Annotated in this window: 39 protein-coding genes, 1 tRNA gene, 1 pseudogene and 1 riboswitch; of the genes and pseudogenes, 26 read left to right on the forward strand and 15 right to left on the reverse strand. The window is 70.9% G+C overall.

The features are described 5' to 3' along the window. Positions 1-123: 123 nt before the first annotated feature. Positions 124-309 (reverse strand): antitoxin, encoded by a 186-nt coding sequence (locus ACIRVK_RS19730; protein WP_404248660.1) that lies wholly within the window; start codon positions 307-309, stop codon positions 124-126. A 190-nt stretch (positions 310-499) separates the two neighbouring features. Here ACIRVK_RS19730 and ACIRVK_RS19735 point away from each other — a divergent pair, with 190 nt between their 5' ends. Together ACIRVK_RS19735 and ACIRVK_RS19740 are read left to right on the forward strand one after the other, a co-directional pair. Further along, positions 500-1210: an HNH endonuclease family protein gene (locus ACIRVK_RS19735; protein ID WP_404248662.1), complete on the forward strand. Its 711-nt coding sequence runs from the start codon at positions 500-502 to the stop codon at positions 1208-1210. 46 nt (positions 1211-1256) lie between these two features. Beyond that, a pseudogene (locus ACIRVK_RS19740) lies at positions 1257-1761 on the forward strand (GNAT family N-acetyltransferase). A gap of 39 nt (positions 1762-1800) precedes the next feature. On the opposite strand, the gene ACIRVK_RS19745 reads toward ACIRVK_RS19740, so the two are convergent. Together ACIRVK_RS19745 and ACIRVK_RS19750 are read right to left on the reverse strand one after the other, a co-directional pair. Next, positions 1801-2535, reverse strand: coding sequence for a hypothetical protein (locus tag ACIRVK_RS19745; protein WP_404248664.1), 735 nt, complete (start codon positions 2533-2535; stop codon positions 1801-1803). Positions 2536-2627: 92 nt separating this feature from the next. Next, a complete protein-coding gene (locus ACIRVK_RS19750; RefSeq protein WP_404248666.1) occupies positions 2628-2831 on the reverse strand; it encodes a hypothetical protein in 204 nt (67 codons plus the stop codon). Positions 2832-3035: 204 nt separating this feature from the next. Here ACIRVK_RS19750 and ACIRVK_RS19755 point away from each other — a divergent pair, with 204 nt between their 5' ends. The 15 genes from ACIRVK_RS19755 to ACIRVK_RS19825 all read left to right on the forward strand — a co-directional run bounded on the left by ACIRVK_RS19755 (position 3036) and on the right by ACIRVK_RS19825 (position 20772). After that, positions 3036-5168 (forward strand): N-6 DNA methylase, encoded by a 2133-nt coding sequence (locus ACIRVK_RS19755; RefSeq protein ID WP_404248668.1) that lies wholly within the window; start codon positions 3036-3038, stop codon positions 5166-5168. A gap of 106 nt (positions 5169-5274) precedes the next feature. Further along, positions 5275-5862, forward strand: coding sequence for a hypothetical protein (locus ACIRVK_RS19760; protein ID WP_404248670.1), 588 nt, complete (start codon positions 5275-5277; stop codon positions 5860-5862). Positions 5863-5900: 38 nt separating this feature from the next. Continuing rightward, positions 5901-7388, forward strand: coding sequence for a protein kinase (locus ACIRVK_RS19765; RefSeq protein WP_404248746.1), 1488 nt, complete (start codon positions 5901-5903; stop codon positions 7386-7388). A 97-nt stretch (positions 7389-7485) separates the two neighbouring features. Then, entirely contained in the window at positions 7486-8313 is an 828-nt protein-coding gene (locus tag ACIRVK_RS19770; protein WP_404248672.1) for a glycoside hydrolase domain-containing protein, read from the forward strand. Between the two features lie 145 nt (positions 8314-8458). Beyond that, positions 8459-9100: a SurA N-terminal domain-containing protein gene (locus ACIRVK_RS19775; RefSeq protein WP_404248674.1), complete on the forward strand. Its 642-nt coding sequence runs from the start codon at positions 8459-8461 to the stop codon at positions 9098-9100. A 110-nt stretch (positions 9101-9210) separates the two neighbouring features. Then, a complete protein-coding gene (locus tag ACIRVK_RS19780) occupies positions 9211-10209 on the forward strand; it encodes a nucleoside triphosphate pyrophosphohydrolase (protein WP_404248676.1) in 999 nt (332 codons plus the stop codon). 46 nt (positions 10210-10255) lie between these two features. Beyond that, positions 10256-11527 (forward strand): cytochrome P450, encoded by a 1272-nt coding sequence (locus ACIRVK_RS19785; RefSeq protein ID WP_404248678.1) that lies wholly within the window; start codon positions 10256-10258, stop codon positions 11525-11527. A gap of 178 nt (positions 11528-11705) precedes the next feature. Then, the gene (locus tag ACIRVK_RS19790) at positions 11706-12662 is read left to right on the forward strand and encodes a transglycosylase family protein (protein WP_404248680.1); all 957 of its coding nucleotides are present in this window, start codon (positions 11706-11708) and stop codon (positions 12660-12662) included. Between the two features lie 148 nt (positions 12663-12810). Beyond that, positions 12811-13028, forward strand: a riboswitch (cyclic di-AMP (ydaO/yuaA leader). Between the two features lie 3 nt (positions 13029-13031). Continuing rightward, on the forward strand, positions 13032-13733 hold the full coding sequence (locus tag ACIRVK_RS19795; protein ID WP_404248682.1) for a transglycosylase family protein: 702 nt from the start codon (positions 13032-13034) through the stop codon (positions 13731-13733). Between the two features lie 258 nt (positions 13734-13991). Further along, a complete protein-coding gene (gene eno, locus ACIRVK_RS19800; RefSeq protein ID WP_404248684.1) occupies positions 13992-15287 on the forward strand; it encodes a phosphopyruvate hydratase in 1296 nt (431 codons plus the stop codon). A 177-nt stretch (positions 15288-15464) separates the two neighbouring features. Continuing rightward, positions 15465-15941, forward strand: coding sequence for a septum formation initiator family protein (locus tag ACIRVK_RS19805; RefSeq protein WP_404248686.1), 477 nt, complete (start codon positions 15465-15467; stop codon positions 15939-15941). 24 nt (positions 15942-15965) lie between these two features. Next, positions 15966-16526 carry a DUF501 domain-containing protein gene (locus ACIRVK_RS19810; protein ID WP_404248688.1) on the forward strand — a complete coding sequence of 187 codons (561 nt, stop codon included), beginning with the start codon at positions 15966-15968 and terminating at the stop codon, positions 16524-16526. Beyond that, positions 16523-17464, forward strand: coding sequence for an exopolyphosphatase (locus tag ACIRVK_RS19815; protein ID WP_404248690.1), 942 nt, complete (start codon positions 16523-16525; stop codon positions 17462-17464). Before ACIRVK_RS19810 ends, ACIRVK_RS19815 begins: the two co-directional genes overlap by 4 nt. 443 nt (positions 17465-17907) lie before the next feature. Next, the gene (locus ACIRVK_RS19820) at positions 17908-19284 is read left to right on the forward strand and encodes an NAD(P)/FAD-dependent oxidoreductase (RefSeq protein WP_404248692.1); all 1377 of its coding nucleotides are present in this window, start codon (positions 17908-17910) and stop codon (positions 19282-19284) included. Between the two features lie 192 nt (positions 19285-19476). Next, positions 19477-20772 carry a class I SAM-dependent methyltransferase gene (locus ACIRVK_RS19825; RefSeq protein WP_404248694.1) on the forward strand — a complete coding sequence of 432 codons (1296 nt, stop codon included), beginning with the start codon at positions 19477-19479 and terminating at the stop codon, positions 20770-20772. Between the two features lie 63 nt (positions 20773-20835). Here the strand turns inward: ACIRVK_RS19825 and ACIRVK_RS19830 are convergent, their stop codons facing one another. Both ACIRVK_RS19830 and ACIRVK_RS19835 read right to left on the reverse strand, forming a co-directional pair. Further along, complete coding sequence (locus tag ACIRVK_RS19830; RefSeq protein ID WP_404248696.1) at positions 20836-23370, reverse strand: ABC transporter permease; 2535 nt, start codon at positions 23368-23370, stop codon at positions 20836-20838. Next, on the reverse strand, positions 23370-24143 hold the full coding sequence (locus ACIRVK_RS19835) for an ABC transporter ATP-binding protein (RefSeq protein WP_404248698.1): 774 nt from the start codon (positions 24141-24143) through the stop codon (positions 23370-23372). The genes ACIRVK_RS19830 and ACIRVK_RS19835 overlap by 1 nt, the downstream gene beginning before the upstream one ends. Before the next feature lie 427 nt (positions 24144-24570). Between ACIRVK_RS19835 and ACIRVK_RS19840 the strand changes: the two genes are divergently transcribed. Further along, positions 24571-24654: transfer RNA gene (locus ACIRVK_RS19840), tRNA-Leu, on the forward strand. Positions 24655-24693: 39 nt separating this feature from the next. Here ACIRVK_RS19840 and ACIRVK_RS19845 read toward each other — a convergent pair. Then, positions 24694-24945 carry a hypothetical protein gene (locus ACIRVK_RS19845; RefSeq protein ID WP_404248700.1) on the reverse strand — a complete coding sequence of 84 codons (252 nt, stop codon included), beginning with the start codon at positions 24943-24945 and terminating at the stop codon, positions 24694-24696. A 154-nt stretch (positions 24946-25099) separates the two neighbouring features. Then, positions 25100-25495 (reverse strand): helix-turn-helix domain-containing protein, encoded by a 396-nt coding sequence (locus tag ACIRVK_RS19850; protein WP_404248702.1) that lies wholly within the window; start codon positions 25493-25495, stop codon positions 25100-25102. Between the two features lie 233 nt (positions 25496-25728). On the opposite strand from ACIRVK_RS19850, the gene ACIRVK_RS19855 reads away from it, so the two are divergent. The 6 genes from ACIRVK_RS19855 (at position 25729) to ACIRVK_RS19880 (ending at position 31601) form a co-directional block, all read left to right on the forward strand. Further along, positions 25729-25944, forward strand: a complete 216-nt coding sequence (locus ACIRVK_RS19855) for a hypothetical protein (RefSeq protein WP_404248704.1) — start codon at positions 25729-25731, stop codon at positions 25942-25944. Positions 25945-25999: 55 nt separating this feature from the next. Continuing rightward, positions 26000-26218 carry a hypothetical protein gene (locus ACIRVK_RS19860; protein WP_404248706.1) on the forward strand — a complete coding sequence of 73 codons (219 nt, stop codon included), beginning with the start codon at positions 26000-26002 and terminating at the stop codon, positions 26216-26218. 229 nt (positions 26219-26447) lie between these two features. Then, positions 26448-28364, forward strand: coding sequence for a hypothetical protein (locus ACIRVK_RS19865; protein ID WP_404248708.1), 1917 nt, complete (start codon positions 26448-26450; stop codon positions 28362-28364). Positions 28365-28711: 347 nt separating this feature from the next. After that, on the forward strand, positions 28712-29263 hold the full coding sequence (locus tag ACIRVK_RS19870) for a hypothetical protein (RefSeq protein ID WP_404248710.1): 552 nt from the start codon (positions 28712-28714) through the stop codon (positions 29261-29263). 137 nt (positions 29264-29400) lie between these two features. Then, a complete protein-coding gene (locus ACIRVK_RS19875) occupies positions 29401-30573 on the forward strand; it encodes a 4-hydroxybenzoate 3-monooxygenase (protein ID WP_404248712.1) in 1173 nt (390 codons plus the stop codon). A 146-nt stretch (positions 30574-30719) separates the two neighbouring features. Beyond that, complete coding sequence (locus ACIRVK_RS19880; protein WP_404248714.1) at positions 30720-31601, forward strand: Bax inhibitor-1/YccA family protein; 882 nt, start codon at positions 30720-30722, stop codon at positions 31599-31601. A gap of 71 nt (positions 31602-31672) precedes the next feature. Here the strand turns inward: ACIRVK_RS19880 and ACIRVK_RS19885 are convergent, their stop codons facing one another. Beyond that, positions 31673-31903 (reverse strand): DUF4287 domain-containing protein, encoded by a 231-nt coding sequence (locus tag ACIRVK_RS19885; RefSeq protein WP_404248716.1) that lies wholly within the window; start codon positions 31901-31903, stop codon positions 31673-31675. Positions 31904-32007: 104 nt separating this feature from the next. Between ACIRVK_RS19885 and ACIRVK_RS19890 the strand changes: the two genes are divergently transcribed. Continuing rightward, positions 32008-32319 (forward strand): hypothetical protein, encoded by a 312-nt coding sequence (locus tag ACIRVK_RS19890; protein ID WP_404248718.1) that lies wholly within the window; start codon positions 32008-32010, stop codon positions 32317-32319. An 18-nt stretch (positions 32320-32337) separates the two neighbouring features. Here the strand turns inward: ACIRVK_RS19890 and ACIRVK_RS19895 are convergent, their stop codons facing one another. The 3 genes from ACIRVK_RS19895 to ACIRVK_RS19905 form a co-directional block, all read right to left on the reverse strand. Further along, a complete protein-coding gene (locus ACIRVK_RS19895) occupies positions 32338-33123 on the reverse strand; it encodes a hypothetical protein (RefSeq protein ID WP_404248720.1) in 786 nt (261 codons plus the stop codon). Between the two features lie 286 nt (positions 33124-33409). Next, positions 33410-34630 carry an acetyl-CoA C-acetyltransferase gene (locus tag ACIRVK_RS19900; protein WP_404248722.1) on the reverse strand — a complete coding sequence of 407 codons (1221 nt, stop codon included), beginning with the start codon at positions 34628-34630 and terminating at the stop codon, positions 33410-33412. 125 nt (positions 34631-34755) lie between these two features. Then, positions 34756-35796: an SGNH/GDSL hydrolase family protein gene (locus tag ACIRVK_RS19905; protein ID WP_404248724.1), complete on the reverse strand. Its 1041-nt coding sequence runs from the start codon at positions 35794-35796 to the stop codon at positions 34756-34758. 160 nt (positions 35797-35956) lie between these two features. Here ACIRVK_RS19905 and ACIRVK_RS19910 point away from each other — a divergent pair, with 160 nt between their 5' ends. Then, a complete protein-coding gene (locus ACIRVK_RS19910) occupies positions 35957-37345 on the forward strand; it encodes a cystathionine beta-synthase (protein ID WP_404248726.1) in 1389 nt (462 codons plus the stop codon). 456 nt (positions 37346-37801) lie between these two features. Here ACIRVK_RS19910 and ACIRVK_RS19915 read toward each other — a convergent pair whose 3' ends face one another. The 4 genes from ACIRVK_RS19915 to ACIRVK_RS19930 all read right to left on the reverse strand — a co-directional run bounded on the left by ACIRVK_RS19915 (position 37802) and on the right by ACIRVK_RS19930 (position 40573). Next, the gene (locus tag ACIRVK_RS19915; RefSeq protein ID WP_404248748.1) at positions 37802-38230 is read right to left on the reverse strand and encodes a hypothetical protein; all 429 of its coding nucleotides are present in this window, start codon (positions 38228-38230) and stop codon (positions 37802-37804) included. Between the two features lie 94 nt (positions 38231-38324). Continuing rightward, a complete protein-coding gene (locus ACIRVK_RS19920) occupies positions 38325-39254 on the reverse strand; it encodes an ABC transporter substrate-binding protein (RefSeq protein WP_404248728.1) in 930 nt (309 codons plus the stop codon). 13 nt (positions 39255-39267) lie between these two features. Continuing rightward, entirely contained in the window at positions 39268-39930 is a 663-nt protein-coding gene (locus ACIRVK_RS19925) for an ABC transporter permease (RefSeq protein WP_404248730.1), read from the reverse strand. A gap of 1 nt (position 39931) precedes the next feature. Continuing rightward, a complete protein-coding gene (locus tag ACIRVK_RS19930) occupies positions 39932-40573 on the reverse strand; it encodes an ABC transporter permease (protein WP_404248732.1) in 642 nt (213 codons plus the stop codon). Between the last annotated feature and the right edge of the window lie 98 nt (positions 40574-40671).

Consider the following 40671-nt stretch of genomic DNA (forward strand, 5'->3'; position numbering starts at 1 on the left):
GTCCCGGCGGGCCCCCGGGGGGGCGCCCCAGCGGCGGGGGGGCCCCCCCCCGGCTGTGGCCGGGGGGCGGCGCCCGCCCGGGCACCGCGGGTCCCGCGGACGGCCTCAGCCCTGCCGCTCGGGCTACGGCTGGTCGGGCCGGTCACGGTCCACGCCGAGTTGGCCCTCGATCCGCTGCTGTGCCTCGTCGACCTGGCTCTCGTACTTGTTGCCGGTCCTCTCGTTGGCCTTCCGCTCCGCTGCGTCGGACATGTCCTTGGCCTTGTCCTGCAGCTGGCGGTTGCCCTTGAACCTGTCGAAGATGCCCATCCGGAGCTCCTTCCGGAGATGACTCAGAACCGACAATACGACCGATATGGGTGGTATGCCCACCCGGGCCGGTGGCGGTCTGGACCTCGTGAGTGCCCCCGCACGCCCTGCGGCTACGGTGTGCGCGGCGCCGTACAGGGAAGGCGCACCCTGCGGGGGTCGACCGGGACAGCAAGGGGAGGGACGCATCGTGGTGCGTCTGAGGGGCGGGGCCGCGCTCGCCGTCGTACTGGTGTGCGCCGTGGCCGGTTGCAAGGCCGAGACGAAGACGGGGTCGAGCGGACCCCAGGAGACGGCGGGCTCAGGGGCCGCCCTCAAGGCCGCCGAGTCGCTGACCGTGAAGGGAAGGGCGCCGAAGACGGGGTACTCCCGCGACCGCTTCGGCACCGCCTGGGCGGACACCGACTCCAACAACTGCGACACCCGCGACGACATACTCAAGCGTGACCTGCGGGACGTGAAGTTCACCGGCGGCACCTGCCGGGTGTCGTACGGGCTGCTGCAGTCGGACCCCTACTCCGGCAAGGAGGTGACGTACCGTCGTGGGCGCAGCCTCGTCGACATCGACCACATCGTGCCCCTCTCCGACGCCTGGCAGAAGGGTGCCAAGTACTGGGACGCGAGCAAGCGCATAGCTCTCGCCAACGACCCGCTCAACCTCATAGCGGTCGACGCGAGCACCAACCGCTCCAAGGGCGACGGCGACGCGGCGACCTGGCTGCCGCCCAACAAGGCCTACCGCTGCACGTACGTCGCCGGACAGGTCGCCGTGAAGCAGAAGTACGGGCTGTGGGTGACCGCCGCCGAGAAGTCCGCCATGGAGAAGGTCCTCAAGACCTGCCCGGGCCAGAAACTCCCCACCGGCGGCAACCCGACCTCGGCACCGGCCCGCTTCCACTGACAGAAACGGTTTTCCGGCCCGGGCGGCGGGCGCCCACCGCGAGCGCGTGGACGTGAAGGTGTCGACTCTCGCCGCCCGCCCCGAGATGCTCCGGGCGGTGCTGGACGTCCCGACACCTGGCCGACGTTCGTCACCAACGACCCCGTCGGCACCGCCCATCACGGCCGCATCCCCACCGAACTCCCCGACTACGTCCTCTTCGCCGACCGACGCCGTGGTGTGCGTCCGGACACCGTCGGCGCCGTCTCGATCGTCGTCGCCCCGCACGCGCAGGGCCTCGGGCTGTCGGCGCGGATGCTGGAGGCGATACGCGAGAACGCCCGTGCGCGGGGCTTCAGCGAGGTCGTCGCCCCGGTCCGGCCCAGCGCCAAGCACCTCGAGCCCCGTACGTCGCCGGTTCGCTGGGGGAGTGGCGCGGCTGGACAGGGCTGCCCTTCGACGTCCCGGGCGAGGTCGAGGTGCCCGGCGCGCTGGTGCCGGTGCGGTGCGAACCGGAGCGCGGATACGCCGTCTACGTCGAGCCCGACGTGTGGATGCGGCACCCGCTGTGAGGGGTGCCGCACCGGTACACGGCGCCCACGCGCCGTCGATCAGGCGGTCTTCAGGGACGTGAGGAGCCGGCGCGTCAGCTTGTGCGCGCTCGTGGCGCCGTTGTCGCTGCCCGCCGTCGACAGGACGGTGACGACGGCCTGGCCGGAGCGGGCCGCGACGAGCGTGGTGCCGTTCTGCCAGGCGGCGCTCGTCACCGTCATCGTGTACGCCTCGTCACCGAGCCCGGCCGTGGCTTTGCCGGTCACCTTCACCTTGGCGTGCGCCTGCGTGTCCGTGAAGGTGGCGCACTCGGCGGCCACCGACCGCAGCTGCTTCATCACGGCCTCGGCCGTGGCGCCCTGGAACTCGTCGATCTCCTGGGCCGTCTCCTCGGTCTTGTCCTTGTTCGCGTAGTCGTCCTGGGCGAAGGACACTCCGCCCTCGTAACCGGTCACCTGGATCCAGGACGTGCTCTCCAGCTTGGTGCACTCCGGCTTGGCGGTCTTCCTGGAGGACGGGGAGAGGAACTGGCCGCCGCTGTCCGAGGCACCGTCGGCCTCACGGGTGAACCCGGCAGGGAACGCCGACGGGGGCGCCAGCGCCTTCTTCAGCTGCGTCCCCGTGGCCAGCCCGGCGTTGGGGTCCTTCGCGTCCGCCGCCTGAGAGCTCGCGCCGGTGTCGGAGGAGGAACCGGAAGAGCCGGAAGAGCCGGAAGTGCCGGAGGAGCAGGCGGTGAGGGCCAGCGGGAGCGTCGCGACGGCGAGCAGCGTGGCGATACGGGGCGTGAGACGCATGACAGTCCTTCAGGAGTGCAGGGAGTAAGGGAAGCAGGGGGTGTTGGGGGAGCAGAGGGAGTCGAGGGTCCGCACCGACGCGGACGGCGCCGTCAGTGGCGGACCTCGCCGGTCCGGGCGTCGCTGGTGGCGCCGTTGCCGTGCGGGGCGTGGCGCGTGGCGGGCGAGGAGGGGGCGTGCGTGTCGGCGCCCGAGGCGGGGAGGCCCGGGCCGTCGGCGCTGTTGTCGGCGTTCGCCGACATCACGCCGATGACCACGAATCCCACGACGGCGCTCAGCGTGAGCCTGCCCATCATGCCCATGACGATGTCCCCCTCGGACGGACCGCGACCGCCGCCTTCTCGGTGATCGCTGTTCGCTGGATCAATAAGAACAGAGCCTGTGAACCGAGTCAACACGGTCCACTGGGTAGTTTGTGTACACGGTCGTGAATGGGTAGATCTTGCCTGCGTCGATATGCTCGGCGTCACACATGACCGGGGTGACGAGGGGAGCCGGCGGTGCAGGACAACGCGACAGAGGTGACCGCCGCGGGGATCGCCCGGCTGGCCGGCGTCGGACGGGCCGCCGTCAGCAACTGGCGCCGCCGCCACGCCGACTTCCCCAAGCCGGTCGGCGGCACCGAGACCAGCCCGTCCTTCGCGCTTGCCGAGGTCGAGGCCTGGCTGCGCGAGCAGGGCAAACTCGCCGAAGTGCCCTTGCGTGAACGGGTCTGGCAGCAGCTCGCCGGGCATCCCGATGGACCGGTCACGGCGCTGATCCACGCCGGCTGCGCCCTGCTGCTCATCCACGACCGGCCGACGGTCTGGCTGGAGGCCGCCGCGGGATCCGACGAACGGCTGGCCGCGATGCTGCCGGAGGCGCTGGACGGGGTGCTGGTGCCGCGGTTCGGCGGGGTCGGACGGAAGCGCGGTGTTCACAGTGGCTCGAACCGGCCGAGCCCTGTGAACGGCCAGAGCTCTGTGAACGGACCGAACCCTGTGAACACCCTCCCTGCCGTTCACACCCCCTCCGGCCCCCAGCTCCTCCCCTCCGCCCCCCTCCTGCGCGGCGCGGCGGAACTCGCCGCCGGCCTCGGCGCTCGGCAGACCTTCGAGTTCCTGCTCGGTCGGCACCTGGACGCCAACCCGCGCCAGTACACGCTGACCCCCGCCGAACTCGCCGGTCTCATGGCCGACCTGGCCGGCCCCGCCCGCATCCTCCTCGACCCGGCCGCGGGCACCGGCGCCCTCCTGCGCGCCGTCGCCCCGCGCCCCGACCAGGAGCTGTACGCCCAGGACAGCGCCCCCGACCTCGCCGCGCTCACCGCACTCCGTCTCGCCCTGCACACCCGGGCCACCGTGCGCTCGGCGGCCGGCGACACCCTGCGCGCCGACGCCCGCCCCGACCTGCGCGCCGACGCCGTCCTGTGCCACCCCCCGTTCAACGAGCGCAACTGGGGCCATGACGAACTCGCCTACGACCCCCGCTGGGAGTACGGCTTCCCCGCCCGCAACGAGTCCGAGCTGGCCTGGGTGCAGCACGCCCTGGCCCGTTTGCGCGACGGCGGCACCGCCGTCCTGCTCATGCCGCCCGCCGCCGCGTCCCGCCGCTCCGGCCGCCGTATCCGCGCCGACCTGCTGCGCCGCGGCGCGCTGCGCGCCGTCGTCGCCCTGCCCGTCGGCGCGGCGCCGCCGTACAACATCCCCCTCCACCTGTGGGTGCTGCGCCGACCCGACCGGGCGCCGGCGCAGCCCGCGGTGCTGCTCGTGGACAGCGGGCGGTACGCGACCGAGGGGCGTGGCGGACCCGACTGGCGTGCCGTGCGCGAGGCCGTCCTGGACGCCTGGCAGGCCTTCGACCGCGCGGGCACGCTCCCCGAACGCCCGGGCCTGGCCCGCTCCCTGCCCGTCATCGACCTCCTGGACGACGACGTCGACCTCGCCCCGGCCCGGCACCTCCCGCCGCCGGCCGCCGCCGACGGTGCCGGCGCCCTCACCGCCGTACGCGAACGCCTCGGCGAGACCCTCCGGCTGACGGCCGGCCTCACCCCGCCGCCCGCCGTCCCCGCCGAGCCCGCGCCCCGCTGGCCGTCCACCACCGTCGGTGAACTCGCGCGCGCGGGCGCCCTGGTGATGCGCACCGGGGGAAACGGCGGCCACGCGCGCGTGCCCGTGCTCACCGACCATGACGTGCTCGCCGGGACGGGACCGTCGGGTGTGCTCCCCGAGAGCGACGAGGAGGCCGTGCTGACCGAGCCGGGGGACGTGGTGGTCCCGGTGCTCGGCGGGGGCGCGGTCGCGCGTGTGATCGACGACACGACGGGGGGCGCCGCCCTGGGGCGCAACCTCGTCCTCCTGCGCCCCGATCCCACGGCGCTCGACCCCTGGTTCCTCGCCGGGTTCCTGCGCGGCACCGCCAACAACCGCCAGGCCAGCAGCTACGCGTCCACGGCCACCCGCCTGGACGTGCGCCGGCTCCAACTGCCCCGGCTGGCGCTCGACGAACAACGGCGCTACGGCGCGCAGTTCCGCGCCCTCGACGACTTCGAGCGGGCACTCAGGCAGGCGGGCCGGCTCGGGGAACAGCTCGTGCGCGGGATGTACGACGGGCTGACGGACGGGACGGTGGCGCCGGGCCGACCGGCGAACTGACCGGCGCGACAACGGTTCGGTACAAGCCGGGACCGGTTGTCGGTATCGGCCTATACCCTCAAAGCCGGTACCGACGTCCGTCCCCACCAGGCCTCCAGGAGCAGCCATGCAGGGCCCCGGCTACGCCCCGCCTCCGCCGCACCGCCCCTCGACCGGGGTTCTCGTCGTGCTGCGCGTGATCTTCGTGGCGGTGCCGATCCTCAGCATCGGGTTCCTGGCCTGGGTGGCACCGCTGCGCGCGGCGATCGTCACCCGCAAACGCGGCGACTGGTGGGTCTTCGCCGCGTCGCTGGTGGCCCTCGGCACCAGTTTCGCCCTCTTCAGCACCGACCACACCGACGACTTCAGCACGCCGAACGGCAACGCGGGCATGATCATCCTGCTGCTCAACGCCGTGGCCTGCGTCGCCTACTACCTGTACGCGGACATACGCCACCACCACCGCCCGCACCCCACCGCCTACGTGATGCCCCCCGCCCCGGGCATGAACCACGGCTACCCGCAGCCCCCGTCGCCGTACGCGGCCACCGTCCCGCAGACACCCGTGACCCCCCTGCCCGCGCCCGGCGCCCCCGTGCCGCCGCCCCCGCCGCAGCGCCCCGCGCCCGCCCGTATCGACCAGGTGCGCGCCGAACTCGACGAACTCAGCGACTACCTGCGCAAGCACCCCGGCACCCCTGAGGGCGGAAGGTGAGCGTGGCGGCGGGACGCGTCGTCGCCGGACGCTACGAACTGTCCACGCTCATCGGCCAGGGCGGCATGGGCCAGGTGTGGACGGCGTACGACCAGCGGCTCGACCGGCGCGTCGCGGTGAAGCTGCTGCGCCCCGACAAGGTGGCCGGGCAGGAGGCCGACGAGCTGCGCCGGCGGTTCGTGCGCGAGTGCCGGGTGACCGCACAGGTCGACCACCCCGGGCTGGTCACGGTGCACGACGCGGGCAGCGAGGGCGAGGAACTGTTCCTCGTCATGCAGTACGTCGACGGCGCCGACCTCTCCGACCACCTCGCCGAGCACGACCCCTACCCGTGGCAGTGGGCGGTCGCCGTCGCCGCGCAACTGTGCGCCGTGCTGAGCGCCGTGCACGCCGTGCCGATCGTCCACCGTGACCTCAAGCCGCGCAACGTCATGGTGAAACAGGACGGCACCGTCACCGTCCTCGACCTCGGTGTCGCCTCCGTCATGGACGCCGACACCACCCGCCTCACCCACACCGGCACACCCATCGGCTCGCCCGCCTACATGGCGCCCGAACAGGCCATGGGCGGCGCGGTCGGCCCGTACACCGACCTGTACGCACTGGGCGTGCTGCTGCACGAACTGCTCAGCGGCGACGTCCCGTTCGCCGGCTCCACGGCGCTCGGCGTACTGCACCGGCACCTGTACGAGCCCCCCGTCCCCGTGCGCCGCATCCGCCCCGAGGTGCCGGAACCCCTCGAACACCTCGTCCTGCGCCTGCTCGCCAAGGACCCGCAGCACCGCCCCGCCTCCGCGCAGGACGTCTACGAGCACCTGGCGCCCCTCCTGCCCGCGCGCGGGACGCCCACCGGAGCGCCCCTGGACCCCACACGCCCCTTCCTGCGCCCGCACGCTCCCTGGCCCGACCGCGCCCGCACCCCCGCGCCCCAGCCCGCCCCCCTCGCCCCCGCCCCCGAGAAGCCGGACGTCGCGCGCGCCGTCGACGAGGTCAAGCGCCTCCTCGGCGAGGGCCGCATCACCCAGGCCGTCGACATCCTCGGCGCGATCCTGCCCGCCGCCGCCGAACAGCACGGCGAGCACTCCCCGGTCGTCCGCACCCTGCGCAAGCAGTACGCGGCCACCCTCATGGACGACGGCCAGTACCGGCGCGCGCTGCCCGAACTGCGCCGCCTCGCCGACGAACGCGCCGCCGAGGCAGGCCAGGCCGACCCGCAGTCCCTGCGCTACCGCTACGAGGCCGCCCAGTGCCTGGAGTCGCTCGGCGAACCCGCAGCGGCCCTCGCCGAGTACCGCGCCCTGCTGCCGTACTACGAGAACCAGTACGTCTCCGCGGGCGACCCCGAACTCTCCCACGACGTCCGCCGCCGCATCGGCCACCTCCTGCTCGCCCTCGGCGACCGGGCCGCCGCCCACGACACCCTCGCCCGCCTGCTCATGGACGTGGAGCGGCTGGGCGGCCCCGGCCACCCCCTCGCGGCCGAGGTCCGCCGCACCCTCCAGTGGCTGGGCCAGGTGCGCGGCTAGCTATCCTCAGCGCCGAAGACTCTTCGGCACACGTGCAACAAGCGTGCGCACCAGGAACATCAGTCACACACACGTACAACCAGGGGTGGGGTCCGTCATGTCCAGCCATCGTCAGTCCAAGCGGCGCAGATACATCACCTGGGCCGTCGCCGGTGCCGCCGTCGTCGCCGGAGCCGGCGTCGCCGCGCAGACCTCCATGGCCGCCACCGCCTGGCCCGCCCAGAAGACGTACACCGGACGCGCCTTCGACACCTGCGCCGCCCCCTCCCTCTCCGCGATGAAGGCATGGAAGGGCGGCCTGTACGGCGCGGCGGCCGTCTACGTCGGCGGCAAGAACCGCGGCTGCTCCCAGCCCAACCTCACCGCGTCGTGGGTGAAGTCGGTCAGCGCGGCCGGCTGGAAGCTCATCCCGCTCTACGTCGGCGCCCAGCCGCCCTGCCAGACCGGCTCCAACCCCGAGAAGCTCACCGCCACCACCGCCGCCTCCCTCGGCAAGGCGGATGCCGACGACGCCGTCGCCAAGGCCTCCGCGCTCGGCATGAAGGCCGGCAGCCCGATCTACCTCGACATGGAGCCGTACGACATCACGAACACGTCGTGCAACAACGCCGTGCTCACCTACGTCCGCGCCTTCACCAAGGAACTGCGCGCCAAGGTCTACCGCGCCGGCTACTACGGCTTCACCAGCTCCAGCGCGAAGGCGATCGCGAACGCCACCGACAAGACCGACCTGCCGGGCAACCTCTGGTACGCGCTGTGGGACAAGCAGGACACCACGACCACGGACTGGCCGTTCGGCAAGACCCAGTACACCGACCACAGCCGCGGTCACCAGTACCAGGTCAACAGCAAGGAGTCCCGCAACGGCTACACGATCACCGTGGACCGTGACGCCTGGGACGCCCCGGTGGCCATCACCGGCTGAGCCGGGCCGAGCGCGTGCGGGCGCGGCGGTGCCCGAAGCCCTGACGAATCGTTGGTCCCATGGGTTGGCCCCAGCCGTCCCACTGCCTACCATCGATCACCGCAAGACTTTGTGCACCGTCGCACAATCTCCTCGGGAGGCCTCCTTGCAACGCCGCCGTCGCACCGCGCTCCTGTTCACCGCCGCGATCGCCGCCGCGGCCCCTCTGCTGACCGCCTGCGGAAGCGACGCGCATCCCGGCGCGGCGGCCGTCGTCGGCGGACAGCGCATCACCGTGGCCCAGCTCGACAACCGGGTGAAGGAAGTCCGCCAGGCGCAACGCGCGGCCGTGGCCAACGACGCCCAGTACAAGCAGGCCGTCGCCCAGACCGGCGGCCTCGCCCGCCAGACCCTGCACACCATGGTCCTCGACCAGGTGCTGCAACGCGCCGCCCAGGACGCCGGCCTGAGCGTCACCACCAAGGAGATCCAGCAGATGCGCGCCGGTCTGGAACAGCAGGTCGGCGGCTCCAAGGCCCTCGAAACCGCCTGGCTGCAGCAGTACGGCGTCCCCCCGCAGCGCCTCGACGACAACCTCCGCCTCCAGCTCGAGGCCCACAAACTCGCCCAGTCCCTGGGCACCGACACCAGCAAGCCGGCCTTCTGGAACGCCCTGTCCAAGGCGTCCGCGGAACTCCACATCGACCTCAACCCCCGCTACGGCACCTGGGACGTCCAGAAGAGCAGCCGCGTGGACGCGAACACACCGTGGATCCGCGAGGTCACGGCGACCCGGCAGTCGGCGTAGGGCGCGGCCCGAAGGAACCGTAGGGATCGGTACGGCGGCCGGTCCGTCACGCCCGTCCACCGCCTGTGGAAAACTCGGGGGCTGTCGGCGACGTGGGTTAGCTTCGAACCGTGAACGCAACCAGCCGCCCCGAAGACACCGCCGCCGACCCCGGCCGTCTCGTCCTGCTCACCACCAGCCACCGGGTGGCCCCCGGCCTGCTCTCCTGGCCCGCGTGGCAGGTCCTGCACGCGGCCGACCGCGTGCTGTGCGCGGACGGCGCCCATCCGCAGCTGCCGTATCTGCGGGAGGCCGGCATAACCGTCGACGAGGCGTCCCCGACGGCACAGGACCTGGTGGACGCCTGCTCCGGCGGCCGCACGGTCGTGGTCGTCGCCACGGGCGAGGGCGAACCGGCCCTGACCGACGGCCTGGCCCGCCTCGCCGGCTCCGGACGCGTGAGCATGCCCGCCCTGGAACTCCTCCCCGCCTCCTACGACCTCCCCGGCGCCCGCCTCCTCGACCTCGTCCAGGTCATGGACCGGATCCGCGCCGAATGCCCCTGGTCCTCCCAGCAGACCCACAAGGGCCTGGCCAAGTACGGCATCGAGGAGGCCTACGAACTCGTCGAGGCCATCGAGGACGGCGACCGCGACGAACTGCGCGAGGAACTGGGCGACGTCCTGCTCCAGGTCGTCTTCCACTCCCGCATCGCCGAGGAGCACCCGGAGGAGCCCTTCTCCATCGACGACGTCGCAGGCGGCATCGTCACCAAGCTCATCCACCGTCACCCCCACGTCTTCGGCGACGAGACCGCCACCACCCCGGAGGAGGTCAAGGAGCACTGGCTGCGCACGAAGGCCGAGGAGAAACAGCGGGAATCGGTCACGGACGGCATCCCTCTCGGCCAGCCGGGCCTCGCCCTCGCCTCGAAACTGGCGTCCCGGGTACGGACGGCCGGCCTGGAGGTGCCCCTGCCGACGGGCGAGGGCATCGGCTACGAACTCCTCGCGCTGGCCGTCCGCGCGGAAGCCGCGGGCGTCGACCCCGAAGCGGCGCTGCGGGTCGCGGCACGGGCCTACCGGGACGCGGTCCGGGCCGCAGAGGGACTGCCCGGGCAGTACCGCTGACCACCGCCGAGGCAACTCCCACCACCCCGCCGGATACCGTCGAGGAGTGACCAGCCACCCCCTTCCCGACCGCACCGCCCCCGAACTCTTCACCTGGGAGTTCGCCGCCGACCCCTACCCCGCCTACGCCTGGCTGCGCGACCACGCCCCCGTGCACCGGACCACCCTCCCCAGCGGGGTGGAAGCCTGGCTGGTCACCCGCTATGCCGACGCGAAACAGACCCTCGCCGACCCGCGCCTGTCCAAGAACCCGGCCCACCACGACGAGCCCGCGCACGCCAAGGGCAAGACCGGCATCCCCGGTGAGCGCAAGGCCGAGTTGACGACCCACCTCCTCAACATCGACCCGCCGGACCACACCCGTCTGCGCCGGCTGGTCAGCAAGGCCTTCACGCCCCGCCGTGTCGCCGAGTTCGCCCCCCGGGTCCAGGCACTCACCGACCACCTCATCGACCAGTTCGCGAGCAGGGGTTCCGCCGACCTCATCCACGAGTTCGCCTTCCCCCTCCCCATCTACGCCATCTGCGACCTGCTCGGCGTCCCCCGCGAGGACCAGGACGACTTCCGGGACTGGGCGGGGATGATGATCCGTCACGGCGGCGGCCCGCGCGGCGGGGTCGCGCGCTCGGTGAAGAAGATGCGGAGCTATCTCGCGGACCTCATCCACCGCAAGCGCGCAGCGCTCCCCACCGACCCGGCCCCCGGCGAGGACCTCCTCTCCGGCCTCATCCGCGCCTCCGACCACGGCGAGCACCTCACGGAGAACGAGGCGGCGGCGATGGCCTTCATCCTCCTCTTCGCCGGATTCGAGACCACTGTCAATCTCATCGGCAACGGCACGTACGCGCTGCTCACCCATCCCGAGCAGCGTGCCCGCCTGCAGACCTCCCTCGCCGCGGGCGACCACGGCCTGCTGGAGACCGGCGTGGAAGAACTCCTGCGCTACGACGGACCGGTGGAGCTGGCGACCTGGCGGTTCGCCACCGAGCCGCTCACCATCGGCGGGCAGCACATCGCGGCCGGCGACCCCGTCCTCGTCGTACTCGCCGCCGCGGACCGGGACCCGGAGCGGTTCGCCGACCCCGACATCCTCGACCTCTCCCGGCGTGACAACCAGCACCTCGGATACGGCCACGGGATCCACTACTGCCTCGGTGCGCCGCTCGCCCGCCTGGAGGGCCAGAGCGCGCTCGGCACCCTGCTCACCCGACTCCCGGACCTCCAACTCGCGGCGGAACCATCGGAGTTGAGGTGGCGTGGTGGGCTCATCATGCGGGGGCTGCGGACGCTCCCGGTCGAGTTCACCCCTCGCGGGTGACGGGGCGTCACCGGCGAACGTGACACGACCTCAACTCTGTGATCTTCACGTGATCTGCGCGGCATTAACTTGTGACAGCTGATCGTCTGACGCTACGTTCACCCATCAACGGCGGCGCCAAGGCTTGGCCTACGCTTCACGCGCCGTGGTCACTGATGTCTCGCGAAAGGCCCCCCACATGCTCTCCGGGAACGGTCGTCACCGTCGCCCCCGTCAGGCTCCGGCACTCATCGTCGCGGCCGGAGTCACCGGCTCCGCCATCGCCATCCCGCTCCTCGGGGCGGCGAGCGCGAACGCCGCCGACGGGACCACGTGGGACAAGGTGGCGAACTGCGAGACCGGCGGATCCTGGAGCAAGAACAGCGGCAACGGGCTCTACGGGGGCCTGCAGCTCTCCCGGGTGGACTGGGACAAGTACGGCGGCCTCGACTACGCCCAGCGCCCCGACCTCGCCAGCCGTAACCAGCAGATAGCCGTCGCCGAGAAGCTCCTCGACGCCGAGGGTGTCGGCGCCTTCCACACCTGTGGACTGACCTCCGGGCTCACCAAGGACTCGGGGTCGGCCGCGGTCGACACGGGCGTCGTCGGCAGCCTGCTCGGTTCGTCCGGTTCATCCGGTTCGTCGGATGGTTCCGGTTCCACCGGTCTGTCCAACTCCTCCGGCGACTCGGCCGGTGGCTCCTCCTCGACGGGCGGCTCCCCCTTGCCGTCCGCCTCTCCCGACGCGTCTCCCGACGCGGGCGACAAATCCGCCAAATCGGGCAACTCCGCCTCGCAGTCCGCTTCTCCGTCGGATGCGCAGAGTGCCGGCACTCCGTCGACAGGCCGGGCGAAGAGTGATGACTCGGACAATTCCCAGCAGGCCGTGGGTTCCTGGAACCTCGTCGACACCGGCGCCGTGACGTCGGGCACCGGCGCCGGCCGGCATCGCGGTCCGAGCGCCGACGAGAGCAGGACCGCCGGCGCCGCGGGCGGCTCGTACACCGTCCACGCCGGCGACAGCCTCGGCTCCATCGCCGACGCCCTTGGCCTGAACGGCGGATGGCGCGCGCTCTACGACGAGAACAGGCAGGCCCTCGGGGGCGACCCGAACCACATCGCCCCCGGTCAGACCCTGCGTCTCCCTGCCGAATAGGGCGAAAGCCAGCGGGAGTTCACGTCATATTTCGCGCTGAATGTCCGGCTTCGCGAAAGTGTGGGATGAGTCTCAGAAGCCCTGATCGTCTTTGAAATTCCGCGGATCCCGTGTCTACCGTCAGGACCGCTCGGCAACCCGAGCCCCGTCTGTCGCAACGCCGAATCCTGCCAGCGGCCGTACGGGAACAGTCGTCGCGCAACAGCGCCGTAGGCAGGAGCGGGGGACCCAAGGTAAGCGCCCCACCGGGCAGTTGACGGTGGCGGCTAGGGGTTAAGCCGCGCCTCGTGGAAGCGAGGACGCGGCCGGGCAACTCAACCGGCCCGAACCCGACAGCTCACCTCGCAGGCGTCGGTGAGGGGATCATCCATGCTGTTTTCCGGCAAGGGCAAGCACCGTCGTCCGTCCAAGGCCACCCGCGTCGCCGCGCTCGCCGGTGTCACCGGTGTCGCCATCGCCGCCCCGCTGATGGCGGCCGGCAACGCCTCCGCCGCCACCGCCTCCGAGTGGGACGCGGTCGCCCAGTGCGAGTCGGGCGGCAACTGGTCCATCAACACCGGCAACGGCTACTACGGCGGCCTGCAGTTCTCCGCCTCCACCTGGGCCGCGTACGGCGGCACCGCCTACGCCCCGCAGGCCAACCAGGCCTCCAAGGCGCAGCAGATAGCCGTCGCCGAGAAGGTCCTCGCCTCCCAGGGCAAGGGTGCCTGGCCGGTCTGCGGCACGGGTCTGTCCGGCGCCGCCTACAACGGTGCGAGCGCCTCGAACTCCTCCTCGGGCGCCGGCACCGCCACCCGCTCGAGCGGGTCGCAGACCGCCTCCCGCTCCTCCGAGCGTCCGGCCGTCAAGTCCGACAAGAGCCTGAAGAGCCAGAAGACCGTCACCACCCCGACCGGCAAGAAGGTCAAGAAGGGCGACGGCGAGTACAAGGTCGTCAAGGGTGACACCCTCAGCTCGATCGCCGAGAAGCACGGCGTCAAGGGCGGCTGGCAGCAGCTGTTCAAGCTGAACAAGGACATCGTCGACAACGCCGACCTCATCTACCCGGGTCAGCAGCTGCACCTCAAGTAAGAAGGGCGCCTCTCCCCCCAAGAAGAGGCCCTTCCCCGCCCTCAGGGGCTCCCCGCTCCGGTGCGTGTTCCCCCGTACGCACCGGAGCGGGGTTTTTTGCGCGATGCCCGCGCCGCTCTTTGTTCCGTTCAGAAACAATTTACTCTCGGTTCTGCCCAAGGGGTGGTCGGCAGCGTGGCCGATCGGCCCGGGGCGGTTAGGCTCGGACTCGCAGAACCCGCGCGGTGCTGCGTACCCGCGTCACATCCCAAGAAGGAGATGCTCGTGCCGTCCATCGACGTCGTCGTAGCCCGGGAAATCCTGGACTCCCGAGGCAACCCCACGGTCGAGGTCGAGGTCGGCCTCGACGACGGCAGCACGGGTCGTGCCGCCGTCCCGTCCGGCGCCTCGACGGGCGCCTTCGAGGCCATCGAACTGCGCGACGGTGACCCGAACCGCTACCAGGGCAAGGGCGTCGAGAAGGCCGTCCTCGCCGTGATCGAGCAGATCGGCCCCGAGCTGGTCGGCTACGACGCCACCGAGCAGCGCCTGATCGACCAGGCGATGTTCGACCTGGACGCCACCGACAACAAGGGCTCCCTCGGCGCCAACGCCATCCTCGGCGTCTCCCTCGCCGTCGCCCACGCCGCCTCCGAGGCCAGCGACCTGCCACTCTTCCGCTACCTGGGCGGCCCGAACGCGCACCTGCTGCCGGTGCCGATGATGAACATCCTGAACGGCGGCTCGCACGCCGACTCCAACGTGGACATCCAGGAGTTCATGATCGCCCCCATCGGAGCGGAGTCCTTCTCCGAGGCGCTGCGCTGGGGTGCCGAGGTCTACCACACCCTGAAGAAGGTCCTGAAGGGCAAGGGCCTGGCCACCGGCCTGGGCGACGAGGGCGGCTTCGCCCCGAACCTCGAGTCCAACCGCGCCGCCCTCGACCTCATCCTCGAGGCGATCAAGCAGGCCGGGTACGTGCCGGGCGAGCAGATCGCGCTCGCGCTCGACGTCGCCGCGTCCGAGTTCTACAAGGACGGCAAGTACGAGTTCGAGGGCAAGTCCCGCTCGGCCGCCGAGATGACCGAGTACTACGAGGAGCTCGTCGCCGCCTACCCGCTGGTCTCCATCGAGGACCCGCTGTTCGAGGACGACTGGGCCGGCTGGAAGGTGCTCACCGACAAGCTCGGCGACAAGGTCCAGATCGTCGGCGACGACCTGTTCGTCACCAACCCCGAGCGCCTGGCCCGTGGCATCGAGGAGGGCACCGCGAACGCCCTGCTGGTCAAGGTCAACCAGATCGGCTCGCTGACCGAGACCCTGGACGCCGTCGAGCTCGCCCAGCGCAACGGCTTCAAGTGCATGATGTCCCACCGCTCCGGTGAGACCGAGGACGTCACCATCGCCGACCTCGCCGTCGCCACCAACTGCGGCCAGATCAAGACCGGCGCCCCGGCCCGCTCCGAGCGCGTCGCCAAGTACAACCAGCTGCTGCGCATCGAGGAGATCCTGGATGACGCGGCGGTCTACGCCGGGCGTTCGGCCTTCCCGCGGTTTCGCTCTGCGAACCAGTAAACACAGCGCTCTGCGAACCAGTAAACACAGCGCTCTGCGAACCAGTAAACACAGCAAGGGCTGACACACCGGCTGACCCTTCCGGGGTCAAGCCTTAGCCAGTCGTACGTACGTCCCCGTACCGGTCCCGTACCGTGTGCGGGGACGTACGCGCGTATGAAGGGGAGGCGGGGACACATGGCCGTGAAGGACCGGGACCGGTTCTCCACCGCGACCAGGCTGCGGCTGCTCGGCGAGCAGACGGCGGCCCGTGTCTACCGTTCCCAGACCCGGCGCCAGGCGCGCCGCTCCCGTCTCACGGGCCGCGCTGCCCTGCTCGCGCTCGTCCTGTGCACACTGGTCGTGGCGCTGGCCTACCCGATAAGGCAGTACGTCTCCCAGCGCGCCCAGATCTCCGAGCTGGAGCGGCAGAAGCAGCAGGCCCAGCAGCGGGTCGAGCAGCTGCGCGACCTGAAGGCACGCTGGCAGGACGACTCGTTCGCCGAACAGCAGATCCGGCAGCGGCTGCACTATGTGATGCCGGGCGAGACGGGGTACGTCGTCATCGACCCGGACGCGGGCAAGCAGTCCCGCGCCGACCTGGGGGCCGCCGACCGCCCCTGGTACGCCAACGTCTGGGACGGGGTCGACAAGTCCGACGCCTCCGACCAGTGACCTGACCAAGAGAGACAGTTCGTAGTGGAAACGCCTCCGCCGACCACCCCGCGCACCGAGCCCACCGACGCGGACGTCGAGGCCTTCAAGCAGCAGCTCGGGCGTCCGCCGCGCGGTCTGCGCGCCATCGCCCACCGGTGCCCGTGCGGGCAGCCGGACGTCGTGGAGACGGCCCCGCGCCTGCCCGACGGCACCCCCTTCCCCACGCTCTACTACCTGACGTGCCCCAAGGCGAACTCCGCGATCGGCACGCTGGAGGCGAACGGGGTCATGAAGGAGATGACGGAGCGGCTGGGCACCGACCCGGAACTGGCCGCCGCGTACCGTGCCGCGCACGAGGACTACGTCCGGCGCCGGGACGAGATCGAGGAGCTGAGGAACTTCCCGAGCGCCGGCGGCATGCCGGACCGCGTGAAGTGCCTGCACGTCCTGGTGGCTCACTCGCTGGCCGCCGGCCCGGGCGTGAACCCGCTCGGCGACGAGGCGCTGGCGATGCTGCCGGAGTGGTGGCGCAAGGGCACCTGCGTGACGCCGTCCGGTGAGGGACGCGAGGACGTGGAGCCGAGCGAGGGAGACGCCCCGTGACCCGTGTCGCCGCCGTCGACTGCGGTACGAACTCCATCCGGCTGCTCGTGGCGGACGCGGACCCCACCACCGGTGAACTGGTCGACCTGGACCGGCGCATGACCATCGTGCGGCTCGGGCAGGGCGTCGACCGGACCGGGCGGCTCGCGCCCGAGGCGCTGGAGCGTACGTTCGCCGCCTGCCGTGAGTACGCGGCCGTCATCAAGGAGCACGGCGCCGAGCGGCTGCGGTTCGTGGCGACCTCCGCCTCCCGGGACGCCGAGAACCGGGACGACTTCGTGCGCGGGGTGCTCGACATCCTGGGCGTGGAGCCCGAGGTCATCTCCGGCGACCAGGAGGCGGAGTTCTCCTTCACCGGGGCGACCAGGGAGCTGGCGGGCCGCGACCACCTGGACAGGCCGTACCTGGTCGTGGACATCGGCGGCGGGTCCACCGAGTTCGTGGTCGGCGAGGAGCACGTGCGGGCCGCCCGGTCCGTGGACGTCGGCTGTGTGCGGATGACGGAGCGGCACCTGGTGCGGGACGGGGCGGTGACCGACCCGCCCACCGAGGAGCAGATCGCCGCCATGCGGGCCGACATCGAGCGTGCCCTCGACCTCGCCGAGGAGAGCGTGCCGCTCGCCGAGGCGCGCACGCTGGTGGGGCTCGCCGGGTCCGTGACGACGGTGTCGGCCATCGCGCAGGAGCTGCCCGCGTACGACTCCGCGCGCATCCACCACTCCCGTGTCTCCCGCGACCGTGTCCGTGAGATCACCGAGTGGCTGCTGCACTCCACCCACGCCGAGCGCGCGGCCGTTCCCTCCCTGCACCCGGGGCGGGTCGACGTGATCGCCGCGGGGGCGCTCGTCCTGCTGTCGATCATGGAGCGGACCGGCGCCGAGGAGGTCGTCGTGAGCGAGCACGACATCCTCGACGGCATCGCGTGGTCGGTGGCGTAGGTCTCCTTTATTACCGATCAGTAGCTCTCGGACGAGCAGGTCGGATAGCGTATGAGCGGTGGCGAGGGGCTCTTCGGGCGGTCCTCGCGACACGCCGCCGGAAAAGTTCGTGAAGTTCTTCACAAGGAATTCCGCCCGGTGGAGGCGGGAAAAGGGGCCGGTTCGGCCTTCCGAGGGTCGGACAGGCCCTTGAACACGTTCAACAGGGGCGTGTAGAAAGGCTTTGAGTCACCCCCGCCGCGTGGTGTTCCGGAGGGCTCACGACCTCTCCGGGAGCCTGGAGAGGCAGCTCACGCGGCCTTGACAACGGGTCGTACCGGACCGGGAGTTCCCTTCCGAGCGCCGCGTGCGGCACGTGGGTCGCGGAGGATAACACACCCCCTGCAAGAGCTTGTGAAGGGGCGCACGAGCGACCCCTCTGGGGCAGGTGGATACTCGATGCCATGAGCACCACGGAGCGTCCCAGGATCCTCGTAGTAGGCGGTGGGTACGTAGGCCTGTACGCAGCTCGGCGCATTCTGAAGAAGATGCGCTACGGAGAGGCGACCGTCACGGTCGTCGACCCCCGGTCGTACATGACCTACCAGCCCTTTCTTCCCGAAACCGCCGCCGGCAACATCTCCCCGCGCCATGTCGTCGTCCCGCTGCGACGCGTGCTGCCGAAGGCGGAGGTCCTCACCGGCCGGGTCACCACCATCGACCAGGACCGCAAGGTCGCCACGATCGCCCCGCTGGTCGGCGAGGCGTACGAGCTGCCCTTCGACTACCTGGTGATCGCGCTCGGCGCGGTCTCCCGCACCTTCCCGATCCCCGGCCTCGCCGAGCAGGGCATCGGCATGAAGGGCATCGAGGAGGCCATCGGCCTGCGCAACCACGTCCTCGAGCAGCTCGACAAGGCCGACTCCACCACCGACGAGGAGATCCGCCGCAAGGCGCTCACCTTCGTCTTCATCGGCGGCGGCTTCGCCGGCGCGGAGACCATCGGTGAGGTCGAGGACCTGGCCCGCGACGCGGCCAAGTACTACAAGAACGTCTCCCGCGAGGACATGCGCTTCGTCCTCGTCGACGCCGCCGACAAGATCCTGCCCGAGGTCGGCCCCAAGCTGGGCGCCTACGGCAAGGAGCACCTGGAGAGCCGGGGCGTGGAGATCTACCTCTCCACCTCGATGGACTCCTGCGTCGACGGCCACGTGGTCCTCAAGAACGGCCTCGAGGTCGACTCGAACACCGTCGTGTGGACCGCCGGTGTGAAGCCCAACCCGGCCCTCGCCCGCTACGGCCTGCCGCTCGGCCCCCGCGGTCACGTCGACTGCGAGCCGACCCTCCAGGTCAAGGGCACCGACTACATCTGGGCCGCCGGCGACAACGCCCAGGTCCCCGACCTCGTCGGCCGCAAGGCGGGCAACGAGAACGCCTGGTGCCCGCCGAACGCCCAGCACGCGCTGCGCCAGGCCCGCGTCCTCGGCGACAACGTGATCTCCGGTATGCGGGGCTTCCCGCAGAAGGACTACTCGCACGCCAACAAGGGCGCGGTGGCCGGTCTCGGCCTGCACAAGGGCGTCGCGATGATCGTCATGGGCAAGATGAAGATCAAGCTCAAGGGCCGGCTCGCCTGGTACATGCACCGTGGCTACCACGGCCTCGCGATGCCGACCTGGAACCGCAAGGTCCGTGTCTTCGCCGACTGGACCCTCGGCATGTTCCTCAAGCGCGAGGTCGTCTCCCTCGGCGCGATGGAGCACCCGCGCGAGGAGTTCTACGAGGCCGCCCGCCCGGTGCCGGCCGCCGAGCCGAAGAAGACCGAGGCCAAGGCCTCCTGACCGGACCTCCGGTCGCCGAACGAACCGAAGGGCCTCCCGCCATCCGTGGTGCGGGAGGCCCTTCGGCGTTCCCGATACATGGCTGCTGCACCTGTTTGCCCACTCGTGACGCCGTTGGGGGACTGCGCGGGCTTCCCCCCGGTGTTTACGTGGTATTGGACATTCCGGGATCGCTCGTCACGGAGGTGCGCCATGGCTGACGCCGCGCAGCGGCTGAAGGGCCTCGTCGAACAGTTGTTGGGAGTGCCGTTGCCGGTGCGGGTCCGCGCCTGGGACGGCTCGCAGGCGGGTCCGCCGGGTGCTCCGGCGCTGGTCGTGCGCAACCGCAGGGCGGTGCGCCGGCTGCTGTGGAAACCGGGGGAGCTGGGGCTGGCCCGCGCCTGGGTCGCCGGGGACCTGGAGATCGAGGGGGATCTGTACGAGGCCCTCGACCTGATGTCGACGCTGGTGTGGGAACGCGGCGAGGACGCCCGGACGCTGACGCAGGCGCTGCGCGAACCGCAGGTGCGGGCCGCCGCCTGGGGCCTGGTGAAGCTGGCCGGGGTGCCGTGGCCGCCCGCGCCGCCCGGCGAGGAGGTCCGCAGGGCCCGCGCCCATCTGCACACCAAGCGCAGCGACAGACGCGCCATCAGTCACCACTACGACGTCGGCAACGACTTCTACGAGATCGTCCTCGGCCCCTCGATGGTGTACTCGTGCGCCTACTGGCCGTCCCCCGACGCCACCCTCGAGGAGGCCCAGCGCGACAAGCTCGACCTCGCCTGCCAAAAGCTCGCCCTGACGGCCGGTCAGCGGCTGCTGGACGTCGGCTGCGGCTGGGGCTCGATGGCGATCCACGCGGCCCGCGAGTACGGCGTGCGCGTCGTCGGCATCACGCTCTCCCAGGAACAGGCCGCGTACGCCCGCAAGCGGGCCGCCGACGAGGGACTGACCGACCTGGTGGAGATCAGGGTGCAGGACTACCGGGACGTCGCCGACGGCCCCTACGACGTCATCTCCTCCATCGGGATGGCCGAACACGTGGGCGCGGACCGGTATCTGGAGTACGCCGAGGACCTGTACCGGCTGCTGAAGCCCGGCGGGCGGTTGCTCAACCACCAGATCGGCCGCCGCCCGCAGCGCGACGAGTCGTCATACAACGTCGACGAGTTCATCGACGCCTACGTGTTCCCGGACGGGGAGCTGGCCCCGATCGGGACCACCGTCACCCAGTTGGAGCGAGCCGGGTTCGAGGTGCGGGACGTGGAGGCCCTCCGCGAGCACTACGGGCTCACCCTGCGCCGCTGGGTCGCCAACCTGGAGGCCGACTGGGCGCGCGCGGTACGGCTGGCCGGCGCGGGGCGGGCGCGCGTGTGGCGCCTGTACATGGCGGCCTGCGCCGTCGCCTTCGAGCGCAACCGCATCGGCGTCAACCAGGTGCTGGCGGTACGGTCCGGGGACGGCGGCGAGTCCGGGATGCCGCTGCGGGCCCGAACCTGGGGCGCTTGAGTCCCGTACGCACGAAGGGGCCCCGTCCGCCGACGCCGGACGGGGCCACCAACCGCCGTACCGCTAATCGGACTTGATGGCGGAGAGCATGTTCAGGCGGGACGCCCGGCGGGCCGGCCACAGCGCGGCGAGGACGCCGACCGCTCCGGCGAACAGGAGGAAGACGCCCATCCTGCCCCAGGGCAGGACCAGTTCGTAGGTCGGCATCTGCGTGCCGAGCAGCCGTCCGGCCGCCCAGCCGAAGAAGACGCCCAGGCCGATGCCGAGCACACCGCCGAACAGGGAGATCACCAGGGACTCCAGGCGGACCATCCGCTTGACGCTCTTGCGGTCCAGGCCGATCGCGCGGAGCATGCCGATCTCCTGGGAGCGTTCGAAGACCGACATGGCCAGGGTGTTGATGACCCCGAGGACCGCGACGATCACCGCCATCGCGAGCAGCCCGTAGACCATGTTCAGGATCAGCGTGAACGTCTGCGCGATGCTGTTGGAGAGGTCCTTCTTGTCCTGGACCTGGATGGCCGGGTTGTCGCCGAGGGCCTTTTCCAGCCTGTCCTTCGTCGCGCTCGACGCGCCGCCGGCGGTCTTCACCAGGACCTGCATGTCGCCGGCCCGTTCGCCGCCCCGGTGCGGGGCGAGGGTCGTGTCGTCCTGCAGGATGCCCCGGATGAGCTCGTTGCCCTGGTAGACACCGGAGACAGTCAGCTGTTCGGCCTTGCCGTCCCGGTAGTGCGCGGTGAAGCTCGAACCGGCCTTCCAGCCGTGTGACTTGGCGGTGTCGGCGTCCACCGCGACCTGCGTGCCGGCCACCTTGAAGGTGCCGTCGTCGAGCTTCAGGTCGGTCAGCTTCCCGATCGCCGGGCCGTTCACGCCGGTCAGGTACTCGGTGGTGCCGTCGATGCGGGAAACGGCGTTGCGCAGGGGGCTGGTGGCGGTGACGCCGGCCGTGGCCGCCAGCTTCGCGTCGACGTCCGGCGAGAGTTCGTTGCGGTTGGCCATCGACACCACGTAGTCCGCGCGGATCGCCGAACTCGCCATCTTGTCGATCGACTTCTGCAGGCTGCCCGCCATCACCGTCATCCCGGTGATGAGGGTGAGCCCGATCATCAGCGCGGAGGCCGTGGCCGCCGTACGGCGCGGGTTGCGCACCGAGTTCTGGCGGGCCAGCTTGCCGGAGACGCCGAAGATCCGCAGGACCGGCGCCGCGGCCGCGATCAGCGGGCGGGACAGCAGCGGCGTGAGGATGAAGACACCGATGATGAGCAGGACCGCACCGAGCCCCATGGGGGCCTGTCCGTCGGTGCCGTTCATCGACGTGGCGGCCAGGACGGTCGCGACGCCGGCCGCGCCGAACAGCGCGCCCACGGTGTTGCGCAGCACCAGCGACTTGGTCGTCGCCGTCGCGTGGATGCTGCTCATGGCGGCGACCGGCGGGATCTTGGCGGCGCGGCGGCCGGGCAGCCAGGCGGCCAGCATGGTGATGACGATGCCGACCCCGAGGGCGCTCGCGACGGTGCCGGGCGTGATGACCAGCGGCCCGTCCGGGACCGTGGCGCCCAGGGTGCCCATCAGGGAACGCAGGGCGGCCCCGATGCCGATACCCGCGGCCAGTCCGCTGACGCCGGCGACCGCGCCGACCACGAACGCCTCGATCAGTACCGAGCGGGTGACCTGGCGGCGGGAGGCGCCGACCGCCCGCAGCAGCGCGAGTTCCTTGGTGCGCTGGGCGATCAGCATGGTGAAGGTGTTGGCGATGATGAAGGTGCCGACGAAGAGCGCGATGCCGGCGAAGACCAGCAACCCCTGTTTGAGGCCGCTCATCGACGAGGAGATCTGCTGGGCCAGGTCGTCGGCGAGCTGCTTGCCGGTGGTGGTCTCGACGGCCCTGGCGCCCAGCGTGCTGTCGAGCGAGGACTTCAGCGCGGACTGCGAGGTCCCGGGGGCGGCCTTCACGTCGATCTCGTCGTAGGTGCCCGCCTTGCCGAACAGCTGCTGCGCGGTCGCCGTGTCGAACAGGGCGAGGCTGCCGCCCGCGGCGACATTGCCGTCCTCGGTGGTGAAGACGCCGCTGACGGTGGGGGTGAGGACCGGGCCGTCGACGGAGATCCGCACGGTGTCGCCGACCTTGTAGCCGGCGCGGCGGGCGGTGTCCGCGTCGATGGCGACCTGGTTCCTCCCGCGCGGTGCGCTGCCCTCCTTGAGCGGGTACCGCGGGTCCTTGGCCCCCCAGTAGTTGCCGCCCTCGGAGCGGAAGCCGCCGCCGATCAGCTTGCCGTGCTGGTCGGCGATGGCGGTGAAGCCGCTCACCACCCCGATGGCGTCTGCCGCCCCCGGCACCTTGGCGCTGCGGTCGAGCATCGCCTGGGTCAGCTCGGGCGTCCTGCCGACCGTGTTGCCCTTGTCCTCCTGGTACTTGGCCCGTACGGCCACGTCGACCTGGTCGAAGCCCTTGGCGGAACTCTTCTGGAACGCGTCCGAGATGGTGTTGGTGAAGACCAGCGTGCCGGACACGAACGCCACACCGAGCATCACGGCGAGCACGGTCATCAACAGCCTGGCCTTGTGCGCGAGTACGTTGCGCAGGGCGGTGCGGAACATCAGCTGGTGCGGCCCTTCGCGTCGAACTGCTTCATGAAGTCCAGGACGTTCTCGGCCGTCGGCCGGATCATCTCGTCGACGATCCGCCCGTCCGCGAGGAAGACGACACGGTCCGCGTAGGCGGCCGCGACCGGGTCGTGGGTGACCATGACGACGGTCTGGCCCAACTCCCGTACGGAGTTGCGCAGAAAGCCCAGCACCTCGGAGCCGGAGCGGGAGTCGAGGTTTCCGGTGGGCTCGTCGCCGAAGATGATGTCGGGGCGGGAGGCGAGCGCGCGGGCCACGGCGACGCGTTGCTGCTGGCCGCCGGAGAGCTGGGAGGGGCGGTGTCCCAGGCGGTCCCTGAGGCCCACCATGTCGATGACGCGGTCGAGCCACTGCTTGTCCGGTTTCCGCCCGGCGATGTCCATCGGGAGGGTGATGTTCTCCAGGGCCGTCAGGGTCGGCAGCAGGTTGAACGCCTGGAAGATGAAGCCGATCTTGTCCCGGCGCAACTTGGTGAGCTGCTTGTCCTTGAGCGAGCCGAGTTCCGTCTCGCCGATGCGCACCGAGCCGGAGGAGAAGGTGTCGAGGCCGGCCACGCAGTGCATCAGCGTGGACTTGCCCGAGCCGGACGGGCCCATGATCGCGGTGAACTCGGCCTGCCGGAAGTCGGCGGAGACCCGGTCGAGGGCGACCACCTGGGTCTCGCCCTGTCCGTAGATCTTCGACAGATCCGTGGCGCGTGCGGCCACGGTCGCGGTGGACCGGTCGGCGACTGGTGTGGTGGTCACGGGCGAGAACTCCTCGGTGGGACGACGTCGTGAAGGGACGTGTTCCATCGTGGGGGCCGCGGATTCCCGTGGAGTCAGTCGCAGTCCCGGTTCCGAAGGGCGACTTCGGTCGGACCCGGCGACGCAGCGTCATACCTGGGGATGACCGCGGACCCTGAGAGACCGGCTCTGCCGAGGACATGGCAAGCGCTTGTGCCGAAGGACGTCGAGAACCGGTGGAGCACCCTCGTTCGGGCGGTGAAATTCCGTCATTCCGCAGGTGCCGGGCGACCTCGGGCGTAAGGCTACTGGCAAGTGCGGATGGCGCGTTCCATGTGCTGATGCACCCTCAGACCTCAATAAAATAAGACAACATCGGTCCGTGGGTCGGCTGTTCGAGGGAAGCATCCCGATAGGCTCGAACCTCGACGCGCGGAGCCCATGGCCTGCCCGGATGGTGGAATGCAGACACGGCGAGCTTAAACCTCGCTGCCCCTTCGCGGGCGTGCCGGTTCAAGTCCGGCTCCGGGCACTTCCGCGCCTACGGAACGAAGCGTTCCGTAGGCGGACGTCACCCTTCGTAGACGGTGAGGACGGCACCCTCCACCTCGATCCGGCGGCCGGCGCGCATGCCGTCGGTGCGCAGCCGGTCCAGGCAGCTGTGGAACAGCTCCAGTTCGTCCGCGTCCAGGACGGCGGCGGCGAGGTCGAGGAGTTCGGCGACCGCCTCCTCGGTGAGGATCTCGGGCAGCTCCCCGGAGAGCAGGACGACCGACTGGCCCGAAGGCCTGCGGACGACGGCCGTGGCCGGTCCGCCATGCACGAACAACACATTCCCCCCAAGGAGCCCGGGGTGGACGTGCGGGTCTCGCTCCTCGGGCAGACGAGAGAGTAGCGGGGGATCTCGGGGTGTTCGGGGGCGATTGACGTTCTTTTTCCGACTTGACGGAATACGGCGCATCCGTGTTCGAGTAGCGTCACTTGTCCGGGGTGGGCGGCGTGCGGTCCAGCAGTGACTCCACGAGGGCCGCGACATGGCGACGGTCGTCCGCGGAGAGTTTCTGGACGCTGGCGATGAGGAGGTCGACCTCGGGGTCGGCGGGGTTCGTGGCCGGGCCGCCGACGTCGGGGGTGCCGTACACGTGGATGCCGCAGGCCTCCGCGGCGGCGCGGCGGACGGTGTCCAACGGGAGCTCGAGGCCCTTGGACAGTCCCTCCAGGGTGGCCGACTGTGGCATCCGTACGACGCGGTCGGTGGTGGCCAGGTGGTGGACGGTGGACCGTGGGATCCCGCCGCGACGCGCCACGTCGCCGTAGGACCAGCCCTTGCGGTCGAGGCGCTCACGGATCAACTGCTGCAGTGCGTTGGCCACGGGTGGGTCACTTCCTGCTGGCTGTTTCGGCAAGGCGGTCCATGTCGGGGCCGATTCTACGGTCGTGCCCCGGTGCCGCCGAAAGGGTGATTTCCCGAACCACTTGCGCGCCGCCCCTCGAAGGGCCTAGTGTCCAATCTCGTTGGACAGCACGTCCGACCAGATTGGACAGAGTCCGGGGGGAACCTGACGCTGTCTGATCGGAAACGCCCATCCCTGAGGGGGAACTGATCATGATGGACGCCCACGAGCTTGAGGCCGAGTCCGCGGAGCTGCTGCCGGGTCGCGAGGCCCTGGGCCGGCTGAAGTTCAGCTTCGGCAAGACGGTGAACGTCACCAAGCACGTCGCCCACATCTCGGCGCACAACGAGTCCGCGGCCCTCAACGACCACTCCTCGTGCTCGGTGGCCGACTCCGGTGCCGCGCAGGCCATCAACGTCTCGCAGTAACGCTCGCGCTCCACCTCGAAACCGACACCGAAGACATCTCGAAAGGACATCCGTCATGAGCATGGACATGAACGAGCTGGACACCGAGTCCGCGGAGCTGCTGCCGGGCCGTGAGGCCCTGGGCCGGCTGAAGTTCAGCTTCGGCAAGACGGTGAACGTCACCAAGCACGTCGCCCACATCTCGGCGCACAACGAGTCCGCGGCCGTCAACGACCACTCCTCGTACTCGGACGCCGAGTCCTCGGCCTCGCAGACGATCAACGTCACGCAGTAGCGGTACCGCTGTAGCGGTACTCACCCGCTACGACGGCCGTGGGGGCGGACCGCGCTTCGTGTGCGGCGCGCCCCCCCCCCACGGCCCATCCAGGGCGACCCGCGGCTCTTTGTTGGGGGGACCAGCGGCGTTTCCGGGGGGAACTCGCCGCGTTCGCGCGGGAACTCGCCGCGCCTTCCGGGGGGAGGGCCGGCGCGGATGTGGGGGGATACGTGGGGGGAGTCCACACATGACAGTGCTCGGAGACGGGACCGCGGCGCTGTACGACACCGGGCCCGTGCCCGGACCCGGCGGCTGGCCGGTGACCTTCGAGCAGGTCGCGACGGGCAACCTGCCGGTCGTCGAACAGCCGCCGGCCGTCCCACGGCTGAGCGCGGGACTGAAGCTGCACGGCGAGTACCAGGGGTCGGGCTTCACCGACCCCAAGTACATCGCCCGTCGGGGGGACGGGCAGGTCGTGCAGCTGTCCCGGCTGCTGTACCTCGTGGCGTCGAGCATCGACGGGATCCGCGACGTCGAGACGATCGCGTACCGCGTCAGCGCGCGCTTCGGCCGCGAGGTCAGCGGCGACAACGTCCGCTACCTGGTGGAGAACAAGCTCGAACCGCTCGGGGTGACGGTCCCCGAGGGGCAGGAGAACGACGAGGTCGACGCCCCGCGCTCCGACCTGCTGCTCGCCCTCAAGGGCCACCGGGTGGTCTTCGACGAGCGGCGCACGGCACGGATCGCGCGGGCGCTGTCCTGGCTGCACCGGCCGGCGGTGGTCGTGGCGGTGCTGCTGGCCGCCGTGGCCATGGACGTGTGGCTGTTCGGCTTCTTCGGGGCGATCGACCCGGTCCTGGAGGTCCTGGACCAACCGGTCCTCATCCTGATCGTGTTCGTGCTGACCGTGGCCTCACTCGTCTTCCACGAGTTCGGCCACGCCTCCGCGTGCAAGTACGGGGGCGCGCGGCCCGGCTGCATCGGCTGCGGGCTCTTCCTGATCTGGCCGTCGATGTACACCGACGTGACGGACGTGTACCGCATCGGACGCGCCGGGCGGATCCGCACCGACCTCGGCGGGGTCTACTTCAACGTCGTCTTCATGCTCGCCATGGCCGGGGCGTACTTCGCGACCGGCGCGCAGTTCTTCCTGGCCGCCGTGTACCTCGGGCACTTCGAGATCCTGGAGCAGCTGATGCCGGCCGTCCGGCTGGACGGCTACTACATCCTCGGCGACCTCGCGGGGGTGCCGGACCTCTACGGCAAGATCAAGCCGATCCTGCTCAGCCTGGTGCCCGGCGCCAAGGGGAAGGCGGCGCGGCGGGAGGTCGCCGGGCTGAAGAAGTCGGCCCGGACCGTCGTCGCCACCTGGGTGCTGACGATGGTGCCGCTGCTGGTCGGCGAGTTGGGCTACGCCCTGTGGAACCTGCCGCGGATCCTCGCCACCATGACGCGGTCGCTGACCGAGCAACTCGTGGGTACGGGTTCGGCGTTGGCGGACGGGCAGATCGTGAACGGGCTGGTCGGGATCATCGGCTGCGTGATGCTGCTGTGCCCGATGGCCGGTGTCGTCTATCTGTCGGTGAAGATGAGCGGCCGCATCTTCCGCGCCGCGAACCGCGCCACGGCGGGACGTCCCCGGCTGCGCGTCCTGCTGTGCGCCCTCGCGCTGGTCGGTCTGACCGGCCTGAGCTACGCCTGGGTCTCCGGCATCACGCCGAAGCCGCTGCCCAAGCAGCCGCCGATCGCGCCGATCCTGCAACCCGGGGTGTCCACGCAGGCCCCCGGCCCCCGGGACGCCTCGACCTCGGACGGCGGAGCCTCGCAGGGCCCGACGGGCCACGGCACCGCGTCCCTGTCCCCGACGGCCGTACCGGGCGCCTCCGGCGCCGCGAAGGGCGCCTCGCCCCACCCGTCGACGAGTACGGCCCCCTCGGCCTCCGCGACCGCGTCCGCCCCGGCGTCGGCCCATCCGAGCAAGGGCCCGACGGGCCACCCGGCGACCGCCACCGCCACCCCACCCACCGTCTCGGGCCCCTCCGCGTCCGCCCCGGCCGGCGGCCCGTCCGTGCCCGCGACCTCCCCGACCCCGTCGGAGAGCGCCCCGGCCTCCCCACCGTCCTCCCCGACCCCCCAGTCCAGCGCCTCACCGGCAAAGACCTGAGCCCCGGCCGGGCCCGGGGTGGACGTCCCCGGGCCCGGCCGAACCCACCACCGCGGCGCAGCCCGGGGGCCGCCCTTACGGGCGGCGCAGTTCGAACGACGCCCGGCGCCGACCGAGCTCGCCCGTGCCCCGCAACACCCACCCCGTCAGCCCTATCCGCCCCGCCTCCGCAACACCGCCACCCCCCCACCACCGACCCATCCACCTACCGAGGAGAACCCATGACCGCTCATCGCAAAGCACGGCCGATTCGTAATCCGCTCACTCGGCGGGCCCTTGGGATAGGGCTGTTCGCGGCCGGGGTCGCGGGGGCCGCCACCGCTGTGCCTGCGCAGGCGGCCAGTGGCGTGACGCATGCCGCGTACGCGTCGGACCACGTGTTCACGCACGCCGACCGGGCGCACCACACGCAGGCCAGGGACTCGTTCACGGTGCGGCAGTTCGGGACGGTGAACGCCGCCTCCGCCCGCAACCAGGCCAACGCGGTCTCCGCGGGCTGCTCCGCCGACGACGCCTGCCGTTCCGTCGCGCTGTCGTTCCAGATCGTCACGATCGCCGGCGAGCACACGCACCTCAACGCCGTGAACCTCAGCGACGCCGTCAACAAGAAGTGCACCGGCTGCCAGACCCTGGCCGGCGCCTACCAGTTCGTCGTCTCCACGCCCACCCCGTTCAGCCTGGACGCCGACGCGCAGCGCAAGCTCGCCGACATCCACCGCCGGCTGGACGAGCTGACCCGCTCCGGGCTGCCCGCGGCGGACCTGAGGACCCAGGTCGACGGCCTGGCGAGCGAGGTCACCGGGGTGCTGCACGACGCCGTGGCCCACGCGCCCAAGGCCGACGTGAAGCCGGACGTCACGCTCCACCGGCACCTCGACGGCTGGCCCCCGGTGCGCTGATCCCGCCGGACCAGGGCCGACCGCGGTGTCCGTCTCCCACGGCGCCGCGGTCGGCCATTGACATCCCTCGGGGGCGGGCGCACACTCACATCCGAAATTGGTGAAGTAAATTTCACTGGACGAACAAAGGATGCGGGATGCGTACCACCGTCGGCATCGTCGGCGCCGGCCCGGCCGGCCTCCTCCTCGCCCGGCTGCTGCACGACGCCGGGATCGACTCGGTCGTCCTGGAGAGCCGCGACCGCGCCTACGTCGAGCACCGCCAGCGCGCCGGGATCCTGGAGCAGGGCACGGTGGACGTACTGCGCGCGGCCGGCGCCGGCGAGCGCATGGACCGCGAGGGACTCGAGCACGGCGGCATCGAGCTGCGGTACGACAGGAAACGCCACCGCGTCGACTTCCCCGCCCTCACCGGCGGCCGGTCCGTGATGGTCTACGCCCAGACCGAGGTCTGCAAGGACCTCATCGCCCTCCAGCTCAAGGAGGGCGGTCCGCTGCTGTTCGAGGCGGAGGCGCTGGCCGTCGAGGGCGCCGACACCGACCGCCCGCGGGTGCGGTTCCGCCACGAGGGCCGCGAGGACGTGCTGGAGTGCGACTACGTCGTCGGGTGCGACGGGTTCTGGGGGGTGGCCAGGAAGGCGATCCCGGCCGAGCTCACCCGCGTCTTCGAGCGGTCGTACCCCTTCGCGTGGCTCGGCATCCTCGCCGACGTGCCGCCCTCCCACGACGAGCTGGTCTACGCCCGCCACGACCGCGGCTTCGCGCTGCTGTCCATGCGCTCCCCGTCCGTCTCCCGCCTCTACCTCCAGGTCCCCGAGGGCACGGACGCGGAGAGCTGGGGCGACGAGGAGATCTGGGACGAGCTGGAGCGCCGGTTCGAGACCGGGGACGACTGGCGGCTGGAGCGCGGGCCGATCACCCAGAAGTCGGTGACCCCGATGCGGTCCTACGTCCACGAGCCGATGCGCCACGGCCGGCTCTTCCTGGCCGGCGACGCGGCGCACATCGTCCCGCCGACCGGCGCGAAGGGGCTCAACCTGGCCGTCGGGGACGTCGTCACCTTCGCCAGGGCGCTGTCGTACCAGCGGGAGACCGGGTCGGCCGAGCTGCTCGACGCCTACTCCTCGACCTGCCTGCGCCGCGTCTGGCAGGCCGAGCGGTTCTCCTACGACATGACGACGATGCTGCATCCCGCCCCCGACGCCACCCCCTTCGACGCCCGGCTCCAACTCGCCCGCCTCGACCGGATCGCGACCTCCCGCGCCGCCGAGACAGACCTGGCCGAGGGGTACACGGGCTTCCCCGTGTGAATCCCCGGGGTGAGGGGAATCACGGCCTCGCGTACCGTGTTGCGCAGCACAGGTGGGGAAAGATCCTCCCCAAGCAGTAGGGTCAATCCTTTGCCTACCTATTACTCTTGAGCCAAGGTCGCGACGCGCGGCCATGGAGGAGTGAAATGAGGAGCAGAAACCCGGTCTTCTCGCGACGGGGGTTCAGCCGCGACAACGGCTACGCGGGGTTCAACACCGCGCCGCAGGCCGGGGGTCCCGCTGTCGGAACGCAGACCGACCCGTACGCGCAGGGCAACCCCTACGCGCAGAACCCGTACGCCCAGCAGGACCTGCAGTACGGCGCCCCGGCCCCGGCCACCACCGGCCGGATGACCATGGACGACGTCGTGGTGCGCACGGCGTCCACCCTCGGCACGCTGATCGTCACCGCCGCGCTCGCCTGGGCGCTGCTGCCGGTCGACAACGCCAACCTCAGCCGGTCCTACGGCATCGGCGTCGGTGCCGCGCTGATCGGCATGGTGCTGGCGTTCGTGCAGTCCTTCAAGCGCAAGGCCTCGCCGGCGCTGATCCTGTCGTACGCCGCGTTCGAGGGTGTCTTCCTCGGCGTGGTCTCCAGCGTCGTCGACAACCGCATCGCGAGCGGCGCGGCCATGCAGGCCGTGATCGGCACGATGGCGGTGTTCGCCGGTGTGCTGGTGGCGTACAAGGCGGGCTGGATCCGCGTCAACCGCCGCTTCTACGGCTTCGTGATGGCGGCCGCGCTCGGCTTCGTGCTGCTGATGGTCGTGAACCTGCTGTTCGCGGTCTTCGGCGGTGGTGACGGCCTCGGCTTCCGCAGCGGCCCGCTCGGCGTCTTCTTCGGCGTCGTCGGCGTCCTGCTCGGCGCCTGCTTCCTCGCCCTGGACTTCAAGCAGGTCGAGGACGGCATCGCCTACGGCGCGCCGAAGCAGGAGGCGTGGCTGGCGGCCTTCGGGCTGACGTTGACGCTGGTGTGGATCTACATGGAGTTCCTGCGGATCATCGCGATCCTGAACAGCAACGACTAGCCTGCCGGCGGCTGTCGCGAAGGGCCCCGGGTTCTCGGACCCGGGGCCCTTCGGCATGTCGTGGTGCGCGCCTAGAGCAGTTTGCGCGCGGCCCTCCTCAGGTCGTATTCGTGGACGATCGCCCTCGCGTGGCCGTACGCGAGGTTGTGCTCGTGGCGGAGCCAGCTGACCTTTTCCTCGAAGCGGAAGAGGGCGGGGCCTTCTTCGACGGTGCGCAGCCAGTCGGACACTTCACGACCGGTGCAGTGGGGGATGCGGGCGAGCATGTTGCGGTGGGTCTCCTCAGAGAGGACGTGGGACATCGGCGCCTCCGAACGCAAAGGGGATGTAAGCCGGTCCTTCAGGTCACGGTGCCTGAGCGTTCGCCTGTTGGCAACAGTCTGGCGGCGCCGCGTACGCTCGTCCCGTGGTTGATACGACGCCCTTGACGCGAGCCGTGGATCACTTCGCCGACCGTTTGAGGGCGGCGCCGCAGTCGCGCCTGCAGCGTGGCGCCGCCGCTGAGGCCCTGCAGTTGGCCCGGGAGTTGGCGTGCCGGGCGCAGGTGTTGGAGGAGCCCGGGGTGGAGCCTCGGTTGATGCCGGACGCCGGAATGTTCGCCGCCGCGGACCAGATCACCGTTGCCGTACATGACTTGGCCCTCGTGCTGGATGACGAGGGCCAGGTCGCTGAAGCTGTGCGGTTGGTGGAAGAAGCGCAGAAGCGGGCGGGGGTCTGAGGAGCGCGCCCGCGCGCCTCAGAGGGACGCTATGACTCGGTCCGCCAGGATGTAGACGTTCTCCTCGCCGCACTCGAACGTCAGCGTGTACGCGCCGCTCACGCCCGAACCGCCGAGCAGGATCGGGGTCAGGCCCGACCGCAGGGCCGCTGCCAGGCGTTCGGCTGTTTCTCGGTGGCCCGGGGTCATGCACAGGGTCGTGCCGTCGGCGAAGACGTAGACGTCGAGGGTGCCGAGGGGGCCGGGGCGGACGTCGGCCAGTTCGACGCGGGACGCGGCGAGTTCCTCGAGGGTGGCCACGGTGCGTTCGTGGTCGTTCGCCACGGGTGGCTGGACCGGTACGAAGTCCGGGTGGGAGGGGTGACGGCGGCGGGCCGCGGCCAGTTCGGGGGAGTCCCCGGCGAACTCGTCGGCGTCCGCGCCCGGCTCGGTCACCGACTCCAGCGGCTCCAGTCCCACGAAGTCGCTGTGCCGGGGCAGGAACAGCTCGCTGTCGGGCAGACCCAGCAGCGAGGGGGCGTCGGAGGCGTCACGGGTCTCCTGGGCGGCCCAGAAGGCGCGCGCCTCGGCCAGTTCCCGCTCACGCTCCTCGGCGAGCGCCTCGGCGACGGCGGCGCGTATCTCGTCGACCTCCGTGGACAGGCGGGCGGCGGGCACGAGACCGTGCGGGGCGTGCCGCTCGGCGAGCTGGGCGTGCAGGGCGGCGACCTCACGGCGCAGCACCATGAGGGTGCGCAGGACGGCGACGCCCACGGCGCCCGTGGCGGCCGTGATGAGCAGCAAGGCGATCGGCATGGCGCTCACTGACGTACTCCCGGTTCAAAGTCGACCCCCGACTTCCTACATCAGCTTGAAGGGCGGACTAACCAGCTGTCAGTGCGTAACGTCACGAACCGGACAGGACTTTGGGCCCGGAGTGGGGTGTCGTACCCGCGCTGAGCTGCGTGAATCCCCCCGCTAAGGGAGATAGGTCACATCCTGGGGGAGATTGGATCACAAAACGGCCCGGAGTGCGGGGTTGTCCCGGACTCCGGGCCAGAGGCTGACCGTTGGTGCCTCAGCGGTTACGCAGGGGTGTGCTCGTCGGCTCTCAGCTCAGGCGCTCGATGACCATCGCCATGCCCTGGCCGCCGCCGACGCACATGGTCTCCAGGCCGAACTGCTTGTCGTGGAACTGGAGGGAGTTGATGAGCGTGCCGGTGATGCGGGCGCCGGTCATGCCGAAGGGGTGGCCGACGGCGATCGCGCCGCCGTTCACGTTCAGCTTCTCCAGCGGGATGTTCAGCTCGCGGTAGGAGGGGATCACCTGGGCGGCGAACGCCTCGTTGATCTCGACCAGGTCGATGTCGTCGATGGTGAGGCCGGCCAGGCGCAGGGCGCGCTGCGAGGCCTCCACCGGGCCGAGGCCCATGATCTCGGGGGACAGGCCCGAGACGCCGGTCGACACGATGCGGGCGAGCGGGGTGAGGCCGAGCTCGCGGGCCTTGGTGTCGCTCATCACGACCACGGCGGCGGCACCGTCGTTCAGGGGGCAGCAGTTGCCCGCGGTGACCAGTCCGTCGGGGCGGAAGACGGGCTTGAGGCCGGCGACGCCCTCCATGGTGACGCCCGGGCGCGGGCCGTCGTCCTTGCTGACGACCGTGCCGTCGGGGGTCGTGACCGGGGTGATCTCGCGCTCCCAGAAGCCGTTCTTGATGGCCTCCTCGGCGAGGTTCTGGGAGCGGACGCCGAACTCGTCCATGTCCTGGCGGGTGACGCCCTTGACGCGGGCCAGGTTCTCGGCGGTCTGGCCCATCGCGATGTACGGGTCGGGGACCAGGCCGTCCTCGCGCGGGTCGTGCCAGCTCGTGCCCTCCTGCTGGGCGACGGCCTCGGTGCGGGCCTCGGCCTCGGCGAACAGCGGGTTGTGCGTGTCCGGGAGGCTGTCGGAGTTGCCCTTGACGTAGCGGGAGACCATCTCGACGCCGGCCGAGATGAAGACGTCGCCCTCGCCGGCCTTGATGGCGTGCAGGGCCATCCGGCTCGTCTGCAGCGACGAGGAACAGTAACGGGTGATGGTGCAGCCCGGGAGGTGGTCCATGCCCATCTGCACGGCGACGATGCGGCCGAGGTTGTGGCCCTGCTCGCCGCCGGGCAGGCCGCAGCCGAGCATCAGGTCGTCGATGTCGCGCGGGTCCAGCTCGGGGATCTTGGCCAGGGCCGCCTGGATGATCGTGGCGGTGAGGTCGTCGGGGCGCAGGTCCTTGAGGGAGCCCTTGAAGGCGCGGCCGATGGGCGAGCGGGCGGTCGAGACGATCACGGCTTCGGGCATGACGGCTCCATTGGCGTACGGGCGTGTCGGGCAGGCTGCTTGGGAAGTTACCCGTCCGTATGGCCAGGGTCACGTCTGTCGCCGTGTGACCCTGGCCGCAATTTTCTAAGCGCTTGCTTTGTGGCTCAGGGCGTTGCCTGGGTCGACGGGACCGACGTCGTCCGCGGTTCCGGCTCCTGCACCCGCCGCCTGCGCCGGCGCTTGAGCAGTGCCCAGGGGCCGCGCGGGCCGGTCGGCATCGCGGCTGTGACCTCCGTGCCCGCCTCCGACGCGGCCTCCGCGGCGGCCCGGGCCACCGGCAGGAAGCCCTCCCGCCGGGACACGTCCGGACGCTCCTCCTCCGCCGGCCACAGGCCGAGCGCGGCGCAGACCGTCGGCAGCACCGCCATGGCCGCGGTGGCGTAGCCCTCCGCCGAGGGGTGGTAGTTGTCGGGGCCGAACAGTTCACGGGGGTTGGCCTCGAACTCGGGGCCGAGCAGGTCGCCCAGGGACACCGTGCGGCCGCCCTGCTCGACGGCGCCGATCGTCTGGGCCGCCGCCAACTGCCGGGAGGCCCGGCGCGCGAGCCAGCGCAGCGGCTGCTGGACCGGTTCGATCGTGCCCAGGTCGGGACAGGTGCCGACGACGACCTCCGCGCCCGCCGTGCGCAGCCGCCGTACCGCCGCCGACAGATGGCGCACGGAACGGGTCGGGGGCATGCGGTGGGTGACGTCGTTCGCCCCGATCATGATCACGCAGATGTCGGGCACGAGGGCGGGGTTCGCCAGGACCAGGGCGACCTGGCGGTCCAGGTCGTCGGAGGTGGCGCCGGGCAGGGCCACGTTGTGCAGCTCGACCGGGCGTTCGGCCACCGCCGACAGGCCCGAGGCCAGCAAGGCGCCCGGTGTCTGACCCGCCCGGTGCACGCCCTGGCCGGCCGCCGTGGAGTCGCCGAGCATGGTCAGCCGCAGGGGAGGTTCGTCGGGGACGGCGTAGGCGTTGCCGTACACCCCGTCGGCGACCGGTACGCGGCCGGCGCTGCCGTTGCCCACGTGGCGCTTGGCGAGCTGCACCTCGGCCAGCAGCAGCCCCATGGCGGCCGCGCCGGCCAGCCCGATGCCACCGCCTCCGTACGCGGCACCGGCCGCGATCCGCCGGGCCACCCGCGCCCTCGACATGCCCGTCATACCTCGCCGCCACCTCCTTCGTAGCCGTACATCCACTCCTTGCCCCGTACGGACCGTCCGCCAATCTCAACGGGGAGTGAACGACCGCCCCGGGTGGACCACAGGGCCTACCCTGGCGGAACCAGTACGACCACTTCTTTTGCAGCAACCGGAGACAACGGTGCAATTCCACGACTCGATGATCAGCCTCGTCGGCAACACCCCGCTGGTGAGGCTCAACAGCGTGACCAAGGGCATCAAGGCGACTGTCCTGGCCAAGGTCGAGTACTTCAACCCGGGCGGTTCCGTGAAGGACCGCATCGCCCTGCGCATGATCGAGGCGGCCGAGGAGAGCGGGGCGCTCAAGCCCGGCGGGACCATCGTGGAGCCGACCAGCGGCAACACCGGTGTGGGGCTCGCGATCGTGGCCCAGCAGAAGGGGTACAAGTGCATCTTCGTGTGCCCCGACAAGGTGAGCACCGACAAGATCAACGTGCTGCGGGCGTACGGGGCCGAGGTGGTCGTGTGCCCCACCGCCGTGGACCCCGAGCACCCGGACTCGTACTACAACGTCTCCGACCGGCTGGTGCGCGAGACGCCGGGCGCGTGGAAGCCCGACCAGTACTCCAACCCCAACAACCCGCTCTCCCACTACCACTCGACCGGCCCCGAGCTGTGGGAGCAGACGGAGGGGAAGATCACCCATTTCGTGGCCGGCGTCGGCACGGGCGGCACCATCTCCGGGACCGGGCGGTACCTCAAGGACGCCAGCGACGGCAGGGTCCAGGTCGTGGGCGCCGACCCCGAGGGGTCCGTGTACTCGGGCGGCTCCGGGCGGCCTTACCTCGTCGAGGGCGTCGGTGAGGACTTCTGGCCCACCGCCTACGACCGGACCGTCGCCGACGAGATCGTCGCCGTCTCCGACAAGGACTCCTTCCAGATGACCCGCCGGCTCGCCAAGGAGGAGGGGCTGCTGGTGGGCGGCTCCTGCGGGATGGCGGTCGTGGCGGCGCTGCGGGTCGCCGAGCGGCTCGACGAGAACGGCGTCGTGGTCGTGCTGCTGCCGGACAGCGGACGCGGGTACCTGAGCAAGATCTTCAACGACGAGTGGATGGCGGACTACGGCTTCCTCGAGGACGCGGGCCCCAGCGCCCGCGTCGCGGACGTCCTCAACGACAAGGAGCACGGCGCCATCCCGTCCCTCGTCCACATGCACCCGGACGAAACCGTCGGCCAGGCCATCGAGGTGCTGCGCGAGTACGGCGTCTCGCAGATGCCGATCGTGAAGCCGGGCGCCGGCCACCCGGACGTGATGGCGGCCGAGGTCGTCGGCTCGGTCGTGGAGCGGGAGCTGCTGGACGCCCTGTTCGCCAAGCGGGCCTCGCTGGAGGATCCGCTGGAGAAGCACATGTCGCCCCCGCTGCCCCAGGTGGGCTCCGGTGAGCCGGTCGCCGACCTGATGACGGTGCTCGGCGTGGCGGACGCGGCGATCGTCCTGGTCGAGGGCAAGCCGACCGGGGTGATCGGCCGACAGGACCTGCTGGCCTTCCTGGCCAAGGCAGGAAAGTGACGCCGAACGTCCGGTGAACGTGGGCGAAACGCCGTGAAATTGCGGTTGCCCACCGAAGTGGTGGACTTCGCGGAAGTGGTACGAGCGTGTCACGTGCACGCAGCACACGCTTAACACGGGTCCGGCACATTAGTGGGTGTCGGCAGGGCGGGAGCGGCTCCCCGCCCCGGCCGGCACCGAACGTCCAAGGACCTCCGGAGCGGCTCCCGGACCTCCATGGACGCCGGACGCGAGACCCGGCCCTGACCCGGTCAGCGTCCCTCGCGGGGACCGCCGTCGTCCCGCCCCCCGGCAACGGGGGTGCGGCGGTCCCCGCTGTTACCTCTGCCGGGTCACAGCGGGAAGCACCCTCACTCCCCTTTGCGCCTACGCCGGCGCCGCTCTCGCGGACGCGGTTGCGCGCCGTCGTGGTTCCTCAGTCGGTGGTGGCGGCCGTCGTCGTTCTCGACCGACGGGTCAGTCCTCCCAGCGGTCCTCGTCCTTGTTGGTGCGGTGGCGGCCGCTGAACAGCCCCGGATTCACGCGTACCGCCTGGAAGGCGTTGACGCCGACGATGCCGGCCCAGGCGACCAGCAGGCCCGGCAGGTGGGCGATGCCGCCGCCGATCGCGGACAGCGGGATCGCCAGCACCAGCGAGACGATGCCGAAGCCGAAGCGCTCGCCCCAGGAGTCGGTGGGCTTCGGTGCCCGCGCCCCGCGGGCCACCACCATCTGCTGCTCGGCCATCTGGCGCCGCACACGGCGCTCCACCGCCCCGTCGATGCGCTGGTCCACCTTCTCCAGGAACGAGTCGACCAGCGCGGACTCGTACTCCTCACCCAGCTCCCTGCGGGCGTGCAGAGTGGCGTCGAGTTCCTTCTTGAGCTCGGTGTCGCGCGTGTCCATGCCCGTCTCCATTCCCGTCATGGGAATCCACGGTAGGCAGCACTCGCGCCCGCCGCACTGGGGATAGCCCCCCTGTTCGAGGTACGGCGCCCGCTCAGATCAGCCCGTGCTGCTTGGCGTAGGTGTTGGCCACGTCCTGCGGGTCCTTCTTGTCGTTGTCGACCCGGCTGTTGAGCTGGGTGAGCTGCTCGGTGGTCAGGACGTTGCCGAGCTTGGCCAGGGCCCTGCGGACCGTGTCGTCGGCCTTGCGGTCGGCGATGAGGGGGACGATGTGCTGGCTGGGGATCAGGTTCTTCGGGTCGGTCAGCACCACCCAGCCGTTGGCGGCGATGTCGGTGTCGGTGGTGAAGAGGTTCGCCACGTCGACGTCGCCCTTCTTCAGGGCGCCCTTGACCAGGGGACCGTCGGAGTCCAGTGATGTGAACTCCTTGAACTCGACGCCGTAGACGTCCTTCAGGCCGACCGCGCCCACCCGCCGCTTCTTCACCTCGGGCGCGGCGCCGATGACCAGCCTGCCGTTCTGCTGGGCCAGGTCGGCGAGGGAGGTCAGGCCGTACTTGCGGGCGGTCGCCCGGGTGACGACGAAGCAGTCCGAGTCGGCCGCCTGGCCGTACGGCAGCACCTGGAGGCCGGCCGGCAGGGCGAGGGTGAGCGCGTTCTGCATGGTGCCCGGCTCCGAGGAGTTGTCCTTCGGGGCCAGGTAGTTGAGGAGGGCGCCCTGGTATTCGGGCAGCAGGTCGATGTCGCCCGCCTTCAGCGCGGGGATCACGATCTCCCGGGTGCCGAGGTTCGGGCGGACCTTCACCTTGACGCCGGCGGACGTGAGGACGGCCGCGTAGAGGTAGCCGAGGACCTGGTTCTCGGTGAAGTTGGCGGTGCCGATGGTGATGCCGCTCTTGCTGGAGCCACCTCCGCCGGACGTGGAGCCCTGGCTGTCGAGGGAGGTGATGCCGCTCGCGCAGGCGGACAGGGCGGGGACGGACGCGGCCGCGAACAGGCCGCCGAGGAGGGTGCGTCGGTTCATGTGTCGGGGTTCCCTAGGCGGTGCGGTGGCGGAAGAGGAAGCGCTGGAGGGCGGAGAGGGCCAGGTCCAGGAGGACGGCGACCGCGGCGACCAGCACCGCGCCGCCCAGCACCTGCACGAGGTCGCGCTGGGCCAGGCCGTCGAAGACGTAGCGGCCGAGGCCGCCGAAGGAGACGTACGCGGCGATGGTGGCCGTGGCGACGACCTGGATGAGGGCGAGCCGCAGGCCCGTCATGATCAGCGGGAGCGCGAGCGGCAGCTCGACCTGGAACAGGACCTGGTGGCCGCGCATGCCCTGGCCGCGGGCCGCGTCGCGGACGTCGGGGTCGACGGCCGTCATCCCGGCGTAGGTGTTGGTGACGATCGCCGGGACCGCGAGGGCGACCAGGGCCACGTACACCGGCAGCATCGACAGTCCGCCCGCCAGGAAGACCAGGACGACCAGGCCGACGGTCGGCAGCGCGCGGCCGAAGGACGCGAGGTTGATGGCGACGAAGGCGCCCTTGCCGGTGTGGCCGATCAGCAGGCCGAGCGGGAGGCCGATCGCGGCGGCGATGAGGGTCGCAAGGAGCGAGTACTGGAGGTGCTCGGCGAGGCGGTGGGCGATGCCGTCCGAGCCGGACCAACTCGCGCCACTGGTCAGCCACTTGCCGAGGTTCTTGAGGAGCTCGTACATCTCAGGCCCGCCTCCTGCGCCAGGGGGTCAGCACGTACTGGAGGGCCACCAGCAGGGCGTCCGCAACCACGGCGAGCAGGATCGTGAGGACCACGCCCACGATCACCGGGGTCGGGAAGTCGCGCTGGAAGCCGTCGGTGAAGAGCTGGCCGAGGCCGCCGTCGCCGATGTAGGTGGCGACCGAGACCAGCGAGATCGACATGACGGTCGCGATGCGGACACCCGCCATGATCACGGGGAGGGCGAGCGGGAACTCGACCGTGAGGAGGGTGCGCAGGGGGCGCGTGCCCATCGCCTTCGCCGCCTCCTTGGTCCTCGCGGGGACCGAGTCGAGGCCCTCGACGGTGTTCCGCAGCAGTACGACCAGCGTGTAGACGGTCAGGCCGATGACGGTGGTGGTGCGGGTCAGGCCGCTGATCGGGAGCAGCAGCACGAAGATCGCGATCGACGGGATGGTGAACAGGACGTTGGAGCAGCCCAGCAGGAAGCCGCGCAGGGGGCGGATCCGGTGCGCGAGCACCGCGAGCGGGAGCGAGATCAGGACCCCGAAGAAGACGGCGGTCAGGGCGGCCTGCAGGTGGGAGAGGGTGAGGGAGGTGAGGTCGTCGGTGTGGTCGCCGATCCACGACCAGTCGATGGTCATGCGGCCCTACCTTCTTGAGTGCGTCCCGTGAGTTCGCGACTCTGGGACTGCGCGGGTGGGGCAGGGATGGTTTTCATGCTGGCTGCCCTCCATGGCTT

Source organism: Streptomyces sp. NPDC101152 (assembly GCF_044768275.1).
Taxonomy (GTDB): domain Bacteria; phylum Actinomycetota; class Actinomycetes; order Streptomycetales; family Streptomycetaceae; genus Streptomyces.

Bases quoted from the DNA above. Each gene is read 5' to 3' on its own strand.
- ACIRVK_RS19730 (WP_404248660.1), bottom strand. From the start codon at position 309: ATGGGCATCTTCGACAGGTTCAAGGGCAACCGCCAGCTGCAGGACAAG.
- ACIRVK_RS19745 (WP_404248664.1), bottom strand. From the start codon at position 2,535: ATGCGTCTCACGCCCCGTATCGCCACGCTGCTCGCCGTCGCGACGCTC.
- ACIRVK_RS19750 (WP_404248666.1), bottom strand. From the start codon at position 2,831: ATGATGGGCAGGCTCACGCTGAGCGCCGTCGTGGGATTCGTGGTCATC.
- ACIRVK_RS19760 (WP_404248670.1), top strand. From the start codon at position 5,275: ATGCAGGGCCCCGGCTACGCCCCGCCTCCGCCGCACCGCCCCTCGACC.
- ACIRVK_RS19770 (WP_404248672.1), top strand. From the start codon at position 7,486: ATGTCCAGCCATCGTCAGTCCAAGCGGCGCAGATACATCACCTGGGCC.
- ACIRVK_RS19790 (WP_404248680.1), top strand. From the start codon at position 11,706: ATGCTCTCCGGGAACGGTCGTCACCGTCGCCCCCGTCAGGCTCCGGCA.
- ACIRVK_RS19795 (WP_404248682.1), top strand. From the start codon at position 13,032: ATGCTGTTTTCCGGCAAGGGCAAGCACCGTCGTCCGTCCAAGGCCACC.
- eno (WP_404248684.1), top strand. From the start codon at position 13,992: ATGCTCGTGCCGTCCATCGACGTCGTCGTAGCCCGGGAAATCCTGGAC.
- ACIRVK_RS19805 (WP_404248686.1), top strand. From the start codon at position 15,465: ATGGCCGTGAAGGACCGGGACCGGTTCTCCACCGCGACCAGGCTGCGG.
- ACIRVK_RS19820 (WP_404248692.1), top strand. From the start codon at position 17,908: ATGAGCACCACGGAGCGTCCCAGGATCCTCGTAGTAGGCGGTGGGTAC.
- ACIRVK_RS19825 (WP_404248694.1), top strand. From the start codon at position 19,477: ATGGCTGACGCCGCGCAGCGGCTGAAGGGCCTCGTCGAACAGTTGTTG.
- ACIRVK_RS19830 (WP_404248696.1), bottom strand. From the start codon at position 23,370: ATGTTCCGCACCGCCCTGCGCAACGTACTCGCGCACAAGGCCAGGCTG.
- ACIRVK_RS19855 (WP_404248704.1), top strand. From the start codon at position 25,729: ATGATGGACGCCCACGAGCTTGAGGCCGAGTCCGCGGAGCTGCTGCCG.
- ACIRVK_RS19860 (WP_404248706.1), top strand. From the start codon at position 26,000: ATGAGCATGGACATGAACGAGCTGGACACCGAGTCCGCGGAGCTGCTG.
- ACIRVK_RS19865 (WP_404248708.1), top strand. From the start codon at position 26,448: ATGACAGTGCTCGGAGACGGGACCGCGGCGCTGTACGACACCGGGCCC.
- ACIRVK_RS19875 (WP_404248712.1), top strand. From the start codon at position 29,401: ATGCGTACCACCGTCGGCATCGTCGGCGCCGGCCCGGCCGGCCTCCTC.
- ACIRVK_RS19880 (WP_404248714.1), top strand. From the start codon at position 30,720: ATGAGGAGCAGAAACCCGGTCTTCTCGCGACGGGGGTTCAGCCGCGAC.
- ACIRVK_RS19885 (WP_404248716.1), bottom strand. From the start codon at position 31,903: ATGTCCCACGTCCTCTCTGAGGAGACCCACCGCAACATGCTCGCCCGC.
- ACIRVK_RS19900 (WP_404248722.1), bottom strand. From the start codon at position 34,630: ATGCCCGAAGCCGTGATCGTCTCGACCGCCCGCTCGCCCATCGGCCGC.
- ACIRVK_RS19905 (WP_404248724.1), bottom strand. From the start codon at position 35,796: ATGACGGGCATGTCGAGGGCGCGGGTGGCCCGGCGGATCGCGGCCGGT.
- ACIRVK_RS19915 (WP_404248748.1), bottom strand. From the start codon at position 38,230: ATGGACACGCGCGACACCGAGCTCAAGAAGGAACTCGACGCCACTCTG.
- ACIRVK_RS19920 (WP_404248728.1), bottom strand. From the start codon at position 39,254: ATGAACCGACGCACCCTCCTCGGCGGCCTGTTCGCGGCCGCGTCCGTC.
- ACIRVK_RS19925 (WP_404248730.1), bottom strand. From the start codon at position 39,930: ATGTACGAGCTCCTCAAGAACCTCGGCAAGTGGCTGACCAGTGGCGCG.
- ACIRVK_RS19930 (WP_404248732.1), bottom strand. From the start codon at position 40,573: ATGACCATCGACTGGTCGTGGATCGGCGACCACACCGACGACCTCACC.